Genomic DNA, 57,671 nt, shown 5'->3' with positions numbered 1-57,671 from the left:
CACCAGCAGTGCAGCCTCCAGCCCGGTACCGCAGGCCTGCTGGATGTCATAGGCCGGGGTCTGCGGTGACAGGCGCGAACCCAACACGCACTCGCGGGTCAGGTTCATGTCGCGCGAGTGCTTGAGCACGGCACCGGCCACCACCTCGCCCAACCGCAGCCCGTGCAGGCGATAGCGTTCGATCAAGCCTTCAAGCGCGGCCGTGAGCATCGCCTGGTTGCTGGCCGTAGCGTAGGCGCCATTGGAGCGGGCGAAAGGGATCCGGTTGCCGCCCAGGATCGCGACCCGGCGAGTTGAACGCATGCGCGTGTTCCTCCTGAAACAATTTGTTCGGTACAGCCTAGGTGTTTTTACCGCATTCGAACGACCCTGCCGCAAAGTTGGTCCACACTTTCAAGCTTGCCTTTCGGGAGACCCCTCATGAGCGATCGCTACCTCGGTTTTGCCAACTCCAATCTCGGCCGCCGCCTCGTGGATGCCCTTGGCCTGCCACGCCCGGCGCCACTGGAGCGCTGGCAGGCTGGCCGCCTGCGGCCGGTGGAAGGTGCCCTGGTACTGGGTGGCGGGCCACTGGCGAAGCAGGTCGAAGCCATCGCCCCGCGCCTCACTGACGAGGTATACAGCTTCAATGCCGACAACCTGCAGGCTGAAGCCTGGGTGGCCGGCCTGGGGCCGAAAATCAAGGCCGTGGTATTCGATGCCAGTCACTTGTCCGACAGCGATGCACTGAAGCAGTTGCGTGAATTTTTCCAGCCGCTGCTACGCAGTCTGGCCCCATGCGCCCATGTCCTGGTGCTGGGCCGTGCACCGGAAGGCCTCGACGACCCACTGGCCAGCGTTGCACAGCGTGCCCTTGAGGGCTTTAGCCGCTCACTGGCCAAGGAACTGCGCAACGGCGCCACTGCCCAGCTGTTGTATGTCACCCCCGGTGCCGAAGATCAGCTGGAAGGCGCCCTGCGCTTCTTCCTCTCGCCGAAGAGTGCCTTCATCTCTGGCCAGGTACTGCGCCTGCAAGCCTGCACCAGCCAGGTGGAGGACTGGACCCGCCCACTCGGCGGCCGCCGTGCGCTGGTCACGGGGGCTGCGCGCGGTATCGGCGCCGCCATTGCGGAAACCTTGGCACGGGACGGCGCCGATGTACTGCTGCTGGATGTACCGCAGGCCAGTCAGGACCTCGACGCCCTCGCTGCACGCCTCGGCGGCAAGGCACTGCCACTGGATATATGCGCTAGCGATGCGGCAACGCAACTGCTCGCGGCCCTGCCCGACGGCATCGATATCGTGGTGCACAACGCCGGTATCACCCGCGACAAGACACTGGCCAACATGACGCCGGAATACTGGGACGCCGTGCTGGCCGTGAACCTCAAGGCACCGCAAGTGCTCACCCAGGCGTTGTATGACAACGGCGCGCTGGGGGAAAACGCGCGCATCACCCTGCTGGCCTCGGTCAGCGGCATTGCCGGCAACCGCGGGCAGGCCAACTATGCCGCGAGCAAGGCCGGGCTGATCGGCCTGGCCCAGGCCTGGGCGCCACGGCTCGCCGAGCGCGGTGGCAGCATCAACGCCATCGCCCCCGGTTTCATCGAAACCCACATGACTGCAGCCATGCCCATGGGCCTGCGCGAGGCGGGCCGGCGCTTGAGTTCGCTGGGCCAGGGTGGGCGCCCGCAGGATGTCGCCGAAGCCATTGCGTGGCTCAGCCAGCCAGGCTCCGGGTCGGTCAACGGCCAGGTACTGCGGGTGTGCGGCCAGGCACTGATGGGGGCTTGAACATGAGCCGACAATGGCACGACCTGCACAACCCGGCCGCCCGCGCCAGCCTGTACCTGCGCGCAGCCAGCAAACGCTCCATCAGCGGCGACCGGCTGCCGGACGATGGCCTGCGCTGTTTCATTCGGGTTCAGCCGGGCAACCTGGGGGCGTATCGAAGGCTTTGCCACTTTCCCGATGATGGCCGCCTGCCGGGGACTTATCCACATGTGATGGCGTTTGCCCTGCAATTGCAGTTGATGACTGCCGATGATTTCCCCTTCCCGCTGCTTGGCCTGGTACACCTGCACAACCGCATCGAAGTGCTGCGCCCCCTGGGTGCTGTCGAAGGGCTGCGTTTTGCGGTGTACGCGCACAACCTGCAGCGCCATGCCAAAGGTGGCACCTTCGACCTGGTCACCGAGGCTGAAGATGGCATCGGCGTGCTCTGGCGCGAGACCAGCCGCATGTTGGTGCGTGGCTTGGCCCTGGAAGGCGAGGCAAGTGAGCCCGCCGACACGGCGCCTGATTCATTGCCCGAGGCCACCCGCTGGTATGCCGACAGTGATATCGGCCGGCGTTATGCCAAGGTGTGCGGGGATTACAACCCTATCCACCTCAGTGCTGTCAGTGCGCGGTTGTTCGGCTTTCCAACGGCCATTGCCCATGGCATGTGGACCAAGGCCATGGCCTTGGCCGCGCTGCGCGGGCACTTGCCGCACAGTGGCTTTGCCTTTGAGGTGGACTTCCGCAAGCCGGTCAGGTTGCCTTCAGAGGTGGTGCTCAGTGCCAGTGAAGCGGGCCCTTCGGGCCAACTGCGCCTGGACGGGCACGGGGACGTGCTGCATATGGTCGGCCGTTGGGAGTGCCTTTAGGGCCGGGCCTTTCCTGGCGGTATACGCTTGCTTTGCATCGGGCCTGGGCAGAAGCTATGCAGCAATAGGAGACCCCCGATGAACCTGCAAGAACTCACCCAACGCCTGCATCAGATCCGCGACACCAACGACTGGCGCGGCTTCCACAGCCCGAAGAACCTGGCCATGGCCGCCAGCGTCGAAATGGCCGAACTGGTAGAAATCTTCCAGTGGCTGAGCGAGGACGAATCGCGCCAGCTGCCTGCCGACAAACTGGCCCACGCCGGCCAGGAAATCGGTGACGTGGTGCTCTACCTGTTGCTGCTGTGCAGCGAACTGGGTCTGGACATGGACCAAGTGGTGCGTGCCAAGCTGGCCGACAGCGAGAGGCGCTTCGCCCGATGAACGACCGTCATTTCGATGAGCTGGCCACCCGCTTTGCCGAAAAGATCTATGGCGGCGCCAAGGGTGCGATCCGCCTGGCCGTGCTGCAGGCCGACCTGGCCGAAGCGCTACCCGACCGCCCGCTACGCATCCTCGACATCGGCGCCGGGTTGGGCCACATGGCCTTGTGGCTGGCCGAGCGCGGCCACCAGCTGACCCTGGCCGAACCTGCGGCGCCCATGCTCGACGGCGCCAGGGCGCGCTTTGCCGAGGCCGGCCAGACCGCGACCTTCATCCAGGCGCCCTGGCAAGACCTGCTCGGCCAGCTGACCGAGCGCTACGACCTGGTGCTCTGCCACGCCGTGCTCGAATGGCTGGCCGAACCCGAGAGCATCCTGCCGGTGCTGCACCAGCTCACGGCCCCCGGCGGTTGGTTATCGCTGGCCTTCTACAATCGCGACGCACTGGTCTATCGCAACCTGCTCAAGGGCCATTTCCGCAAGTTGCGCAGCAACCGGCTGGAGGGTGAAAAGCAGAGCCTGACCCCACAGAAACCGCTTGATCCACGCGAACTCAAGGCGCAACTTGAGCCTATGTGGCAGGTTGAAAGCGAAAGCGGCGTGCGGGTGTTTCACGACTATATGCCCAAGGAATTCCAGGGCAAGGCCGAGCTGCTCGACCTGTTGGAAATGGAACTGGCCCACCGTCGCCACCCCACCTTCGCCGGGCTTGGCCGCTACCTGCACTGGGTTTGCCGCCCCCGCTAATCCGCCGCGCCAGGAGGAACACATGCCGTACCGTCTGTTGTGCCTGGCCCTGCTGCCCATTGCCCTGGCTGGCTGCCAGGGCAGCAACCCTTATGTGGCCAGCAGCCGCCCGTTACCACCAGCCCCTGCCCAGGCGGCCACCACCTTCGACGCCAGTGCATACCCTGCGCCCGCTCGTGATTATGGGCACTACCGCAGCTGGAGCTGGCGCAACGGCCAGTTGCCCAGCGGCGCTGTCGATGCCGACCCGGCGCAACTGGCCGATGCCGTCAGCGGTGCGCTCGACCAGCATGGCCTGCGCCCCGCTCGCACAGGCCCTGGCGACTTGCTGGTGAGCGCCGATATGCGCCTGGAAAAACGCTTGCGCCAAGTGCGTGACTACGACACCTACGACCCCTACTACGGGCCGTATCCCTATGGGGGGGTCGGCTATGGCGGCTACCGCCACGGTTATGGAGGCTATGCCAGCGTACCCATCGTGCGCACCTACGAGGTCGAAGTCCTGGTGGTGCGCATCGACCTGTACGACGCCCGCAGCGGCCAGCCGGTCTGGAGCGCCAGCGCCGAAAGCAGCAGCAACAAGGACTCGCCCCGCGAACGCGAAAGTGCCTTGCGCGATTCTGTGCACAAGGCACTCAGCGGCTATCCTCCCAGTTAATAGCTAACGGAGAACCATCATGTTGCGCCGTCTCGTTCTACTGTCATTCGCGTTAGTGCTCGCTGCCTGCTCGAGCAATAACGTCCAGCAGGATTTCGATGCCAGCCGCGATTTTGCCGCCTACCGCAGCTGGGCATGGCAGGAGCCAGGCCTGCAGTACCGCCCGGATGACCCGCGGATCAAGAGCGACCTCACCGAGCAGCGCATTCGCCAGGCGGTGGCAGACCAACTCGACCAGCGCGGCCTGCGTCCGGTACAAGGCGGAGCGCGGCCCGACCTGGCAGTACGCACATACCTGATCGTGGAGCAGCGCCAACAACAGATCACCACCAACTACGGCGGTGGCTGGGGTGGCTACTGGGGCGGCTACTGGGGTGGCCCGATGTACAACGAAACCCGCAGTGTCGACTACAAGGTCGCCACCATCCAGGTCGACATGTTCGATGGGCGTGACGGCAAGCTGGTATGGCGCGGCAGTGCCGAGCAGATCATGAACAACTACCCGCCAAGCCCGGAAGAACGTAACAGCGCAATCCGCAACACCGTGGCCAAGGTGCTGGGCAACTACCCACCGGGCAGCAAAAAATAGCGTTGGACCGCGGCTTTGCATGCACCGTGGCCCTGCGGGAGCGGGTTTACCCGCGAAGCAATTGACCCGGTGCATGGCACCGGCTTTGCGGATGTTCGCGGGTGAACGCACGCCTACATAGATGGCGATTCCGAGTACGACTGCGTCACCGACCTGGCCTGTGTCAACTACGACAAAATCCATTCCACGCACGCCTTTTTTCCGATGCCAACCGCACTCCCCCGCACGTTCCCGTCTATCTTCATTTAAGGAAACCTGACTGACCGGGTAGAAGTGTTCAACATTTGGGAAAGGCGACCTGCCAATGCAAAGCATTGTTCTCCTGCTGTGGCTTGCCTTGTGCTCCGAACAGGATGTGCGTCAACGCCAGATCTCCAACGTGTTGACCCTGGGGGCGGCTGGCTGCGCCCTGGCCTGGCTGTTCAGCACCGGTCACAGCTGGATAGGCGCCGAAGCCAGCGAGGCCGGTTGGGCGCTGGCCATCGTCATGCTGCTGACCCTGCCAGGCTACATGCTCGGCCGCTTCGGCGCCGACGACGTCAAGCTCATGGGCGCCCTGGCCTTGGCCACCAGCCCGCAATATGTGCTCGGCACCTTCATTGGCGCGGGTGTCACTGTACTGGTCTGGCTACTGACCCGCCGCCGCCTGTGGACGCTGCTCAACCCCAAGGTCAAGAAGCGTTTGCAGGCCCTGACCGAAGAAATGGGCGACAAGCAGGCGTTCGTCCCCTATGTGTTATCAGGTTTTCTTCTAGCGGCCGTATGGATCCAATAACCCTTCCAGTGGTCCGATGACTTGTACAGACCTTGTACATATTCGCTGAGTGCGACTACTTTTAAGCTGCCAGAGCGTCTGGCACGGGAGCAGGGCCGTATAAGAACAGGGAGTTGATCGTGTCCAGATCAGTGAGTGAAGTAAAGGTGTTGGTGGTTGATGACCAACCGGTCATTGTCGAACAGCTGAGTGAATTCCTTCAAACCAAGGGCTATGCCTGCGTTACAGCCCTCTCAACCGACGAAGCCATCGAGCACTATGTGGCGGACCCGACCATCGGCTTGCTCATCTGTGACCTGCACATGCCCGATCGGGATGGCATCGAGTTGGTGCGCGCCTTGAAGGAAATCAACGGCAGCCAGCGCACGTTCGAAGCCATCATGTTGACAGGGCGTGCCGAGAAACAGGACTTGATCCGGGCGATACGCGAAGGTTTTGCCGATTACTACCAGAAGCCGATGGACCTTGATGAACTGCTGGCAGGCGTCCGTCGGCAAGAAGCGGCTTTGCTGGAGCGCCAGCGCAACCTCCGTGATCTGGGTGGGCTGAACCAGCGCTTGCAGGAACTGGCCGAGTCGGTGGACGAACTGTATCAGGACCTGGAAAAAGCCCGTGGCCAAGGCACCCACCGGCGTGCCAGTGATGCAGAAGAAAGCGAAAGCGAGCTGCCAGCAGCGTTCGAGAAACTGTCACCACGCCAACTGGAAGTGGCGCGCCTGGTTAGCAAGGGCAAGACCAATTACCAGATCGCCTGTGAACTGGGCATTACCGAAAACACCGTGAAGCTCTATGTGTCTCAGGTTTTGCGTTTGACGCATATGCACAACCGCACCCAACTGGCTCTGGCGCTGACCCCCAGCTCGTCGCCCGTGCACCAGCGGTTCACGACCCATTGAGTGAAGGCTCGGCACACCATTCTGGAGCGGCCTTGCGCTGCGAAAGGCTGCTCCTGCAAGCCCATAGTTGCCTGCTACAACTGGATCGCCAGGTTCAACGACAACCGAGGCCGACGGTCCAGGCTATCCAGCGCCACATCCGCCAACGGCTTGGCCACTTCCAGCGCCACATTGAACATATGCCCACCCCCTAACCGCACGCCCAGCGCCACCGAAGCCAGATGGGCGTCCTCCACCGGTCCCCGGTTATGCCAGGCCTGAGCGGTATCCACCACCGCATAGGGCTGAACCCGCGCAAGCCAGCTACTGCGCACGCTGTAGTTGACCTCGTAAGCCACACCCCAGCCCTTGTCACCGTCCGCCTGATCGCGCGGGTAACCGCGCCCGAAATGCTGCCCGCCAAACCCCGCACGCTCGCTGTCGGGCAATCGATCATCACTCCAGTACAACGCCCCGGACACCACCCCCTGCACGTTTTCCAACAGGGTGTCGCTCTGCAAACCGGAAAGCCGCAAGCGCAGGAAGTCGAGATCGTAGTCAGCATCGCTGCGTGCCCCCAGGTAGTCCAGCCCCTGATGGACCCCGGCACTGACGATACGCAAACGCCCCCGCTCCACCTTGCGCCAGTCACCTTCGAATGACAGCGCCCGCACATAAGTGTCGTACTTGCGAGACGGTGGCTGTTCGGCCATCCGGTCTTCATCATGCTCACTGACCGAGTACACGTGGCCCTGCACCGCCAGCCACTCATTCGGCCTGACAAGCACCGGCTGACGCAGGCCGATCGCATAGCGCTCACTGTCCTGCTCGCGGGTGATATCGCGGCCATCGTCCAAACGTATGCGCGTGGCGGGCTCGCTGCGGTAGCGCGACGCCGACAGCAGCAGTTGGCTACCGGCGGCGTCCAGGTACTGGCTGTAATCGAGACGCTGGTAGTAGACCCGGTCATTGCCAGGGGGCAACAGCCAGCTGGCCGTGACGCGTTCGCCATGGCGGGTCTGGGCATTGCTGGCTACGGTGATCAGGGCCTGTGCAGCATCACGGCTGGAGTCGGCCACGCTCACAGCGGCGCTGAGCGGCTTGCGCCGTGCATGCACGGTCAACTGGGCGACACCATCGGCAGCCCGCGCCATTGCCAGTTCGGCCTCTACCACAACCCCTGGCATGCGCGTAGCCAGGCCCAGATAGCGCTCCAGCGTTTCGCGGGTCAGTGGGCGCTCGGCCTCAATGCGCGCCAGCAGCTGCTGCAAATACTCGCTGGCCGGCCCAATATCGCCGTCCACGCGGTAATCACGGACGTAACCTTCGACCAGCACCACGTTGACCCTGCCATCGGCCACATCCTGAGGAGGCAGGTAGGCATACGACAGCAAGTAGCCCTCCTGCCGGTAGCGTTGGGTCAGGCGCTGGGTGTATTGCTGCAATTCACCCAACGTGGTTTCGCGCCCGATCAGCGGCTGATAGTGTTCGCGCAGGTCGCCCAGGGGAAACACCGTGCCGCCCTCGAAGCGCACTTTATGCAGTACCAGCCGGGTGTTGGCCGGGGCCCAGTCGGGGTTGTCGATAGCCGCCCCGGCCAGCCGTATGCGGGGGTTCACAGGGGAGTAGTCCGTCATCGGCAGGTTGGCGCTGGGCAGACGCCGCTCGTACTCATGGCTGTCGAGAAACCCCGGCAACGGGTCGGCGTGGGCAGCAAGTGCCCAAAGCAGCAACATCAGGGGCACGACCAGAGGACGCATAGGGCACTCCATGTTCCCATGGGTTGCGGGGCACCAGCCGGTCACACCCGTCACTTGCAAGCGTAGGTGCTGGCCCGGCTGTCGTCGAACACCTACTCACTGACCTGGAACGCCACCCGCGCCGTCTGACCGCTTTCGTCCAACGCGCTGAGTTCGGCCTGCCCGACCTGTGGCAAACGCAGCAACAGGCTGTCCTGCCCCTGGGTTTCACCCAACGGCTGGCCGTTGAGGAACCACCAGCGCCGTCCACCACCCCCCAAGGCAGAGACCTGCAATTGCAACGGCTCAGTGCTGGTGGCCGGGCGGCGCAGATTGTCGCCTGGGCGCACGCCGACAATCGACAGCGGTGGTGCACTGGCCGGCGCCTGCGGCGGGCAGGCCGGGTCGATGGCCGGCAAACGTGCCATGCGCCGCTCGACACGGGGGAGCCAAGGCTCCAGCGGTGCCGGCCACAGGGCGATGTCACGCGCCTTGGCGCCCGGGCAGCTACCATCGACCCGCAAGCCCTGCTCGTTGACCCACACTTTTTCGCGCAAGCCCAGGCCCAGCGGCTGGTCGGCTGCCTGCAAGGTGGGTGGCGTGGTGCCGTCCAGGGTCCATGCAAAGCGCTGACGCCGACAGTTGGTGTCCTGCTTGCTCATCGGCTGGCCCAGCGGCCAACAGATCGCCGCAACGCCGATATTCGCAGGTACCGGCGCTACCGGGACGCTGATGCCGCGTTGGCTGTCGCGATTGCTCAACAGATCGTGCACCTGCAACATCAGCGGCGCCGCCGAGGCCAGGCCGAACTGCCCAGGCACCGGTGTACCGTCGGGGCGGCCAATCCATACGCCGATCAGGTAACGCGGCCCCACGCCAATCGACCAGGCATCGCGAAAGCCGTAGCTGGTGCCGGTTTTCCATGCCAGTAGCGGGCGCTGCACCAGTTCGGCGTGCGGGTCGCGGTCCGGGCGCGCCTGGCCACTGAGGATACGCCGGATGATCCACGCCGCCCCCGGTGACAGCAACCGGTGCTCCACCAAGGGGGCCTGTGGCTGCAAGCGCACCTGCGCACTGTTGCCACCCCGCGCCAGCGCCGCGTAGCCGCCGACCAGGTCCTCCAGCCGGCTGCCGGCACCGCCCAGGATCAACGACAGGTTGGGCTCGGCAAGGGGTGGCAGTATCAACGGCATGCCCGCCATGCGCAGTTGTGCGGCAAAGCGTTTCGGGCCGTAGGCCTCCAGCAATTGCACGGCGGGCAGGTTGAGCGACAGGGCCAGCGCCGAGCTGGCCGACACCGGCCCGCTGAACCCCATGGAGAAGTTGCCAGGGCGATAGTCGCCATAGCGTCGTGGAACATCCTGCAACAGCGATTCGGAATGGATCAGGCCATCGTCCAGCGCCATGCCGTAAAGAAACGGCTTGAGGGTGGAGCCGGGCGAACGTAACGAGCGCACCATGTCGACATGGCCAAAGCGGCGCTCATCAGACAAATCTATCGAGCCCAGGTACGCGCGCACCGCCATGCTCTGCGCTTCGACCACCAGAATGGCGGCCGAGGTACGCTCCGGCAGCCGTGCGCGCCAGCCCAGCAGCAAGTCTTCGAGGCGCCGCTGAAGCGCAGCGTCAAGCGTGGTACGGATCAGCGGCGGGCTGTCAGCGCTGTTCAGGCGCCGGGCCAACAATGGCGCCAGGGCCGGCTCCTGGCGTGGCGCCAACACCAGCGGCTCCTCGGCCGCCTCGCGAATTTGCTGGGCCGGCCATACCTGGTACTCAGCCAGGCGCTGCAGCACCTTGTCCCGGGCACGCTGGGCACGCTCGGGGTGGCGGTCCGGGCGCAGCCGGCTGGGTGCCTGGGGCAACACGGCCAGCAGTGCCGCTTCGGCAGGTGTCAGGTGCAGGGGCGACTTGCCCAGGTACGCCCAGCTGGCTGCCGCCACGCCCTGAAGCGTGCCGCCGAAAGGTGCGCGGTTCAGGTAGATCTGCAGGATGTCGCGCTTGGACAAGTGCCATTCCAGCTGCAAGGTGCGCCATAGCTGGCGCAGTTTGCCGACCAGGGTACGGTCGTGCGGGTCGAGCAGGCGTGCCACCTGCATCGACAATGTGCTGCCGCCCGACACAACACGCCCGCCGCGCAGGTTCAGCCAGGCCGCGCGGACCAATGCCAGGGGGTTGACCCCTGGGTGGTTGTAGAACCAACGGTCCTCATAAGTCAGCAAAGCCTGCAGGTAAAGCGGCGAAACCTCTTCAGGGCTGACGGGGTAGCGCCACACGCCATCAGCATCGGCAAAGCGCCACAAGGGCGTGCCGTCTTCGGCCAGCACTACCCGGGCCAGGTCATCACCCGGCAGCGGCAGCGGCCAGATACGATCAGCCAGCCAGAACAGGCTGCCGAGCACCAGCAGACTGATCAGCGTGGCACGCAACAACCTGCCCGCACGGCACCGTGGTCGCGCTAAGCTTGGCATCGGGAACCGACCTCGCCAGGTAATGGCCAAAGGCTTTGGGACGACAACCTCGCCGATTTTTTCATCAGGAAGCAACTATGCATGTAGAAGGTTTTTTCGAGTGGCTGGGCCAGGCACTGGGGTCGTTGATCCGCTTCATCGTCGACGCATTGAGCGGGTTGTTCAACCTGCTGGCCAATGCCGGTGGCAACTTCATCGATGGCCTGTCGCGCACCTTGGGCATGGACACTTCGCTGCTGAGCATCCTGGCCCTGATCATCGGCCTGATGCTGCTGTACTCGGCAATCCGCGCATTCATGCGCGCCTCGATCATCCTCGGAATCATCTGGCTGGTGCTGGGGCTGTGGGTGATGAGCTGGGTGATCCACTGATCTGCGCGGTCTTTGTGGGAGCGGCCTTGCGTCGCGACAGGGCTGCACAGCAGCCCCAGACTTTCAGCTTCGCCGCTTGAATTGTCGGGGCCGCTTTGCGGCCCTATCACGACGCAAGGCCGCTCCCACACTTTCCGCGTAGAGCGGGTCTCTAGCGGGCTTTCACCGTCATCTCCCCTTGCCCATCGCCCACGGCCTGCAGGTTCGGCCGATACATCGACTCGACCTGCGGCGGCGGCACGCGGTAGGTGCCCGGGGTCACTGCTCGCGCCAGGTACAGCAGGTGGGTGGTGCCATAGCCGTCAAGCTTGAGCGCGGCAACATAACGGTCATCACGGTACTCCTGATGCACCACGCTGGCGTTCTGCATCGACTCGCGCCACGCCTTCACTGCACTGCTGGCGTTGTCCAGGCTGGCGGCGCTTTGAGCCAGGTTCTGGTTTTCCAGCTCCAGGCCGGCCGGCAGCAGGTCCACCACCAACGCATCCGGCACGCGGTCCTCAGCTTTGAGCGCCAGGTGCACCAGCACAAGGTCGCCACTGCGCAGGTTGTGCAAGTCCAGCGGCTGGCCATTCATGCCCAGGTACTCTCTGTGAATCTGCAGGCCGTTGCCGCCAGCAGCAGGTGCCTGTCGCGGGTAGCCGGACAAGGTCAGCTGCTGGTACAGCGTCTCGTTGCCTTCATTCTGCACGCTCAGAGGCGAGGCCAGTAACGGGCCCTCCAGCTTCATACCGGCCTCGGCATTGTTCAACTCGCGCACTTCACCCGCGCTGTCCAGGCGTGCCTGCCACTGGCCTTCCGGCTTGCCAAGCAGGCCACGGCCAGCGAGGAACAGTGCATTGCGCTCTTGGGTCGACAACCAACGGTTGGCCGCCAGTTCATCGGACAAGGCGAACAGGCGCTGATCGACCTGGCTGCTGGCCAGGTTGCTTTCCTGCAGCAGCGCCAGGATCAGTGCCTGGTCACGCAGGGCGCTGCCATAATCGGCCAGCCAGCCTTTGCCACGGCTGATGCCCAGGCCCGCCTGCAAGGCTTGCTCGGCACGCGGTTTGTCGCCCATTTTGTCCAGCGCCACTGCCAGTTGTACCAGCGGCAGACCGGAGCGGGCATCGGCGCGACGTTCGAACAGCCCGCGCAGGGCACCCAACGGCGCCTGCTGGCTGCGCGACAGCACCAGCGCCGCGTAGGCCTGCACCGCAAAGCGCGTGTGGTCGGCATTCTCGCTGTAGTCGACTTCGATCAGGTTGCGTTCCTGCAGGTAACGCAGCAGGCGCTCACTGGCCTTCTTCAATGCCTCGGCGGGTACGCCATACCCTTGGTCACGGGCACGCAGCAGGAAGTCAGTCACATAGGCGGTCAGCCAGTACTCTTCCTCGCTGTCCGAACTCCACAGGCCAAAGCTGCCGTTGTAGCGCTGCATCCCCAGCAGGTGCTCGACGCCCATTTCGATCTTGCGTTTGCGCACATCCGCCGGCTCGCCCTTGATGCCAAGGCGCTTGAGGCTGTCGGCATCGGCGTACAGCGAAGGGTACAGGCCGCTGGTGGTCTGTTCGAGGCAGCCGTAGGGGTAGGCTTGCAGCGCGCGGATCTGCTCGGCAAGGTTCAGCGGCGGCCGGCTCGACAAGGCCAGGCTGGCTTCCAGGCCAGCGGGTTCGAAGGCGGCCAGGTCTGCTTCGGGCAGAGTCCACGGCTGGTCCTTCAAGGCCACACGGTAGTGCTTGAGCATTGCCGGGTAGGCCGGGCGCACGCCCAGCGTCCACTCACGTTCGAACGCATTGACCGGCTCGTTCGGCAGTTGCAGGCCCGTCACCCGGACATGCACCTTGCCCTGCCCCAGCCCCCCCTGGGCCTGCACCGGAATCATCAGCGTCGAGCGCTGCCCTTCGGCCAGGTTAACGCTCTGCACGGCATTGGCCGCCAGGCTCAGTTGCCCATCCGTGGTGATTTCAACGCTCAGTTGTTGGGCGCGGCCGGACAGGTTGGCCAGGTCCAGTGCCAGGCTGGTACGGTCGCCACCGGCCAGGAAGCGCGGGGCCGAAAGCTCGGCAATCAACGGCGCGGCGACCACGGTCTTGCCTTCGGCCATGCCGAAGTGCTCTTCGGTCCAGGCCTGCGCCATCAGCCGCAATTCGCCGTTGAAGTCAGGGATGTCGACCGTGGCCTGGCCCTCACCCTTGTCGTCCAGCGTCACCGGCAGGCTCTGCTGGGCGACGATGGTTACCGTAGTGTTGGGTCGCTTGCCCCCCTTGGCCATCGCTGCGTCACCACCGAACGCCAGGCTGGCCAGGCGGCCTTGGCCGGCCTCTATCAACTGGCCGTAGATGTCCAGTTGATCGGCACCATAGGCCTTGCGCCCGAACAGGCTGGCGAACGGGTCGGGGGTTTTGAAATCGGTGATGTTGAGGATGCCCACGTCCACCGCCGACAACAACACATGCACCTGCTTGGGCACACTGCCATCGGCGTTGGCGGCCTTTACCTTCACTGTCAAAGGCTGTTTCGGGCGCATTTTTTCCGGCGCCTGCAGGCTCAGCGCAAGCTTGCGCTCGGCGCGGTCCAGCGGCAGGTGCAGCACGCCCACGGCGCGCTTGGGCGTGGCATTGGCCTTGCGCTCACCAGGGCGGATAACCAGCGCGCTGATGTACAGGTCGTGACGGGCCCAGGCCTTGTCCAGTTGCACGTCAAAGGTCTTGCCCTCGGCGGGCACATCGATCTCCTGCCACCACAGCGGGCCATCGCTGGACTCGATCATCAGGTAGCCGCTGCCCGCAGCGGGCGGGGTGACGGTGACCTTGGCGGTAGCGCCATCGGTGTAGGAGGGTTTGTCCAGCGCCAGCTTGACCTGGTCCGGCCGCACCGCGCCGCCCTCAGCGTTGTCCTGGGCACGGTAGCCGGCCCAGAAGCGCTCACTGGACACCAGACCGGTCTGCGGGTCTTCGACCTCGACGCGGTACGGGCCCCACTCAACCTGGAAGCTGAGTTTGGCGGTGGAACCTGCCTTGACGCTGATCGTCTCTTCGTTTTGGGTCAGGAACTTCTCGTTGTAGGCGTAGCTCCAGCCGTCGCTTTGCGAGTAATTCCAGTAGTAATCGCGGCGTTCGCGAACAAGGCGCACCTTAAGCGCGTCGGCCGCCAGTTTGTTACCGTCGCGGTCGGCCACCAGGAATTCGAATTCCACGGGCCCGTCGCTATCGGTCTCCTCACCTTCGAACAGGCCTCGCAGGCCCGGCAGGCGCTCAGCCGGCCAGATAGGCTGCTCCAGGCGCCGGGTGATCGGCCGGCCACCCGACTCCTGCAGGCTGGCCTGCACGGTCAGTTGCAGCGGAGAGCGGGCTTCGGCCCAACGGCTTTCGATATCGACCACCGCCTTGCCGGCCTGGTCAAGGGTGACTTCGTCCAGTTCCAGGTCCTGGTTCAGATCGGTTTCGGTGACCGAGCCGAACTGGTAGCCAGGCAACGCCGGTACTGCCTCGCGCAGCGGGCGTACATAGGCCTGACCGCTCAGGCGGTTGCCGGCGGCCGGCGCGCCATAGAGGTAACGGCCATTGACCTGGATACGCGCATCTTCATCCGGCGAAAGCGGTGTGCTGCTGCCCTTGAGCTCCAGCGCCAGGCGCTCGGGCAGGAAGTCTTCAACGAGGAATTCATAGACCTGCTTGCGCCCGCCACCCAGGTCGAGCAGCAGTTGCCAACGGCCAGTCGGGGCCTCGGTGGCCAGTTGCAACTGGTATTGGTACAAGCCATTGCTGTCGGCTTCCCAGACAAACTTGCGGCTCACCTGTTCATCCGGGCGACGCACTTCCACGCTCACCGGCTGGGCTTTGACCGGCTTGCCGTCCTGGTCGCGCAGCAGGCCGTTGAGCAGCACCGTCTCACCCGGGCGGTACAGGTCACGCGGGCCGAAGATGAAGAACTGCATCGGGTTGGCCTGAGGCCCGGTGATGTCGAATTCGGCCAGGTCCAGTGCTGCGGTGTTCAGGCGCAGCAGCGTGGTATGCACGCCCTGGGTGGCGATCAGGGTATCGGCCTTGGGCGTGATCGGCAGCTGGGCATGCCCCTTGCCATCGGTGGTGGCCTGGGCCAGCAGCTTGCCCTTTTCGTCATGGATTTCCAGGTTGACGCCGCTCAGCGCCTTGCCGCCTTCCAGGGCTTGCGCAAACACGTCGATACGGTCGCGGTAGCGGTGGGCCGACACGCCGATGTCGCTGAGGGTGAACAGGGTTGCCGGCTGAGAATAATCGTAGGTACCCGAGGCGCGCATCACTGCCAGGTACACCCCTGGCGCCTGCAACGGCTTGATGCCGGCAATCGGCAGCAACACGGTCTCGCGCGTGTTGCGCGCCGGGTTTAGATCGAAGCGGCCGCTGTAGACCAGCTCGGCCATGTCCAGGGTTTCCTTGGACTGGTAGTAGTACAGGCTGCTGTTACGTCCCCAGTTGGCCAGGAAGGTCGAGAGCATGTCTGGCTTGACGCGGAAGAACTCGACATCCACTTTGTCGACGTTCAGGGCAATCACCGGCAGGCCTTCGGCCAGGCGGGTAGGCAGCAGCGAGCCGCGGCTGGCAAAGCCGATGGTCGGCTGCATGTCGCGGGTTTCCAGGCGGGTGATCGACTCGCTGTCCAGCTGCTTGCCGTTGACTGCCAGCAGCCCCTTGTCGACGGTCAGCACCAGCTTGCGCTGCGGCTCCAGGTGGCGCAGGCGCAGCTCCATCTGGTTGTCGGAGAGTTCCCAGGCGCCATCTAGCCTACCCTTGACGGTGTCGACCAGGTGCACCTTGGTGGCGAAGTCCTGCTTGGCATCCAGCGGTGCTGAGAAGCTGATCGACAGCGTTGCCGCGCCATCGAGCTGCACTTCCGATACGTCCAGCACCGTGAGTTCGCGGCCCTCGTAGCGCTTGGCGAGCACGGCCGGGTCCTCACGCTTGGGGGCGGGGGCTTCGGCGGGCGCGGGCGCCACGGTTTTCTCGACCGGCGCCGGTTTGCCCGGCGTGGAAGAGTCACAGGCACTGAGCAACGCCAGCGCGCAGGCCAGCAACAATCCTTTGTTGAACATGAGATAGGAACTCTTGGGCAGCGTGTACGTGAGGGCAGCAACTATAGCGCAACGTCAGGTGCAGCACCCGGCGTTGCGCGCCAGGTCAGACCATGGTCGCGCTAAATGGTTGCCTGGTCGTTACACTGTGGCCATTCGTTAAAGGGGCACACAGCGGCCCCAAAATCTCATGGAATGCACATGCCCCAACTCGCTGCCGACTGGCGCCACCGCCCCACCCACCGCAAGGTCTGGGCGCTGGCCGCGCCGATGATCCTGTCCAACATCTCGGTACCGCTGGTGGCGCTGGTCGACAGCACGGTCATCGGGCATCTCCCGCACGCCCACCAACTGGGCGCCGTGGCCGTGGGCGCCACCTTGTTCACCTTCATGGTCGGCCTGATGGGCTTCCTGCGCATGGGGTCCACCGGCTTCGCTGCCCAGGCCGCCGGCCGTGGCGATGGTGCAGCACTACGCCAGGTACTGGTGCAAGGGCTGCTGCTGGCGGTCGGCTTCGCCCTGTTGATCGGCCTGCTGGCCCTGCCCTTCAGCCAGCTGGCACTCCATGCGATGCAACCCAGCGCAGCCCTGCAGCAATCCACCGAAGACTTCTTCCATACCCGCCTGCTTGGCCTGCCTGCGGCGCTGGCCAGTTACGCGCTGGTCGGCTGGTTCCTCGGCACCCAAAACGCCAGGGCGCCACTGGCCATCCTGCTGACCACCAACCTGCTGAACATCGCCTTGAACCTGTGGTTCGTGCTGGGCCTGGACTGGGGTGTACTGGGCTCGGCGCGGGCGTCGGTAATTGCCGAATGGAGTGCCGCCCTGCTCGGTTTGGCCCTGACCCGCCCGGCCCTGCGGGCTTACCCGGGGCAGATCGTGTGGGCAGCGCTCAAGCGCTGGCAGGCCTGGAGGCCACTGCTGGCGGTGAACCGCGACATCTTCCTGCGTAGCCTGGCGCTGCAACTGGTGTTCCTGCTGATCACCGTGCAGGGCGCGCGTCTGGGCGAAGCGACCGTGGCGGCCAACGCCCTGTTGCTCAATGGCCTGCTACTGACGGCCTATGCGCTGGATGGGCTGGCCCATGCGGTGGAGGCCTTGTGCGGCCATGCCATTGGTGCCCGTGACCGCGACACCTTGCGCCGCTCGCTGGTGGTCGCTTGTGGTTGGTCACTGATCACCAGCGTGGGGTTTGCCGGGCTGTTCCTGCTGAGTGGGCACCTGTTCATCGACTTGCAGACCGACATCGACAGTGTGCGGGCGGCGGCTTATCCGTATTTGCCTTACCTGGCGTTGCTGCCGTTGATCGCGGTGTGGAGTTACTTGCTGGATGGGTTGTTCATCGGCGCGACCCGGGCGCGGGAAATGCGTAATGCAATGCTGGTTTCGGTGTTGATTGCGCTGCCGGTGGCACTGGCCATGAGCGGGTTGGGCAACCATGGGTTGTGGATGGCGTTTCTTGGGTTCATGGGGTTGCGGGCGGTGACGTTGGGGTGGGTAGGGTGGCGGTTGCAGCAGAGAGACCTGTGGTTTGGCTGATTGGGGCCGCTTTGCGGCCCATCGCGACGCAAGGCCGCTCCCACATGGGATAGCGGGTCGGCCTGCTTTCGCGGGTTGGCTGATTGGGGGATAGCGGGTCGGCCTGCTTTCGCGGGCTGGCTGATTGGGGGATAGCGGGTCGGCCTGCTTTCGCGGTCCCTGTGGGAGCGGCCTTGTGTCGCGAAATGAGGGCGAAGCCCTCACATGCTCACAGCCATACACAGTCCCAATGGGGATACTCGCCAGCCCGCCGCACCAGGCCGGCCCGAATGGGGTTGGCGATGATGTAGCGGGCCACCGCTCGCACATCCTCCTCGCGACGCAAAGCCCGGTCATGAAAGCTGGTTTGCCAGATATGCCGTCTTTCAACACCGGCCTTGTACAAGGCACAGCTGCTTCTGGATTTGAATTCGCACATCAGCCTACCCAGGCTCACTGGACCCAGCTCGATGAGCCAGTGAAGGTGATCCGGCATCAACACCCATGCCAGCGATCGACAAGCCTTGCGCTCATCGCTGAACCGCAACTGCTGGATCACGGTCCTGGCGAATCGGAAGTCTTTGAACAACGGCGTTCGGCTGCGGGTAGTTGTAGTCAACAGGTAGAGGCGCCCGGATTCGGACACCCGGCCATTACGTAAACGATGGGAGCCTGGACGTTCCATGTCGTTCTCCTTTGAATTGTGCATTCAAAGTTAGCGCCGCGAATGCGACGGGCGAGGACAGGACCATTACCGGGTATGACACGGTGAGGGCTTCGCCCTCATATCGCGACGCGAGGCCGCGCCCACAAAAACAAGCAAACCGTGCAGTTTTTGCGGGGCGGCCCCGTCAATTACGACGACAGGTACGAAGACCGGGTCAACCCCAGGCGCAAGGCATCCAGATACTGGGTCCGCTCACGCGCAGTGATCTTGGCGCTGGCGACCTTGTCGCGGTAATGCGTCATCAACTCTTCCGGCGACAGGTGCACGTAGCGCAGCATGTCTTCGATGGTGTCGTGGGTCTCGATACCCGCGTGGTACACGCTGCCGTCGGCATTCTGGTAGATGTTCACCGAGTCGGTGTCACCGAACAGGTTGTGCATGTCACCCAGGATTTCCTGGTAGGCGCCCACTAGGAACACGCCCAGCAGGTAATCCTCGCCCTCCTTCACCGCATGCACCGGCATGCTGGTTTCGATGCTCTGCTCGTCAACGTACTGGTTGATCTTGCCGTCGGAATCGCAAGTCAGGTCCTGCAATACCGCACGCCGCATCGGCTCTTCGTCCAGGCGGTGCAGCGGGATGATCGGCAGGACCTGGCCGATGGCCCAGGTGTCTGGCAGGCTCTGGAACACCGAGAAGTTGCAGATGTACTTGTCGGCCAGCTTGTCGTTCAGCTCGTCCAGCACCTGGCGGTGCGAGCGCTGGCGGGCTTTCAGCGAGTTGTGCAGACGGCGGCACACGGCGAAATAGCACTGCTCGGCCAAGGCTTTCTCGCCCAGGCTGATCTTGCCATCAGCGTACTGCGCGGCCACATCACCCATGTAGTGGGTGGCGCGCCAGTAGGTCTCGGTGACCATCTCGATGTCGGTCGGGCCAAGCAGGTCGACCAGCCACTGCACGGTCTCGGGCAGGGCTTCCTTGTTATCGATGGTCGGTACGTCGTCATTGTGTTTCTCGACGTCGGTCACCTGGATCACCAGCATGGCGTGGTGCGCGGTCAGCGAACGGCCACTCTCCGAGAAGATATGCGGGTGCGGCAGGCCCTGTGCGTCGCAGAACTCCTTGAGCATGCCCACCACCACGCCGGCGTAGTCGTCCATGTCGTAGTTGATCGAGCTGGCATTGCGCGAGTGAGTGCCGTCGTAGTCCACACCCAGGCCGCCACCCACGTCGATGTGGTCGACCGGCAGGCCCAGCGCACGCAGTTCGCCGTAATAACGGATGGCTTCCTTGAAACCGTGCTGGTAGTCAGCCAGGTTGGCGATCTGCGAACCCATGTGGAAGTGCAGCAGGCGGATGCCCTGATCCAGGCCCGCATCGCGGAAGCGCTGCACCACCGAAAGCAACTGGGCGGCGGACAAACCAAACTTGGACTTCTCGCCACCGGTGTCGGCCCACTTGCTCGAGGCCAGCGACGACAGGCGAACGCGCAGGCCAACCTGTGGTTTCACCTTGAGCTCGGCGGCCTCTTCGATCACCAGGGCCACTTCCGACTCTTTCTCGATGACGATGAACACATTGTGGCCAAGCTTCTGACCCATCAGCGCCAGGCGAATGAACTCACGGTCCTTGTAGCCGTTGCAGACGATGGTGCCGCCCTTCGGCGCCAGCGCCAGCACTGCCAGCAACTCAGGTTTGGAGCCGGCTTCCAGGCCGATGGAAACGTTTTGCGTGGCGATGATGTTTTCCACCACCGCTTCCTGCTGGTTGACCTTGATCGGGTACAGCGCGGTGTACTGGCTCTGGTATTCCAGGCGCGCGATGTTGGCGTCGAAGGCACCGGTCAGCTGGCGCACACGGTCCTGCAGAATGTCAGGGAAGCGCACCAGCAAGGGCAGCGACAAGCCGCTCTGGCGCAGTTCGTCGACCTGTTCGAACAGGTCGATCGGAGCACTTTGAGGGCCGTTGGGGCGTACTTCGACGCGCCCGGCTTCATTGATGGCGAAATAGCCAGCGCCCCAATGGCGGATGCCATAAACACTGCGGCTGTCAGCCACGGTCCATTGGCTACCATCGTCTTTGCGTGTGCGTCGTACGGACATTCAAGTCCCCTATAGATAAGTCGAAGACACTGCCCGCAGGCAGCGGGGCGAGTGTAAAAGCTGAAAATGACGATTCATCCGTGCTCAGGCATAGACTCTGACCACGGGAACGAGTTTAGAAAGCGCTGGGCAAAAAATCGTGCGATGGCCTCAGCCGCCGGACTTTTTCGCCTTGAAACCCTGTTTGGTCAGCTCGCCGATCAACAGCTCGACATGGTCGCCCTGGATCTCGATAACCCCGTCCTTCAGGGCGCCGCCGGTACCGCAGCGGCGCTTGAGCGTGGTCGCCAGCTCCTTGAGCTGGTCGGGCGGCAGCGGCACGCCGGTGACAGTGGTCACGGTCTTGCCGCCACGGCCTTTGCTTTCGCGGCGCACGCGGGCAATGCCGTCGCCTTCGGGGATGATTTGCTGCTTGCAGGTGCAGGCGTCCACCGGCTGGCCACAGTCGGGGCAGTGCCGACCGGCGTCGGTGGAGTACACGAGACCGCCAAGGGCGGAAAAAGAAGAAGCTTTCTTGGCCACTTTTGTTCCTCGGTGCTGAGGACAAAAACTGGTCGTGCCTTGGGGTTGAGGCCGACCGCGAAGCCCCACTCTGGCAGGGGCGGCGCTACTGCTGCAAGAATTGCGGCAGCCCGAAAAGGGCGCGCAGTGTAACGATAAATACGCCGGTTGTGTAGGAGCGGGTTTACCCGCGAACAAGGGCAAAGCCCTTGCCCTGCGAAACGGGTGTCTGGGCCGGTATTTCGCGGGCAAACCCGAGCCTACAAAGTGGCCTTATAGCGCTGCAACGCCGCCAACGAGTCCGGGCAATAAGGCTTGCTCAGGCTTTCCTGCTCAGCCTGTTCCAGACCGATGAAGCGCGCTTCAATAACCTCTTCCGGCTGCAACCGCAACGGCGCATCCGACACCGCCGAATACACCGCACACCACAAGCGGTTATCCGGCTGGTCGAAGTAGAACCGCTCGTGAAAGCGTAGCTCGGCGCCCTCGATGCCCAGCTCTTCGGCCAGCTCGCGCGCGGCCGACTCGGCATACGCTTCCCCGGCCGTGACCATGCCGCCCGCCGCCACATCCCAATACCCGGGGTACAGCGCCTTGCTCAGGGTACGCCGGTGTACACACAATTCACCGGCACTGTTGAACAGCAGAATGAACGTGCAGCGACCGATCAGGCCACGCTCGCGCAGCTCGGCACGGGGCAAGGCGCCCAGTACCTGGTCGGTTTCGTCCACCCAGGTGACCAGCTCGCGGTCGGAAGCCGCCCGATGGGCGGCCTCGGTTGGGCTGATAGCCATCATCAACCCTGCGACAGCAGCTGACGCAGATCGATAACCGCAGCGTTGGCCCGGGAAATGTAGTTGGCCATGACCAACGAGTGGTTGGCCCACATGCCGAAGCCACTGCCGTTGAGCACCATCGGGCTCCACAGCGGCTCTTGCGAGGCCTCCAGCTCACGGATGATCTGACGCACGCTGACGGTGGCATTCTTCTTCGCTAGCACGTCGGCGAAGTCCACCTCGATAGCACGCAGCAGGTGCGACAGCGCCCAGGCTTGGCCACGGGCTTCATAGAACACGTTGTCGATCTGCAGCCATGGGGTTTCCACCAGCTCCTCATCCACCTGCGGCGCCTGGCCGGCAACGACCGACTCGGTCTTCAGCGTGGTGTTGAGCTTGACCCGGCCAACGCTGGCCGACAGGCGCTGCGACAGCGAGCCCAGACGGGTGGCCACGTCACCCAGCCAGTTGTTCAGGTTGTCGGCGCGGGTATAGAAGATAGCGCCCTTGTCGCCGGCAGCCAGACGGGTCTGGTAGCGGGTCAGCGACTTGATGCCCTCTTCGAACTCCGACTCGCTCGATGGCAGGATCCAGCTCTTGTTGTCGAAGTTGAAGCGCGGCTCGGCCTTGGCCAGGTCGGCGTCTTCGGTGGACTGCGACTGCGAACGGGCGAAGTCTTTACGCAGGGCACGGGACAGGTCGCGGACCTGGACCAGCACGCCATATTCCCAGCTTGGCATGTTGTCCATCCACAGCCCTGGCGGGAAGCGGTCGTTGGAAATGTAGCCGCCCGGCTTGTTCAGCAAGGTGCCGGCCACGGTCTTGAGGGTTTCGACGGTGGTATAGCCCACCACCATCTGCTGGCCAGTACGTTCGGCTGCGGCCTGGGCGTTTTGCTGCACCGGGAACAGAGCAGGCTCCTGGCTCCAGTACCAGCCCAGGCCGATACACACCAGCAGGTACAACCCGATCAGGGTCCCCAGGGCACGGCTCCAAAGGCCGCCAAGGTAGCTACGGGCGGCAGCGCCGCGCCCGTCGACACGCTCACGGGGCTCGGCTTTGGCCTCGCGGTTTTTCCAGTCCAGCATGGCTTTGTCCTTAATCAGTCACGACGGTTCAGGGGCTTTGACCACAGGCCTGCGCTAGCGTGCCACGGGAAGCCCGAATGGCTGCACTATAAAGCAGACACCACCGTACGCATAAGCGACCATTCAGTCAGCAACTGAATATTCGTTCTGCCCGCTTTGTTGACGCAGGGCACTCACGCACGTGAAAAGAGCTGCTAGCATAGAGCCATCATTGCCCCTGCACATCCCAACCTATAAGTAGCCAGGACATGAGCCAAGCAGTCGAGCCGAGCCCGCAGTGCCCCGTCCAACAGTTGACGCGTAACGGCCTGCGCAAGGACGACCCGCTCGACCCGCTGCTGCTGCCCGTGCGCAAACCGGTGTACATCCTGCTGCAGGACCACGAGCGCGCCCAGCGCCTGGCCCAGCAACTGGAATTCTTTGGTCTGGTGGTGCAAGCGTTGCCCAGCGCCGCAGCGTTTCTCGCCTCGATCAGCGAGTACCCGCCTTCGGCCATCATCATGGATGTCGACTTCACCGGCGCCGGCCTGGGCTTGCTGCTGGCTGCTCGGGTGCAGCAGGGCCTGGCACGCGCCATTCCGTTGCTGTTCTTCAGCCATCACGAAGCCGACACCCCGACCCGTCTGGCTGCGGTACGCGCCGGTGGCCAGGACTTTCTCACCGGCAGCCTGGAAGCTTCCAGCTTGCTGGAAAAGGTCGAACTGCTGACCAACGCCACCCCGCACGACCCGCTGCGCGTGCTGATCATCGACGATTCGCGCACCCAGGCCCTGTACACCGAGCGTGTACTGGCCGGCGCCGGCATGCTCACCCGCAGCCTGACCGACCCGATCCGCACCATGGCCGAGCTTGCCGACTTCCAGCCCGACCTGATCATCCTCGACCTGTACATGCCGGCCTGCACCGGCCCGGAGCTGGCCAAGGTAATCCGCCACAGTGACCGTTATGTGAGCGTGCCGATCATCTACCTGTCTGCCGAGGACGACCTGGACAAGCAACTGGATGCCATGAGCGAAGGCGGTGATGACTTTTTGACCAAGCCGTTTCGCTCACGCCACCTGATCACTACCGTGCGCAACCGCGCCGCCCGCGCCCGCCATTTGAAGGCACGCATGGTCCGCGACAGCCTGACCGGGCTGTACAACCACACCCATATCCTGCAGCTGCTGGAAGACTGCAGCTTCCGCGCCCGCCGTGAGCAGCAGCCGTTGAGCTTTGCCATGCTCGACATCGACCACTTCAAGAAGATCAACGATCGCCACGGCCACCCCATGGGCGACCGCGTGATCAAGAGCCTTGCCCTATTCCTCAAGCAGCGCTTGCGCAAGACCGACTTTATTGGCCGCTACGGTGGCGAAGAGTTTGCCATCGTCATGCCCAATACCGCGCTGGACGCCGCACACAAGGTGCTGGACGAAATTCGCCGGCGCTTTGCCGACATTCTCTACCCGGCGCAGCCGCGGGATTTGCAGTGCACCTTCAGTGCAGGGGTGGTGCAACTGGATGAGGGGCTGGATGCACTGACCATGGCCAGTGCAGCGGACGAGGCGCTGTACCGGGCCAAGCATGCGGGGCGTAATTGCGTCGTTCGTGTAGAGCCCTGAGATTCGCACTCACTGTGCCGGCTTCTTAACAGGCTCGCCCGCTTCCCCAGGCATTTCACATACCTCAAGTCTGGAGGTAAACCTGTGGGAGCGGGCAAGCCCGCGAAGAGGCCAGTGCCAGCCACACCAATAGAGGCACTGTGCCACTTTTTTCTGACACCAAGCCCCTGGCGTCATCACCCCGTCACAAAATCGCAATAACTTCAGGCGCCTACCTCTCACCTGCGCAGGAAATTCGCGGCTATGCGCCTGAAGTGGCTGACCAATTTCAACACCCTATTGCTGGTGACCGTGTGTATCGCCTTGGGCGCCACCCTGTGGTGGTCGCAGCGCGCCCTCGAGCGCCCCTACCAGCTGATGGAGCGCTATCTGGGCCTGTCTCAGCAGTTCCAGAACCAGACGGCGCGCAATATCCAGGCCTACCTGGGCAGCGGCGATGCCCTGCGTCAGGCCGCAGCCATGGAGGCGACCCAGCAGTTGCAGGCCGCACTGACGGATTGGCCCGTAGAGCTGGCCGAGAAGTTGCGCCCCAGCCTGGATAGCCTGCAGGCCTTCACCGCCAACGAACTGCTGGCCGCCGGTAAGCTGGCCGGCGACCCACAAGCCCTGCTGCTGCAAGCCGAGCGGGAACTGGGGGCGAACTTCGAGCAGATGGCCAGCTACGCCCGCGACAGTGGCAACGCCGAGGCCAATCGCTACTTGCTGCCCTTGCTCGACGCCACCCTGCACCTGGGGCGGCTGTCATTGGCTCGCGACAAGCTGGTCAGCAGCGGCCGCCCGGAGCTGGCCGATGAGGTGGAGCGCGAGCTGCAACTGATCCGCGCCCAGGCCCAAACGGTCGACGGCCTGCCACTGCTCGGCGTAACCCGCACGGCCGAATCCGGTGCCGACGACTTCGCTGCAATGATGGGCCTGGAATCCCGGGCCAGTGCCCAGCAGGAAGACATTGCCGTAGGCCTGAAGCGTGAATTGCAAAGCCTGCTCAACCGCTACCCGGCCGAACTGCAACGCACCCGCGAACAGATCGAGCGCCGCGTCGCGCTGGCCGCCACCACCGGCCAGCGCCTGGAAGCCGTACAACAGGCCATCGCCGCGCTGGAACCCGAAGTGCGCGGCCAGCATGCGAAAATCGCTGCCGAGGTGCGCATCATCCAAGGCCTGATGATCGGCCTGATCCTGCTGATCGCCCTACTGATCGACACGCTGCAACGGCGCTTGGCAGGTACCCTGACCGGACTGGCCCCGGCCCTGTCATGCTGGGCTGAGGGCGACTTCGCCCAAGCCATCGCCCTGGGCAAGACCAACCGCGAACTGCACGACATCCAGGAGTCGCTCAACCGCCTGCGTCAGTACCTGGTGGAGCTGGTCGGCACCATCCGCCATAACGCCGAGCAGGTGGCCGGCAGCAGCCACGCCCTGGCCGGCATGAGCGCTGCGCTGCACGGCGGCGCCGAGCGACAGGCCGGCGATACCAGGCAGATCCGCGATGCCTTGGGCGAGCTGGAAGCGACCATTCAACAAGTGGCTGGTGATGCCAGCGCAGCCGCCGAGGCCAGCCGCGATGCCGGGCGTGCGGTGGAACAAGGCCAGGCGGTAATCGGCCAAAGCCTGTCGGGCTTGCGTGAGCTGGTCGATGAAGTGCAAGGCAACGCCCGCATGATCGAACAATTGGCGGAAGAGTCGGCCACCATTGGCGGGGTACTGACGGTGATCCGCGCGATTGCCGAGCAGACCAACCTGCTGGCACTGAATGCCGCGATCGAAGCGGCCCGTGCCGGCGAGATGGGCCGTGGCTTTGCCGTGGTCGCCGATGAGGTACGCTCGCTGGCCCAGCGCACCACGGGGGCTACCGGCGAAATCCAGGCGTTGATCGACCGCTTGCAGCAGGCCGCCAGAAGTTCGGTGGCGGGGATGCGCGCGCAACTGGAACATGCCGAGGCCACGGCCAACCAAGCCCAGGCGGCGGATGGGGCACTGGATGAGATTGTCTGTGCCATTCGTACCATTGCCGATACGGCGGTGCGGATTGCCGATGTCACGGCGCAGCAGAGTGGCGCGGTGAGCGAGATTCGTGACCACAGCGAGCGGATTCACGCGTTGGGTGAAGACAACCTGCAGCGCATTGGCGAGGGGCGTGAACAGGGCGAACAGCTGCTGAGCCTGGGCGGTGAGCTGAACCGGGCCGTGCGAGCGTTCAGGGTCTGAGTCAGCGCGGTGGTCGCCAGGACAGGTGTAGCAGTTGGGTGGTGTTTGACGGGACATGTGCTGCGCCTGGGAGATTGAGCGCCGCGCGCGCGGCGCTTCGCGGGTAAACCCGCTCCTACGTTTGTTTCGGGCCAATTATTCCTGCGCATCCGTTATCATGCCGAGCACGTTCCACCTCGCGAGTCCGCCATGCGTCGCCTGTTTCTCATGCTGTTCCTGCTGCTGGCCAGCCCTGCCTTCGCCACAGGCCTGCTCGACAACCGCCCAAGCGCCACCCTTGGCGCCGCTTCGCTGGCCAACAACGCCGACTTTCTGCCGGTACACGAGGCCTTCAAGCTCAACCTGGTCCAGGCCGATGCGCAAACCATCAAGCTGCGCTTCGTCGCCACCGATGGCTACTACCTCTACCGCCACCGCTTCCAGTTCCACACGGAACCGGCCGACATCACCCTGGGCACGCCGAACATCCCCAAAGGTGAGGCCAAGCACGATGAATTCTTCGGCGACGTCGAGGTGTACCACGGCGTGCTCGATATCGAGTTGCCACGCAAAGACCCACGCGCCTTCACCCTGCTGGTGGGCTACCAGGGTTGCGCCGACAAGGGCCTGTGCTACCCGCCGGAAACCGCACGCCTGAGTATCGATGGCGAGGGCGTTGCAAACACGCCAGCCACCCGCGAACACGGCTGGAACTGGAAGTCGCTGCTGCTGTTCTTCCTCGCTGGGGTCGGCCTGACCTTCACCCCCTGCGTCCTGCCAATGTTACCGATCCTTTCCGGTGTGGTGCTGCGCGGCCAGGTTGGTGGCGTGCGCGGCCTGGCGCTGTCGCTGGCCTACGTGCTGCCAATGGCCGCCAGCTTCGCGGTGCTCGGCGCACTGATGGGCCTGTTCGGCGCAAGCCTGAACCTGCAGGCGCGCCTGCAGTCGGCCTGGGTGCTGGTTCCCTTCGCGCTGTTTTTCGTGGTGTTCGCCCTGGCCATGTTCGGCCTCTTCGAACTGAGGCTGCCCCAGGCCCTGAGCAACCGCCTGAACAACGTCGCCAACCACACCCGCGGCGGCTCGCTGCTGGGTGCAGCAGTGCTTGGTGTGCTCTCCAGCTTGCTGGTTTCTCCATGTGTCTCGGCCCCCCTGGCCGGTGCCTTGCTCTATATCAGCGCCAGCGGCGATGCCCTGGGTGGCGCGCTCAAGCTGTTCACCCTGGGTTTGGGCATGGGTGCGCCACTGCTGCTGGTGGCCACCGGTGGCGCGGCCTGGCTGCCCAAAAGCGGCCCATGGATGAACACGGTGAAAAACGCCATTGGCGTACTGCTGCTGGGGCTGGCCATCGGTTTGCTCAGCCGTGTACTGCCAGGCCCTGTGACCTTGCTGCTGGTCGGTTTCCTCGCCGCGGGTGTGGCACTGTTCCTCGGCGCGCTGGAGTTCGTCGTCAAGACGGCAGCCCAGCGCCTGGTGCAACTGCTCGGCCTGGCCTTGCTGGTGTACGCGCTGGCTTGCTGGTACGGCGCACTCACTGGCCAGGGCGACCCACTGCGCCCACTGCCGGGGGCGTCACTGGCCGCCAGTGGCAGCCTCCCGACGGCAAAAGCCGATGCCTGGCAGACCATCACCACACCTGATGCTCTGGACGCAGCCCTGGCGCAGGCCCAGGCCGCCGGCCAGCCAGTGCTGCTGGACTGGTACGCCGACTGGTGCATCAGCTGCAAGGTGATCGAGCATGAGGTGCTCAATGCACCGCAAGTGCAAACACAGCTGGCCGGCTTCAAACTGCTGCGTTTCGACATCACCGACAGTAATGCCGAGCAACGCACGCTGCTCGACCGCTACCAGCTGTTCGGCCCACCCGCCCTGCTGTTTTTTGCTGCGAACGGCAGCGAAATTACCGCTGATCGGGTGATTGGCGAGATAAATGCCGGTGAATTTGCGCAGATTCTGACGCGCGTGCGCGGCAAAGTCGGTCTATAACTTCCCGCGAGCCGGGAAAAATCCTGAAATGAGTGACCGGATTTAATTATTCGGTCACATACTTCGCGCGAACCTCGGACATCGTGCTGGCTATTGCCGGGAACTGGACACTTGCCGTTGCTTTACGGCACACTCGCCGCGCTGTGTCGAATTGCCCTACAAATCCAAGGAATCCGCAGATGGCAACGCTACTGGTGCTCCACGGCCCCAACCTCAACCTGCTCGGTACTCGCGAGCCAGGCCACTACGGCGCCGTGACCCTGGCTCAGATCAACCAGGACCTGGAGCAACGCGCCCGCGCCGCAGGCCACCATCTGCAGTACCTGCAGAGCAATGCCGAATACGAACTGATCGACCGCATTCACGCCGCACGCAACGAGGGTGTGGACTTCATCCTGATCAATCCGGCTGCTTTCACCCACACAAGCGTCGCATTACGTGACGCATTGCTTGCGGTGAGCATCCCATTCATCGAAGTGCACCTGTCCAACGTGCACAAACGCGAACCGTTCCGTCACCACTCCTACTTTTCCGATGTTGCCGTAGGGGTGATCTGCGGTCTGGGCGCCAGCGGTTATCGCCTGGCCCTGGAGTCCGCGCTGGAACAACTGGCTGCCAACGCACAGCCCAAATGATGAAAACCCTGGCCTAAGTGGGCCGGGGTTCGAGAGAAACGTTTCAGATACGTTTTTTTGTATTTCGCCCCCTGACCGAACCTTTGGGAGTTGATGATTAATGGATATCCGTAAAGTCAAGAAACTGATCGAGCTGCTGGAAGAGTCTGGCATCGACGAACTGGAGATCAAGGAAGGCGAAGAGTCGGTCCGTATCAGCCGTCACAGCAAGACCCCAGCTGCCCAGCAGTTCTATGCACCGGCGCCTATGGCCGCCGCCCCTGCCGCTGCGCCGGTTGCCGCTGCTGCGCCAGCCGCCGAAGCCACTGCTGCCGCCCCGGCCCTGAAAGGCACCGTGATCCGTTCGCCAATGGTAGGTACCTTCTACCGCAAGCCTTCGCCGACCTCGCCTAACTTCGCTGAAGTTGGCCAGTCCGTGAAGAAAGGCGACACCCTGTGCATCGTCGAAGCCATGAAGATGATGAACCACATCGAAGCCGATGTTGGCGGTGTCATCGACGCCATCCTGGTAGAAGACGGCCAGCCGGTTGAGTTCGACCAGCCGCTGTTCACCATCGTTTGAATCGCGGAGAGCCAACGATGTCTGGGAAGCTCGAAAAAGTCCTGATCGCCAACCGCGGGGAAATTGCCCTGCGGATCCTGCGTGCCTGCAAAGAGCTGGGTATCAAGACCGTCGCCGTGCACTCCACTGCCGACCGTGAACTGATGCACCTGGGCCTGGCAGACGAGTCGGTCTGCATCGGCCCTGCATCGTCGAAGGATTCCTACCTGCACATCCCGGCGATCATCGCTGCCGCCGAAGTGACTGGCGCCACCGCGATTCACCCGGGTTACGGCTTCTTGGCTGAAAACGCCGATTTCGCCGAGCAGGTGGAAAAATCCGGTTTCGCCTTCATCGGCCCGAAAGCCGACACCATTCGCCTGATGGGCGACAAGGTTTCGGCCAAGGACGCGATGATCAAGTCGGGCGTACCGACCGTACCGGGCTCCGATGGCCCACTGCCGGAAGACGAAGAAGTCGCCCTGGCGATTGCCCGTGACGTCGGCTATCCGGTGATCATCAAGGCCGCCGGTGGCGGTGGTGGTCGCGGCATGCGCGTGGTGCACAAGGAAGAGGACCTGATTTCCTCGGCCAAGCTCACCCGTACCGAAGCCGGTGCTGCCTTCGGCAACCCGATGGTTTACCTGGAGAAGTTCCTGACCAACCCACGTCACGTGGAAGTGCAGGTACTGTCCGACGGCCAGGGCAACGCCATTCACCTGGGCGACCGTGACTGCTCGCTGCAGCGCCGTCACCAGAAGGTCCTGGAAGAAGCACCAGCCCCGGGCATCGATGAGAAAGCCCGCCAGGAAGTGTTCAAACGCTGCGTCGATGCGTGCATCGAGATCGGCTACCGTGGTGCGGGTACTTTCGAGTTCCTGTACGAAAACGGCCGCTTCTACTTCATCGAGATGAACACCCGCGTGCAGGTTGAGCACCCGGTGTCGGAGATGGTCACTGGCATCGACATCGTCAAGGAGATGCTGAGCATCGCCGCTGGCAACAAGCTGTCGTTCCGCCAGGAAGACGTGGTGATCCGCGGCCACTCGCTGGAGTGCCGGATCAACGCCGAAGACCCGAAGAAGTTCATCCCGAGCCCAGGCAAGGTGAAGCACTTCCACGCCCCGGGCGGCAACGGCGTACGCGTCGATTCGCACCTGTACAGCGGTTATTCGGTTCCGCCGAACTACGACTCGCTGATCGGCAAGCTGATCACCTACGGCAAGGACCGCGACGAAGCCATGGCGCGCATGCGCAATGCCCTGGACGAGATCGTCGTCGACGGCATCAAGACCAACATCCCGCTGCACCGCGACCTGGTGCGTGATGAAGGCTTCTGCAAAGGCGGCGTCAACATTCACTACCTCGAGCACAAACTGGCCAACCAGGAGTGATCGTGTAGTGTGATGTACCAGAACCCCGGCCCTGTGCCGGGGTTTTTTATTGCCTGCCTGAAGCTGGGGCCGCGTTGCGGCCCTATCGCGACACAAGGCCGCTCCCACAGGTTGCGCGCATGCCTCAGGACTGACGCCGTCCTTGTGGGAGCGGCCTTGCGTCGCGAAAGGGGCGCAGCGCGCCCCCAGGGCTCTACCCCTTCATCCGCGGCATGTCGATGCGATGCTCATGCACTCGCCGATAAAGCGTCGCCCGCGAAATACCCAAAGCCCGCGCCGCATCAGCCGGCTTCCAGCGATGGCGAATCAGCGCGTCCAGCAACAGCTGCCGTGCCGGGCACGACACCCCGCTTTCAGCCGAGCCAACTGCTTCACCGCGCACCTCCTGCGGCAGATCCTGAAGCCGTACCTGCCCGCCTTCACTCACCGCACAGGCATACCGCAACACCTGCCGCAGTTGGCGCAAATTGCCCGGCCAGCGATAAACCAGCAGCGCCTGCAGCGCGTCATCCGCCAACACCACCTCCACCCCGCAGGCCGCAGCCTCTTCGGCCAGCAACTGGTGAATCAGCCCCAGCCGGTCATCACGCTCACGCAAGGGGGGTAGCTCAAAGCGGGCATTGGCCAGGCGGAAGTACAAGTCTTCACGAAATCGCCCGTCCTCCACCATCGCCGCCAGATCGCGATGGGTCGCACAGATCACCTGAATATCCACCCGCTCCCGCCGCGCCGCCCCCAGCGGCGCCACCTCGCCCTCCGCCAGCACCCGCAGCAGGCGGGTTTGCAGGTTCAGCGGCATGTCCCCGATCTCGTCGAGGAACAGCGTGCCGCCATCGGCCTGCTGCAACAGCCCTTGCATGCCTTTGCTGGAAGCCCCGGTGAAGGCCCCGGCCACATAGCCGAACAACTCGCTCTCGATCAAGGTTTCCGGAATGGCCGCGCAGTTCAGGGTAACGAACGGGCCATCACAGCGCTGGCTTTGCTGGTGCAGCTGGCGGGCGAATACCTCCTTGCCGGCCCCGGTCTCACCCAGTACCAGCACCGCCAGGTTGCAGTCCTTGACCCGCGTGGCCAACCGCAGGTGTTGCTCGATACGGGTGTCCTGGGCCTGGCGCAAAGGCTGCGCACGCTGGCGTTGCTGCGGTGCGCTGACCCGGCCATACAAACCGCCCAGACCAGGCAGGCGCTGGGCGGACGACGCGCTCACCCGGCGCAGTTGGTCGATGTCGAACAGTTCGCCAATATGCTCAGGCAAGCGCCCCAGGCGTTCCACCAGCCGTTGCCGCGCCAGGCTGTTGATTGCCTGCAAGCGGCCATCGGCATCCCAGGCCAGCAGGTAATCGGGTTGGCTCTCCACATAGCCCGGCGTGCCATGCGCGCGCATCACCCAGTGGCCCTGGGCGCTGTGCATGAAGAAAGCGTTTTCGATCTCGCGGGCGGTCTGCTCGACCAGTTGGCGGATCAGGTGCTGGCTGCGCCGATCGTCCGGCGACTGCAAGGCCGACACATCGACCACGCCCAGCAACTCGCCCAACGGGTCGAACACCGGCGCCGCTGTGCAGGTCAGGCCGATGAAGGCGGCGCGAAAGTGATCGCGCTTGTGCACCGTGACCGGGGCCTTGCTGGTCAGCACCGCCGCCACACCGCATGTGCCCTCCTCGCCCTCCGACCAGCAGGTCCCCAGATACAGCCCGGCCTTGCGACAGTCGTTGCGGATGGCCGACTCGACCCGGTAATCGATGGTGCGCCCCTGGGCATCGGTAAGCAGCACGCAGTAGTCAGCGCCGCGCACCCGTTCGTGCAAGCGCGCCACGGCATCGCTGGCGATGCGCAGGAACAGCTCGGCGCGTTCGCGGCATTCGTTGAGCAGGCTTTGGGAAAGGATACGCGGCCCCTGCTGGGAACCGGGGTCGAGGCGGTACACATCCATGGAGCGGCGCCATGAATCGAGGATCAGCGGTGGTACCGGCGCCTGCGGCAGGCGGTCGGCATTCTTCAACACCCTGCTGACGCAGTCCACATGGGCTCGGGAGTTCGCGGCAAGCATTCAGGCCCTCCGGTTCTCGTTACTGTTTTTATCGTTGTCCGGCCATTAAGCGCCTCTGGGCATGCCCCGACAAGCACTGTGTGATTACCGGCTGGCTTGAGACGCAGCGTCTCAGCGTCTCGGCAACACCGGCCCGGCGCTGGCACCCGGCGTCTCGCCGCCACACCCGTGAAGACCTGCCCGAACACGACCAGAACCCTCTAGCCCGGCCACTTCAGCCATCGCGAAGAAAGCTGGCACCCCGCTTGCTCCTCCCCTTGCAAACAAAAATATGAGGTGCGCCATGCCGCTACCCGCCCCGATTGTCGGGATCATTGCCAACCCTGCCTCTGGCCGCGACCTGCGCCGCCTGACCGCCAATGCCGGGCTCTATTCAAGCACCGACAAGGCCTCGGCTATCCAGCGCCTGCTGGCCGCTTTCGGCGCCACCGGCATTGGCCAGGTGTTGTTGCCCAGCGACATGACCGGTATCGCTGCTGCTGTGCTCAAGGCCAGCCAGGGCCCAGGGGCCCGTGACCAGCACTGGCCGGCCATCGAGATCCTCGACCTGCCACTGACCCAGACCGTGGCCGATACCCGCCTGGCAACCCGGCGCATGGTCGAGCGCGGCGTGGCGATGATCGCCGTGCTGGGCGGTGATGGCACCCACAAGGCGGTCGCCGCCGAGGCCGCTGACGTGCCGCTGCTGACCCTGTCCACCGGCACCAACAACGCCTTCCCCGAACTTCGTGAAGCCACCAGCGCGGGCCTGGCCGGTGGCCTGCTTGCCAGTGGCCGGGTACCGGCCAGCATCGGCTTGCGCCGCAACAAACGCTTACTGGTGAACGTGCCTGAACAACAGCTGGCCGAATGGGCCTTGGTCGAGGTGGCCGTGTCGCCGCAGCGCTTCATCGGTGCCCGTGCGCTCAGCCGCAGCGAGGACCTCTGCGAAGTCTTCGCCTGCTTCGCCGAACCCCACGCCATCGGCCTGTCGGCCCTGTGCGGTCTGTGGTGCCCGGTGTCACGGCAAGACCCGCACGGCGCCTGGGTACGCCTGGCCCCCGACGCCGAACAGGCGCTGTTGGCGCCGTTGGCGCCCGGCCTGCTGCAAGCCTGCGGCATCTCCGCCTGCGGTCAGCTGACGCCCGGCGTCGCCCAGCGCCTGAGCCTCGCCAGCGGCACCCTGGCCCTGGACGGCGAACGCGAAATCGAATTTGCCGAGCATGACACCCCCACCATCACCCTCGACCACCAAGGCCCACTCAGTGTGGACGTCGAAGCCGTGCTGGCGCATGCCGCCCGCCACCACCTGCTGGCCGTCCCGCGCGGCCACCGGTTGCACCCTGCAAACCCGTGTTGAGACAACCCCGGAGAACAACAAGATGTCCAATCAACTCAGTACTGATCAACTGCTGCATGCCTATGAAGTCATGCGGACCATCCGCGCCTTCGAAGAACGCCTGCATGTGGAGTTCGCCACCGGCGAAATTCCCGGCTTCGTCCACCTGTATGCCGGCGAGGAAGCCTCTGCAGCCGGGGTCATGGCCCACCTGCGCGACAGCGACTGCATTGCCTCGACCCACCGCGGCCATGGCCACTGCATCGCCAAAGGCGTGGACGTGTACGGCATGATGGCCGAGATCTACGGCAAGAAAACCGGCGTGTGCGGCGGCAAGGGCGGCTCGATGCACATTGCCGACCTGGAAAAAGGCATGCTCGGTGCCAACGGTATCGTCGGCGCCGGCGCACCACTGGTGGCCGGGGCGGCGCTGGCGGCCAAGCTCAAGGGCCGCGATGACGTGTCGGTAGCCTTCTTCGGCGATGGGGCATCCAACGAGGGCGCCGTGTTCGAGGCCATGAACATGGCGTCGATCATGAACCTGCCCTGCATCTTCGTGGCCGAGAACAACGGCTACGCCGAGGCCACTGCCTCCAACTGGTCCGTAGCCTGCGACCACATTGCCGACCGCGCTGCCGGCTTCGGCATGCCAGGCGTCACCATCGACGGCTTTGACTTCTTTGCCGTCTACGAGGCCGCCGGCGCTGCCATCGAGCGCGCCCGCTCCGGGCAAGGGCCGTCGCTGATCGAGGTCAAGCTCAGCCGTTACTACGGCCATTTCGAAGGCGATGCGCAAACCTACCGCGCCCCTGATGAAGTGAAGAACCTGCGCGAATCCCGCGACTGCCTCATGCAATTTCGCAACAAGACCACCCGCGCCGGCCTGCTCAAGGCCGAGCAACTGGACGCCATCGACGCCCGCGTCGAGGACCTGATCGAAGACGCCGTACGCCGCGCCAAATCCGATCCCAAGCCACAGCCCGCCGACCTGCTCACCGACGTCTACGTCGCCTACCCCTGAGCCGCGGATTACAAGAACAACAGGAGAACCACCATGGCAAGAAAGATCAGCTACCAGCAGGCCATCAACGAAGCCCTGGCCCAGGAAATGCGTCGCGACAGCACAGTGTTCATCATTGGCGAAGACGTCGCCGGTGGCGCCGGTGCGCCCGGCGAGGATGACGCCTGGGGTGGCGTGTTGGGCGTGACCAAAGGCCTGTATCACCAATTCCCCGGCCGCGTGCTTGACGCGCCGCTGTCGGAAATCGGCTACGTCGGCGCGGCCGTCGGTGCCGCCACCCAGGGCCTGCGCCCGGTGTGCGAACTGATGTTCGTCGACTTCGCCGGCTGCTGCCTGGACCAGATCCTCAACCAGGCCGCCAAGTTCCGCTACATGTTCGGCGGCAAGGCCGTGACCCCGCTGGTGATGCGCACCATGTATGGCGCCGGCCTGCGTGCGGCAGCCCAGCACTCGCAGATGCTCACTTCGCTATGGACGCACATCCCCGGCCTGAAGGTGGTGTGCCCATCCTCGCCTTACGATGCCAAGGGCCTGTTGATCCAGGCGATCCGCGACAACGACCCGGTGATCTTCTGCGAACACAAACTGCTGTACAGCATGCAGGGCGAGGTGCCGGAAGAGGTGTACACCGTACCGTTCGGCGAAGCCAACTTCTTGCGCGATGGCGACGACGTGACCCTCGTTACCTACGGGCGCATGGTGCATGTGGCGCTGGAGGCGGCCAACAACCTGGCCCGCCAGGGCATCGACTGCGAGGTACTGGACTTGCGCACTACCAGCCCGCTGGACGAGGACAGCATTCTGGAAAGTGTGGAGAAGACTGGCCGCCTGGTGGTGATCGATGAAGCCAACCCGCGCTGCTCGATGGCCACCGACATCAGCGCGCTGGTGGCACAGAAGGCTTTTGCCGCACTCAAGGGGCCGATCGAAATGGTCACCGCGCCACATACCCCGGTGCCGTTCTCCGACGCCCTGGAAGACCTGTACATCCCTGACGCGGCGAAGATCGAAGCCGCCGTGCGCAAGGTAATCGAAGCCGCAAGGAGTGCCGCATGAGCCAGATCCATACCCTGACCATGCCCAAGTGGGGCCTGTCGATGACCGAGGGCCGGGTGGACACCTGGCTCAAGCAGGAAGGTGACGAAATCAGCAAGGGCGACGAGGTGCTGGACGTCGAGACCGACAAGATCAGCAGCAGCGTCGAAGCGCCGTTCAGCGGCGTGCTGCGCCGCCAGGTGGCCAAGCCGGATGAAACGCTGCCCGTCGGCGCGCTGCTGGCGGTGGTGGTCGAAGGCGAAGCAGAAGAGGCCGAGATCGATGCCGTGGTACAGCGCTTCCAGGCCGAGTTCGTCGCCGAAGGCGGCGCCGACCAGAGCCAGGGGCCGGCCCCTCAGAAGGCGGAAGTCGGCGGGCGCCTGCTGCGCTGGTTCGAGCTGGGTGAAGGCGGCACACCGCTGGTGCTGGTGCACGGGTTTGGCGGTGACCTCAACAACTGGCTGTTCAACCACCCGGCACTGGCTGCCGAGCGGCGGGTGATCGCCCTCGACCTGCCGGGCCACGGCGAGTCGGCCAAGGCCCTGCAGCGGGGCGACCTGGATGAGTTGAGCGAAACCGTGCTCGCCCTGCTCGACCACCTGGACATCGCCAAGGCCCACCTGGCCGGCCATTCAATGGGCGGTGCCGTGAGCCTCAACGTGGCGCGCCTGGCCCCGCAGCGGGTGGCCAGCCTGAGCCTGGTGGCCAGCGCCGGTCTGGGCGAAGCGATCAACGGGCAGTACTTGCAAGGTTTCGTCACCGCGGCCAACCGCAATGCACTCAAACCGCAGATGGTGCAATTGTTTGCCGACCCGGCGCTGGTCACCCGGCAAATGCTGGAGGACATGCTCAAGTTCAAGCGCCTGGAAGGTGTGGACCAGGCCCTGCAGCAGCTGGCAAGGGCGCTCGCCGACGGCGACCGGCAGCGCCACGACTTGCGCGGGGTACTGGGCAATCACCCGGCACTGGTGGTGTGGGGTGGCAAGGATGCGATCATCCCGGCCAGCCATGCCGAGGGCCTGGAGGCCGAAGTACTGGTGCTGCCAGAGGCCGGCCACATGGTGCAGATGGAGGCGGCCGAACAGGTCAACCAGCAACTGCTCGCATTCCTGCGCAAGCACTAAGCCCTTTTCGTGAGCCTGGAGAACAACAATGAATGACCTGAGCCACACCCACATGCGCGCGGCCGTCTGGCATGGCCGCAACGATATTCGTGTCGAACAGGTACCTTTGCCGGCCGCCCCAGCGCCGGGCTGGGTGCAGATCAAGGTGGACTGGTGCGGCATCTGCGGCTCCGACCTGCACGAATATGTTGCCGGCCCGGTGTTCATCCCGGTAGAGGCCCCGCACCCGCTGACCGGCATTCAGGGCCAGTGCATCCTCGGCCACGAATTCTGCGGCCACATCGCCAAGCTTGGCGAAGGCGTGGAAGGCTATGCCGTAGGCGACCCGGTGGCGGCAGACGCCTGCCAGCATTGTGGTACCTGCTATTACTGCACCCATGGCCTGTACAACATCTGCGAACGCCTGGCGTTCACCGGCCTGATGAACAACGGGGCCTTCGCCGAGCTGGTCAACGTGCCCGCCAACCTGCTCTACCGGCTGCCGCAGGGCTTCCCTGCCGAAGCCGGGGCACTGATCGAACCGCTGGCGGTGGGTATGCACGCGGTGAAAAAGGCCGGCAGCCTGCTTGGGCAAACCGTTGTAGTGGTGGGGGCCGGCACCATCGGCCTTTGCACCATCATGTGTGCCAAAGCCGCGGGCGCAGCGCAGGTTATCGCCCTGGAAATGTCCTCAGCACGCAAAGCCAAGGCCAAAGAGGTAGGCGCCAACGTGGTGCTGGACCCCAGCCAGTGCGATGCCCTGGCGGAAATCCGCGCACTGACTGCAGGGCTGGGCGCCGATGTGAGTTTTGAGTGCATCGGCAACAAACATACGGCCAAGCTGGCCATCGACACCATCCGCAAAGCAGGCAAGTGCGTGCTGGTGGGTATTTTCGAAGAGCCCAGCGAGTTCAACTTCTTCGAGCTGGTGTCCACCGAGAAACAGGTGCTGGGGGCGTTGGCGTACAACGGCGAGTTTGCTGACGTGATTGCCTTCATTGCTGATGGTCGGCTGGATATTCGCCCGCTGGTAACCGGCCGGATCGGATTGGAGCAGATTGTCGAGCTGGGCTTCGAGGAACTGGTGAACAACAAAGAGGAGAACGTGAAGATCATCGTTTCACCAGGTGTGCGCTGATTGCACCTTGAAGGTAACGTGGCACCTGTGGGAGCGGGCGGGCCCGCGAACAATGCAACACGGTGGATGGCACCGGCTTCGCCGGTGTTCGCGGCTGAAGCCGCTCCTACAGGGTACGCGCAAGGTTCCAAGGCTGTGCGCCGACACAGGGGCTCGCTGTCTCAGGATCCCATTCTGCGTCATACTCGGCAGACCTATTGCCCGGTCATCGCCATGCGTCCATTGCTCCCCATTACCCTGGTCCTGCTGCTCGCCGCCTGTGGCGATGGCGAATCGCTGCTCCCGCCGGACGCACGGCTGCCTGACGGTGGGCGTTACCGGGGGCAGGTGGTCGATGGCCTGCTGCAGGGTGAGGGCCGGATCGACTACCCCAATGGCAGCTGGTACGCCGGCAGCTTCAAGGACGGCCAGTGGCACGGCCAGGGCGAATGGCATGGCCAGAATGGCGAGGTCTACCGCGGCCAGTTCGCCGAGGGGCTGTTTCAGGGTTTGGGCGAGCTGACCACCCCGGGCAGCCACTATAGCGGCACCTTCCGCCACGGCCGCCGCGACGGCGAGGGCACCCTCAAGCAAACCGACCAGACCTACCGCGGCCAGTTCAAGGACGACCTGTACGACGGCGCAGGCCAACTGGAGCTGGCCGACGGCAGTCGCTACCAAGGCCTGTTCGCCAAGGGCAAGCCCAACGGCGCCGGGGTGCGCAGCGATGCCAGCGGCAACCAGTTCAGCGGCCACTTCGTCAACGGCCAGCTACAAGGCGCCGGCACCTACGACAGCGTTGATGGCGAGCAGTACATCGGCGAGTTCAAGGACAACCGCCTGGAGGGCCGAGGCCGCTACGAAAATGCCGATGGCGACGTGTGGATCGGTGAATTCAAGGACGGCTCGCTGATCGGCGAAGGCGAGTTGCTGGGCAGCGATGGCAGCCACTACAAGGGTGAGTTCGCCGACTGGCGTCTGTCGGGCCAGGGCAGCCTGCAACTGGCCGACGGCAGCAAGTACATCGGCGGTTTCCTGAACGATGCCTACCATGGCCATGGGCGGCTGATTCTGCCCAGTGGCAAGGTCGAAAGCGGAACATGGGCCAACGGCGTGCGCGTGCGCGACCAGAATGGCAAGCTGCTGCCAGACCCACTGGACCTGGCGTTGCTCAACCAGGGCCGGCTGCTGGACGAGGCGCTGGCTCGGGTACCTCGCTCGGCGCCACCGATCCAGCTGTATAGCCTGGTCGTGGCCGGCGATGGCCAGCAAAGCGTATTCCTGCGCGAAGCCGACTACGTCAGCAACCTGCTAAAGGTGCGCTTTGGCGCCCGTGGCCAAGTGACCCTGGTCAACCACCGCGACCACATGGCCACACGCCCCATGGCCACCCGCGAAAACCTCTCCCGCGCTGCCGCCACCCTGGCAGAGCGCAGCGGCCCCGAAGACCTGGTGTTCATCTACCTCACCAGCCATGGCAGCCAGGACCACCAGCTGGTGCTCGACCAGCCCCGTCTGCAACTGGCCGACCTGGCCGCTGACGAGCTGGCCACTGCCTTGGCGCCGCTGAAGGATCGCGACAAGGTCATCGTCATCTCCGCCTGCTATTCAGGGGGCTATATCGCTCCGCTCAAAGACGAGCGCACGCTCATCATGACCGCTGCCCGGGCCGACCGCGTCTCCTTCGGTTGCTCGGAGGAAGCCGACTTCACCTACTTTGGCGATGCCCTGTTCGCTGAAGCGCTGAACCAGACCGACGACCTGAAACAGGCGTTTGAACTGGCACGTGCCAGCGTTGCCGAAAGAGAACAAAGGGAAGGCTTCGAGGCCTCCGAGCCGCAGCTGTGGGCACCGCCGGCCGTGCTTGAGCACTGGCATCACCTGCGCCAGCAACAAGCCGAAGAAGCATTGCGTAACACCACACAGGCCAACGTGAGGGAACAGGCAAAAATGCCCGGCACTCACTAGACTTGTGTGTAACAAGGGAGAGACATCATGTACTTGACGCCTCAGCATGTCCTGCTTGCCGGAGCCACCGGCCTGACCGGTGAACACCTGCTAGACCGCCTGCTCAACGAGCCCACCATCACCCGTGTCCTGGCGCCTACACGCCGGCCATTGGCCGAGCACCCGCACCTGGAAAACCCGGTGGGCGACCCGGCGGTATTCCTTCCGCAACTGGCCGGGCGGGTCGACATCGCGTACTGCTGCCTGGGCACCACACTGAAGCAGGCGGGTTCCGAATCGGCTTTCCGCGCAGTGGATCTGGACATGGTGGTCGCCTTCAGCAAGCGTGCCCGAGAAATGGGCGCACGGCATCTGCTGGTGGTCAGTGCAGTGGGCGCCGACCCTAAGTCGTCAATTTTCTATAACCGGGTCAAGGGCGAGATGGAAGAAGCGCTCAAGGCTCAGGACTGGCCACAGTTGACCATCGTGCGGCCCTCGTTCCTGCTGGGCGAGCGGCTGGAGCCACGGCTCACTGAACAGCTTGTTGCGCCATTTTCCAGGTTGATACCCGGGAAGTATCGGGGAATCGAGGCTTGTACCCTGGCGCGAGCACTGTGGCGGCTGGCGCTGGAGGAAGAAGACGGCGTGCGGGTTGTGGAGTCGGATGAGTTGCGCAGGTTGGGCAAGATCTAGGCTTCGCTTGTGCTGGCCTCTTCGCGGGCACGCCCGCTCCCACTGGTGAGTAGTCACCGGAAGATTACGGAGATCCTGTGGAAGAGGGCGTGCGCGCGAAGGGCCATCACAGACCGCCGCTAGCCTGGAAGCCTATGCCGGCCGCTGTCAGCAAAGACAACGGCAGCAGCAGGGTATCGAGCAGCATGCTGCCGGGCAGATCCAGGCGCGGATACGCCGGAGCGTCCGCCCCGTAATGATCCCGCGGGCAACACCCGCCATTGATCACATACCAATCCAGCCGGGTACCGGCATACACCACCGGTGCGCCGGGCTTGTTGGCATCCAGCGTGCGCACCGTGGCGCACCCACCCAGCATCACCAGCGCCAGCAATCCCGCCAGTGCTCGCTTCAATCATCCACCCCGAAGTGGTGCTCGCCCCAACGCGGCAACATATCCTGGGGGATGTTCAGCAGGTTGAGGATACGCGCCACGACAAAGTCGACCAGGTCGTCGATGGTCTGCGGCTGGTGATAGAACCCCGGAGCCGCCGGCAAGATCACCGCGCCCATTTGCGACAGCTTGAGCATGTTTTCCAGGTGGATGGTGGAGAACGGCGCTTCGCGTGGCACCAGGATCAGCTGGCGACGCTCCTTGAGGGTGACGTCGGCAGCCCGCTCGATCAGGTTGTTGCAGGCGCCAGTGGCGATGGCCGACAAGGTGCCAGTGGAACAGGGGACCACCACCATTGCCGCCGGGGCGCCAGAACCCGAGGCTACCGGCGACATCCAGTCTTCCTTGCCATACACACGGATCTGCCCATCGGCCGCGCCGGTGTATTCCGTCAGGAAGGCCTGCATCGCCTGGGGCTTGGCCGGCAACACAACATCCGTCTCGGTGGCCATCACCAACTGTGCGGCCTTGGAGATCAGGAAGTGCACCTCGCGGTCTTCGCGTACCAGGCAATCGAGCAGGCGAAGGCCATACTGGGCACCCGAGGCGCCCGTCATGGCCAGGGTGATGCGTTCCGGCCCGTTCACTTCAGCGCCTCGGCCAGCTTGCCGTGCAGGCCGCCGAAGCCGCCGTTGCTCATGATCACCACATGGGTGCCTGGGCGAGCCTGGCCTTTGATCCGCTCGATGATCGCTTCGAGGCTGTCGGCCACCACGCTGGGTACCTTGCACTGCGCAGCGGTGGCGGCCAGGTCCCAGCCGAGGTTGGCCGGCGCATACCAGATCACCTGGTCGGCGTCGTTGACGCTTTCTGGCAGGCCGTCACGGTGGGCACCGAGTTTCATCGAGTTGGAGCGTGGCTCGATCACCGCGATCACAGGTGCCTCCCCCACCCGCTTGCGCAGGCCGTCGAGCGTGGTGGCAATGGCGGTCGGATGGTGGGCGAAGTCATCGTAGATGGTCACACCTTGTATTTCGGCAACCTTCTCCATGCGCCGCTTGACGCTCTTGAACGCACTCAGGCCGTCGATGCCCATGGCGGGCACCACGCCTACATGACGCGCTGCTGCCAAGGTAGCCAAGGCATTGGCGACGTTGTGCTGGCCGGTCAGCGCCCAGTCCACCACACCCTGCACTTCGCCCTCGAACAAGACTTCAAAGCGCGAGCCATCTGGGCTGAGCAGGCGGGCTTGCCACTGGCCGCCCTCCCCGGTGGTTTGCACAGGGGTCCAGCAGCCCATGCCGATCACACGCTCTAGCGCTTGCTCGGTGGTCGGGTGGATGACCAGGCCTTCGCTGGGGATAGTCCGCACCAGGTGGTGGAACTGCCGCTCGATCGAGGCCAGGTCCGGGAAGATGTCCGCGTGATCGAACTCAAGGTTGTTGAGGATCGCGGTACGCGGGTGATAGTGGACGAACTTCGAGCGCTTGTCGAAGAAGGCGCTGTCGTACTCGTCGGCTTCCACCACAAAGAACGGCGTGTCGCCCAAGCGGGCCGACACCGAGAAGTTCTGCGGCACGCCACCAATCAGGAAGCCCGGGCTCATGCCGGCGTGCTCCAGCACCCAGGCCAGCATGCTGCTGGTGGTGGTTTTGCCGTGAGTACCGGCAACGGCCAGCACCCAGCGGCCTTGCAGCACGTGGTCGGCCAGCCACTGCGGGCCGGAGACGTAGGGCAGGCCCTTGTTCAGCACGTATTCAACCGCGGGGTTGCCGCGCGACATGGCGTTGCCGATGACCACCAGGTCTGGCGCCGGATCCAGCTGGGCCGGGTCATAGCCTTGGGTCAGTTCGATACCCTGGGCTTCGAGTTGGGTGCTCATCGGGGGATAGACGTTGGCGTCGGAGCCAGTGACGCGGTGGCCAAGTTCCTTGGCCAGCACCGCCAGCGAACCCATGAAAGTGCCGCAAATACCGAGAATGTGAATATGCATGGTCGACCTCGCAAAACATCGAGGCAGGGTAGCCCAGGGCGCGACAAATCGCACCCGCTGTTTCGCTCAGTCGCCCCTGGTAATGCCGTGTTTGCGCAGTTTTCGATACAAGGTATTGCGGCTGATGCCCAAGTGCTCGGCAACGCGGGTGAGATGCCAGTGTTTTGCCTCCAGGACCTCCTTCAGCGCTTGCCGCTCCGCGTCGAGCAGAACCTCGGTCCCTACAGATTCACCCTCGATCTCTGCGGCACCGCCGGACCTGTGGGAGCGGGCTTGCCCGCGAACGAGGGCAACGCCCTCGCCCTCTATTGCCTGGTCGGACATCTTCGCGGGCTCGCCCGCCCCCACGGGAGGTGGGCTGGTGCGGATGACTGCGGGGAGGTCCGTAAAGGTGATGCGGGCATCTTCGCAAAGCGCCACCAGGGTACGCAGCACATTGCGCATCTGCCGCACGTTCCCCGGCCAGTTAAATGCGAGCAGCGCCTGCCGCGCCCTGGGCTCGATGTCTATGCGTTGCCCCTGCGTCTCCTGGCGTAGCAGAAAGTCCAGCAACTGCGCCTTGTCACTGCGTTCGCGCACCGCCGGCAGCGCTACCTCCAGGCCATTGAGGCGGTAATACAGGTCCTCGCGGAAACTGCCCTGTTCAACCCGTTCCAGCAGGTCACGGTGCGTAGCGCTGACGATGCGCACGTCCACCGCCTGTGGCTCTCCCCCGATCGGCACCACCTGGCGCTCCTCCAGTACCCGCAGCAGTCGGGTTTGCAGGGCAAGCGGCATATCGCCGATTTCGTCCAGCAGCAAGGTGCCGCCATCGGCCTGCAACAGCTTGCCGCGCATGCCCTCCTTGCGCGCGCCGGTAAAACTGCCGCCGCGGTACCCGAACAGCTCACTCTCGATCAGGCTTTCCGGGATAGACGCGCAGTTGATGGCGACAAACGGCTTGCCGCGCCGCTCACTGGCCTGATGCACAGCCTGGGCGAAGGCCTCCTTGCCACAGCCGGTCTCGCCGCGCAGCAGCAATGGCACATCGCGCTCGAACACCCTCACGCTGCGGCGGAAATCATTTTGCAACGCAGGGTCCAGCAGACAGACCAGCGGCTCCACTTCACCTGCGGGCCGCGGCTGGGCGGCCGGCACCGACCACACCGGCGCCCGGGCCTGCCCCCGCAGGCTGGCGAACACCTGGCGACCGTCCAGGGTGCGCAGCGGCCAGGCAGTACTGCCGCCGGGCGTGGCACGGCTGAACATTTCGTCATGGCTGCACGCGAAAAAGCACGTCAACGGTTTGCCCAGCACGCCGCCCCGTACCGTGCCCAGCAGGTTCAGTGCGCTTTGGTTGGCAGCGCAAATGCGCCCATCGCCGTCGAACGCCAGCAAGCCTTCGCTGAACAGGCCGACCGACTCGGCTTGCAGGTGAAAACGCAATAACCATTGCTGCTCGAAATGGCGCAGGAAATAGCAGCTTTCGATCATCTTTGCCGACAGGTTGACCAACGCCATGGTGTGGAACTGGCTTTGCCGCGATACGTCGGGGCGCGCAGAGGACACGTCGAGTACCGCCAGCAGGTCGCCATGCGGGTCGAACACCGGGCTGGCCGAGCAGGTCAGCCCGGTGTGACGGCCACGAAAGTGCTCGTTTTGATGGATGGTCAGCGCCTGGCGCTCGACCAGGCAGGTGCCGATGCCATTGGTGCCCTCGCGCGCCTCGCTCCAGTCAGCGCCCAACCACAGTCCCGCACGCTCGAAGCTGCGCCGCTCGGTGGGGGCACTGACGCAATTGAGGATCACCCCACGGGCGTCGGTCAGCAGCACCGCGTGGCCTGCGCCGGAAAGCTGCTGGTGCAGGCTGTTCATTTCATGGTCGGCAATTTGCAGCACCTGATGCAGGCGCTCGCGGCTTTCCAGCAGGCGCCCATGCTCAAGCACCACCGGCGCTTCGATCACCGCCGGGTCGAGGTGGTAATCCTCCAGGCAGCGCAGCCAGGAGCGGGCGATGGACGGGTCACTGCCGCCCTCCCCGGCCCCACCATGGGCAACGCTATGCACCTGCCGGGCATGGCGCGTGAAGTGATTGCTCTGCATTGTTGTAATTCTCCGCAGATAGAGCGTCAGCCCAGCATCCTCCACCCGGGTAGGCTTTGCAATGCACACGCCTGTGATGTGTCGCAAACGGCACAAAATGTCACCCCAGGCGTACCGGCACCGGTACAGCGGCCCTTGATCAGCCCCGTAAAAATGACTCAAGTCATTGATTTGCCTGGCGTGGCCAACACTGGCCCAACCCTTGCTCTATGCTTTCCAACTCCCTAAAAAGCACAATACCAAGGAGACACACCATGCGTTATGCACATCCCGGTACCGAAGGCGCGAAGGTTTCCTTCAAGAGCCGCTACGGCAACTACATCGGTGGTGAGTTCGTTACTCCGGTAAAGGGGCAGTACTTCGAAAATACCTCCCCGGTGAATGGCAAGCTGATCGCTGAATTCCCCCGCTCTACTGCCGAAGACATCGAGAAGGCCCTGGATGCCGCTCATGCTGCGGCCGACGCCTGGGGCCGCACTTCAGTGCAGGATCGCTCCAACGTGCTGCTGAAGATCGCCGACCGTATCGAGCAGAACCTCGAATTGCTGGCCATCACCGAAACCTGGGACAACGGTAAGCCGATCCGCGAAACCCTCAACGCCGACATTCCGCTGGCGGTCGACCACTTCCGCTATTTCGCTGGCTGCATCCGCGCCCAGGAAGGCGGCGCTGCCGAAATCAATGAAGGCACCGTGGCCTACCACATCCACGAGCCACTGGGCGTGGTCGGGCAGATCATCCCCTGGAACTTCCCGATCCTGATGGCTGCCTGGAAGCTTGCCCCGGCACTGGCCGCTGGTAACTGCGTGGTGCTCAAGCCTGCCGAACAGACGCCGCTGGGCATCACCGTGCTGCTCGAAGTCATTGGCGACCTGCTGCCACCTGGCGTGCTCAACGTCGTGCAAGGCTATGGCCGCGAAGCCGGTGAAGCCCTGGCCACCAGCAAACGCATCGCCAAGATCGCCTTCACCGGCTCTACCCCGGTCGGCTCGCACATCATGAAATGCGCCGCCGAGAACATCATCCCGTCAACCGTCGAACTGGGTGGCAAGTCGCCGAACGTGTACTTCGAAGACATCATGCAGGCCGAGCCAAGCTTCATCGAGAAGGCGGCAGAAGGCATGGTGCTGGCGTTCTTCAACCAGGGCGAAGTGTGCACCTGCCCGTCGCGAGCCCTGGTGCAAGAGTCGATCTATCCGCAGTTCATGGAAGTGGTGATGAAGAAGGTGCTGCAGATCAAGCGCGGCGACCCGCTGGACACCGACACCATGGTCGGCGCCCAGGCCTCGCAGCAGCAGTTCGAAAAGATCCTCTCGTACCTGCAGATCGCCCAGGACGAAGGCGCCGAGTTGCTCACCGGCGGCAAGGTCGAGAAGCTGGAAGGTTCGCTGGCTACCGGTTACTACATCCAGCCGACCCTGCTCAAGGGCAACAACAAGATGCGCGTGTTCCAGGAAGAAATCTTCGGCCCGGTGGTCAGCGTCACCACCTTCAAGGACGAAGCCGAAGCACTGGCGATTGCCAACGACACCGAGTTCGGCCTGGGCGCTGGCGTGTGGACCCGCGACATCAACCGTGCCTACCGCATGGGCCGCGGCATCAAGGCTGGCCGTGTGTGGACCAACTGCTACCACCTGTACCCGGCGCATGCCGCGTTCGGCGGTTACAAGAAGTCGGGGGTTGGGCGTGAGACGCACAAGATGATGCTGGATCACTATCAGCAGACCAAGAACCTGCTGGTGAGCTACGACATCAATCCGTTGGGCTTCTTCTAGACCGCGTCGCCTTCTTCGCGGGTAAACCCGCTCCTACAGGTCCTGCGCGAGTCTTGAATGTTGCGCAATCCCTGTAGAAGCGGGTTCACCCGCGGAGCGGCCAGGCCGGCATACCTTAAACCCAGGGCGGTAACCGTGCACCAACCGCTCTGGCTCGCTTCCTGCAGCACCCATCACCATCGGCCCGGAACCCTTCCGGCCACCAAGAAAAAAAACAGGTGAATCTATGCCAAGCGAACATTCCGCCGGATCGCCGGCAGGCTCTTCCGTCGACTTCGAGAAAGTCGGCTCTGACTATTTCCAGCAACGTGAACTGAAAAAAGGCGCCGCCGGCTGGGTACTGCTGGTCGGCCTGGGCGTGGCGTACGTCATTTCCGGCGATTACGCCGGCTGGAACTTCGGCCTGGCGCAGGGCGGCTGGGGCGGCATGTTCCTGGCCACCTTGCTGATGGCAACCATGTACCTGTGCATGTGCTTCTCGCTGGCCGAACTGTCGTCGATGATCCCCACCGCTGGCGGCGGCTATGGCTTTGCCCGCAGTGCCTTCGGCCCCTGGGGCGGCTTTTTGACCGGCACGGCGATCCTGATCGAATACGCCATCGCCCCTGCCGCCATCGCGGTGTTCATCGGCGCCTACTGCCAATCGCTGTTCGGTATCGGCGGCTGGATGATCTACCTGGCGTTCTACATCGTGTTCATCAGCATCCACATTTTCGGCGTGGGTGAGGCACTGAAGCTGATGTTCATCATCACCGCCATCGCCGCCATTGCCCTGGCCGTATTCCTGATAGGCATGGTGCCCCATTTTGATGCAGCCAACCTGTTCGACATCGCCAAAACGGACGCCGTCGGCGCCAGCAGCTTCCTGCCGTTTGGCTATGTCGGCGTGTGGGCAGCCATCCCCTACGCCATCTGGTTCTTCCTTGCCGTCGAGGGCGTGCCGCTGGCCGCAGAAGAAACCAAGAACCCCAAGCGTGACCTGCCACGCGGCCTGATCGGCGCCATGCTGGTACTGCTGGCCTTCGCCTTGCTGATCCTGGTGGTCGGCCCAGGCGGCGCAGGCTCCGAGGCGCTGAAGGCCTCCGGTAACCCGCTGGTCGAAGCCCTGTCGAAGGCCTACGGCGGCTCCACCTGGATGGGCGGGTTCGTCAACCTGGTCGGTCTGGCCGGGCTGATCGCCAGCTTCTTCTCGATCATCTATGCCTATTCCCGGCAGATCTTCGCCCTGTCCCGCGCCGGTTACCTGCCGCGCAAACTGTCGGAAACCAACAAGAGCAAGGCCCCGGTACTGGCCTTGGTCATCCCTGGCATCATCGGGTTTGCCCTGTCGCTGACGGGCCAGGGTGACTTGCTGATCCTGGTGGCAGTGTTTGGCGCTACCCTGTCTTACGTGCTGATGATGGCTGCGCACATCACCCTGCGCATCCGCCGGCCAAAGATGGAACGCCCCTACCGCACCCCGGGTGGCATCTTCACATCCGGCCTGGCGCTGGTGCTGGCGTGCATCGCCGTGGTCGCCGGATTCCTGGTTGACCCGCGGGTAGTCATTGGCGCTGCAGTGATCTATGCGGTATTAATTGCCTACTTTGCTTTCTACAGCCGCCACCACCTGGTTGCGGGCACACCGGAAGAGGAATTCGCCGCGATCCAGAAGGCCGAAGAGGCCCTGCACTGATCGCCGCCACCCGCCGCGGGGCAACCCGCGGCTCTGGAGATTCTGTATGGCAAGTTTCGTACACACGGTCGGCCACTTGGTCTACCGCTTCGACAGCCTCAAGGACGTGATGGCCAAGGCCAGCCCGGCACGCTCCGGGGACTGCCTGGCAGGTGTCGCGGCCAGCAACGACGGTGAGCGCGTCGCCGCGCAGATGGCGTTGGCCAATATTCCGCTGACGCACTTTCTCAATGAAGCACTGATCCCTTACGAAGCAGATGAAGTGACCCGCCTGATCATCGACACCCACGATGCCCAGGCCTTCGCCCCGGTCAGCCACCTGACCGTGGGTGGCCTGCGCGACTGGCTGCTGAGCGAGGAAGCCAACGAAGACAGCCTGCGCGCCCTGGCGCCCGGGTTGACCCCGGAAATGGCCGCTGCCGTTTCGAAGATCATGCGCGTGCAGGACCTGGTGCTGGTGGCGCAGAAAATCCGCGTGGTCACCCGGTTCCGCGGCACCATGGGCCTGCGCGGGCGCCTGTCGACCCGGCTGCAACCCAACCACCCGACGGACGAACCGGCCGGTATTGCCGCCAGCATTCTCGACGGTTTGCTGTACGGCAACGGCGACGCCATGATCGGCATCAACCCGGCCACCGACAGCATCGCTTCGATCTGCGCCCTGCTGGAAATGCTCGACGCCATCATCCAGCGCTACGACATCCCCACCCAGTCCTGCGTGCTGACCCACGTCACCACCTCGATCGAAGCGATCAACCGCGGCGTGCCACTGGACCTGGTGTTCCAGTCCATCGCCGGAACCGAGGCGGCCAACGCCGGCTTCGGCATCAACCTGAACGTGTTGCAGGAAGGCTACGAAGCAGGGCTGTCGCTGAAACGTGGCACCCTCGGGCAGAACCTGATGTATTTCGAAACCGGCCAGGGCAGCGCGCTCTCGGCCAACGCCCACCACGGCGTCGACCAGCAGACCTGCGAAACCCGCGCCTATGCCGTGGCTCGCCACTTCAAGCCGTTCCTGGTCAACACCGTGGTCGGTTTCATTGGCCCGGAATACCTCTACAACGGCAAGCAGATCATCCGCGCTGGCCTCGAAGACCATTTCTGCGGCAAGCTGCTAGGCGTGCCGATGGGTTGCGATATCTGCTACACCAACCATGCCGAAGCCGATCAAGACGACATGGACACCTTGCTGACGCTGCTGGGTGTGGCCGGCATCAACTTCATCATGGGCATCCCCGGCTCCGACGACATCATGCTCAACTACCAGACCACCTCGTTCCACGACGCGTTGTACGCGCGCCAGACCCTGGGCCTGAAGCCCGGCCCGGAATTCGAGGCATGGCTGGCCCGCACCGGCATCTTCACCCAGGCCGATGGCCGGGTGCGCTTCGGTGACAACCTGCCGCCGGCGTTCCGCCAGGCCTTGGCACAGCTTGCATAGGGACGACCATGGACCATCGCACGCCTACCCCCGACAACCCTTGGCTGGCCCTGCGCAACCTGACCCCGGCGCGCATCGCCCTGGGCCGCACCGGCACCAGCCTGCCGACCGGGGCGCAGCTGGACTTCCAGTTCGCCCATGCCCAGGCACGAGATGCCGTGCACCTGGCTTTCGACCACGCCGGCCTGGCCAGCCAGCTGAGTGACCGCGGGCGCGAAAGCCTGGTGTTGCACAGCGCTGCCAGCGACCGCCACCAGTACCTGCAGCGCCCGGACCTTGGACGGCGGCTGAACGAAGACTCGATTACGACGCTTCGCCAGCACGCCCAGGCCAACCCCGGCGGCGTCGATCTGGCCATCGTGGTGGCTGACGGCCTCTCGGCACTGGCCGTGCATCGCCACACGCTACCGTTCCTGACCCGCTTCGACGAACAGGCTGCCGCCGACGGCTGGACCAGCGCCCCGGTGGTACTGGTGCAGCAGGGCCGCGTGGCAGTGGCCGACGAGGTCGGCGAGCTGCTGGGCGCCCGGATGACGGTGATGCTGATCGGCGAGCGCCCGGGGCTGAGCTCGCCCGACAGCCTTGGCCTGTATTTCACTTACGCACCCAAGGTTGGCCTGACCGATGCCTACCGCAACTGCATTTCCAATATCCGCCTGGAGGGGCTGAGCTATGGCATGGCGGCGCACCGCCTGTTGTACCTGATGCGCGAAGCCTGCCGGCGCCAGCTTTCCGGGGTGAATCTGAAGGACGAAGCCGAGGTCCATAGCCTGGAGAATGAAGACAGCGCCAGCCAGAAAGGTAACTTCCTGCTCGGCAAAGAGTAAAAAACCTGTCACGGAAGGCGGATTGCACTTGTGCCGTGCATTGGGCAGCATGCCCTTGAACGCTGCTGGCATTCCGCTGTTTCCCAAATGGACTCTGAGGGCCGCACATGCGCATCATCAAAGCAACCCTGGAACACCTCGACCTGCTCACCCCATTGTTCGTCAAATACCGTGAGTTCTACGGGCAACTGCCCTACCCCGACAGCTCGCGCAGCTTTTTGGAAAAGCGCCTGAAGCGGGACGAATCGGTGATTTACCTGGCACTTCCGGATGATGACGACGGCAAACTGCTGGGCTTTTGCCAGCTGTACCCAAGCTACTCGTCGCTGTCGTTGAAGCGGGTATGGATTCTCAACGATATCTATGTAGCCGAGGACTCCCGGCGCATGCTGGTCGCCGACCACCTGATTCGCGAAGCGAAGAAAATGGCCAAAGAGACCAATGCCGTGCGCATGCGCGTGTCAACCAGCGCGAACAATGAAGTGGCGCACAAGACTTACGAATCCATCGGGTTTCGTGAGGATACCGAGTTCAAGAGCTACATCCTGCCAATCAGCCAGGATTGACCGGCACCGCCCGCTTCCACAAGCAAGGTAGTGATCCTTGTGGGAGCGGGCATGCCCGCGAAGCGGTTGGCAAAGGAATACCCCTCTACCGTAACCCCCCGCTACAAACTCTCCGGGCATGTTCCTGACTTAGCCGTATAATGGCTCACCTGTCATGTGTGAAAATTTACCCTCCCCCCGGTAACCAAGCCTACGCCCAAGAACACAGGTGCTGTACATGGATTTCAACCCGCTGGACCTTATCCTGCATCTCGATGCCTACCTCGATCTGCTGGTCACCAATTACGGTCCCTGGATCTACGCCATCCTGTTCACCGTGATCTTCTGCGAAACCGGCCTGGTAGTGATGCCATTCCTGCCAGGCGACTCGCTGCTGTTCATCGCCGGCGCCGTGGCGGCGGGTGGCGGCATGGACCCGGTGCTGCTGGCCGGCCTGCTGATGGCCGCTGCAATCCTGGGCGACAGCACCAATTACGTGATAGGCCGAACAGCCGGCGAGCGTTTGTTCAACAACCCTAACTCCAAGATCTTCCGCCGCGACTACCTGCAGCGTACCCACGATTTCTATGAACGCCATGGCGGCAAGACCGTGACCATGGCGCGCTTCCTGCCCATCTTGCGCACCTTCGCACCGTTCGTCGCGGGCATCGCTCACATGCACTATCCACGCTTCCTCGGCTTCAGCGTTGCCGGTTCGCTGCTTTGGGTCGGCGGCCTGGTCACCTTGGGCTACTTCTTCGGCAACGTGCCGTTCATCAAGCAGCACCTGTCGCTGATGGTGGTGGGCATCATCATCCTGTCGCTGGTGCCGATGATTCTCGGCTTGCTGCGTGGGCGCCTGGGCCGTACGGCCAAGGCTCACTGAACAGGTAAAGAACAAACGGCATGTGGTCATTCAGCGCCTGGCGGCGCAAGCGTACTCTGGCGCGTTACCCGATCACGCCACAGCAATGGCAGGCCGTACGCGAGCGGCTGCCGATGCTGGACGGCATCAGCGACGCTGAAGACCGCTGGCTGCGCGAAGCCTGCATCCTGTTCCTGCTCGACAAACACCTCACCTGCCTGCCCGGTGTCGAGCTGGACGACGAGCAGCGCCTGATGCTGGCCGCCCAGGCACAGTTACCGCTGCTTCACCTGGGTGAGCTGAACTGGTACCAGGGTTTCCACGAAATCATCCTGTACCCCGACGACTTCAAGAGCCCCCAGCGCCACCGCGATGCCAGCGGCGTGGAGCATGTGTGGGACGGCGAACACAGCGGCGAGGCGTGGCAGCAGGGGCCGATCATCCTGGCCTGGAACGGCGTGCAGGCCAGTGGTGGCTGGGAGGCTTACAACCTGGTCATCCATGAGCTGGCGCACAAGCTCGACATGCTCAATGGCGATGCCAACGGCCTGCCACCGCTGCACAGCAGCATGCCCGTTGATGAGTGGGCAACAGCCATGCAGCAGGCCTACGACGACCTCAACCAGCAACTGGACGCCAACCCCGACGCCGAAACCGCCATCGACCCCTACGCTGCGGAAAACCCGGCAGAGTTCTTTGCCGTTACCAGCGAGTACTTCTTTAGTGCCCCCGACCTGCTTCATCAGGCTTATCCACAGGTCTACCGCCAGTTGTCGCTGTTCTACCGGCAAGACCCGCTGGCGCGCCTGTGCCAGCTGCAGGCGGAACACCCCGAGTACCGCGAAAGCCACGCCTGACGGGCCCGCACATCAGGCCAAGCGTGGCATGCCCCGGCAGAATGTGCCTATAATCGCCGCCACTTTTTGGTCAAACACGGGGGCACTGCCCAATGAGCTACAGCAAGATTCCGGCGGGCAAAGACCTGCCGAACGACATCTACGTCGCCATCGAGATCCCGGCCAACCACGCGCCGATCAAATACGAAATCGACAAGGACAGCGACACGCTGTTCGTCGACCGTTTCATGGCTACCCCAATGTTCTACCCAGCCAACTATGGCTTCATCCCGAACACCCTGGCTGACGACGGTGACCCGCTGGACGTGCTGGTGGTTACCCCTTACCCAGTGGCCCCAGGCTCGGTTATCCGCGCCCGTCCGGTTGGCGTGCTGAACATGACCGACGACGGTGGCGGCGACGCCAAGGTCATCGCTGTTCCTCACGACAAGCTGTCGCAGCTGTACGTTGACGTCAAGGAATACACCGACCTGCCAGCCCTGCTGATCCAGCAGATCGAGCACTTCTTTGCCAACTACAAAGATCTCGAGAAGGGCAAGTGGGTCAAGATCGAAGGCTGGGAAGGCGCCGACGCCGCCCGTGCCGCGATCACCAAATCGGTCGCTGCCTACAAGGGCTGATTCCGATTGCAGGAGAAACCCCGCTTAGGCGGGGTTTTTTTATGCAGGAATGGGCAATACGCACATTACTGGTAATAAATCCTACGCCGTCCTACACCAGAGCCTTACAAACAACCACTTTTCATACAAACCCCGTCAACATCCGGTTCATATCCTGTCTGGCAATTCGCCGCTACACTCGCCGCCATGAACACTTCCGGCGACCGCCTCAGGGCCCTGCTCCAAGAATGTGGCCTGACCCCTTCCGATTTCGCCGCCCAGCGCAGCGTCACAGCACAGCACGTCAACAACTGGTTCAAACGCGGTGTACCTTTGGCCCGGCTGGACGAACTGGCCGATCTGTTCTGTGTGCACCGACGTTGGCTGCGCACCGGTGAAGGCCCCAAACACCCCAATCCACTCCTGCGCAACGGCCTTCCACGGCCAGTGCCCGCCAACCCGCTTACCCCGCTGTCGGGCCATCGTGGCCGGTTATTGAAGGTGCCCTACTACGAAGTGAGCAACGGCTTGCTGTCGCCAGTGAGCAGCAAGCACTTGCGCTTGCCGGCAAAAGCCCTGAAGGGTTTGGGTGTGCAAGCCGGCAACGCAATCTGCCTGGCAATGCCGGCCAGCAACATGCTCCCGCTGATTCCCCTGGAAGCTACCCTGGCCATTGATCTGGGCATGACCCAGGTGGTCGAGGGCGAAACCTATGCCCTGCTGCAAAACGGCATGCTCAGGGTAAACAACCTCAGTCTTGGCCCGCACGACACCCTGTACCTGCACAGCCATGACCGGCGCAACTACACGGTCGAACGCTACACCGCTGCCCAGCGTCAGGCGCAGGGCCTGGAAATTCTTGGCTGGGTGTTCCACTGGTCACATTTCCGCCAGCAGCGGCCCAGTTGAAGCGCCCTGGGCAATTTTTTGCTGGGCATCCGCCGCCCGCCCTTGTATGCTACGCCGCACATTAAGCCCCGACCGGCGCGAGCCGCGTTCCAGAGGGCTCGGCGATATCCCACACGGGCATCTGCCATCTCTTTCAGGCCCTTGATGGCCACACAGTTAAGGCGATTGCGGCTTACCATAAATTAGTCGGAAGCGTCCCCGAGAAGCCGGCCACAAGCCGGCTTTTTAATTCCTAACCCTCTGAAGTAAAAGAGAATTTGTGCTAGGCCAAGGTCAGCCCATGCTCTGTCAAAGCACATCCCCCGCATCTATCTGTGCCAAGTCGGCATGAGAGTGAAGGCAAGCTATTTCTCACTTGGCCTGAAAATCTCGGGATAGCATCGTCGAAGCCATTGACGGCTCAATAGCTTGATCATCTCAGAACTGTCGAGCAGCGTGATACACGACGGAATCGCGTCAGCATTTCATCGTAGTTTGTGAGTGATTGCGTATTGAGTCGCAAGCGAAGTGCTGTTCCTTGGTACGAGGTTACCCGGTCTTCTTTACCCGTTGCGCCAAGGAGAAGCCCTGCCCATTACTCGCAATGAAGAAATTGCCCCCTGCTCTTGGCCCTTTCAGTTTGCAGCAAGTAACGCAACCAATGTGAAGCTGACAGAAAAGTAATGTCGGGCTCAGTTATCTGACAGCATCAGGTAGCTAGATTGTCCTTGAGCATAGCGCCATCAGGCCTGTCCGCTTGATTAGGAAGGCAAGCAAACCGGCACACGAGTTGCTGAGACGCGCTTCCAAAAATGTAATTACCCCAGCATCAAAACGATGGCAGCGTCGAGCTTCTTTCCCCCGTAAAGCTTGTGCTCTTTTGAACGTCGTCGAGGCTGATGGGAGCGCTATTGAAACCGTAGGTTGCTACATCCAGCAGCCTGGACACCAGCAATCCATATGAGTGGGCGCAACGGCATGCAAAGCAAAACCACCAGACGCTCCTTCGTCAAAGGCCTGGCTGCTACCGGAATACTCGGCGGGTTGAGCATGTGGCGCATGCCAGTGTGGGCGTTGACCAGTCCTGGCCAGCCGAATGTGCTGACGGGCACCGACTTTGATCTCTACATCGGTGAACTGCCGGTGAATATCACGGGTGCAAAACGGACAGCCATGGCAATCAATGGTTCTGTACCTGGCCCAACGCTTCGGTGGCGTGAAGGCGATATCGTTACGCTTCGTGTGCGCAACCGCTTGAAACAGGACACCTCGATCCACTGGCACGGCATCATCCTGCCGGCGAACATGGACGGTGTCCCAGGCCTGAGCTTCCATGGCATCGCACCAGATGGCATGTATGAGTACAAGTTCAAACTCCATCAAAACGGCACCTACTGGTACCACAGCCACTCTGGCTTCCAGGAGCAAGTCGGGGTGTATGGCGCACTGGTCATCGACGCGAAAGAACCCGAGCCTTTCGCCTATGACCGGGATTACGTGGTTATGCTCAGCGACTGGACGGATGAGGACCCTGCCCACGTTCTATCCAAGCTTAAGAAGCAGTCTGACTACTACAACTTCCACAAGCGGACCGTGGGTGACTTCGTCAACGACGTAAGCGAAATGGGCTGGTCTGCTGCGATGGCCGATCGCAAGATGTGGGCCGAGATGAAGATGAGCCCCACTGATCTCGCGGATGTGAGCGGGTATACCTACACCTACCTCATGAACGGCCAGGCTCCGGATGGAAATTGGACGGGTGTTTTCAAGCCTGGCGAGAAAATCCGGCTTCGGTTCATCAACGGCTCCGCCATGACGTATTTCGATGTACGCATTCCTGGCCTGAAAATGACAGTGGTTGCAGCGGATGGGCAGTATGTCCATCCGGTCTCGGTCGACGAGTTCCGTATCGCAGTAGCCGAAACCTACGATGTCATTGTTGAGCCAGAAGACGAACAGGCATACACCATCTTCGCTCAATCCATGGACCGTACGGGCTTTTCCAGGGGCACCTTGGCCATCCGTGAAGGCTTGCAAGCTGCTGTTCCAACCGTTGACCCACGCCCCCTCATTTCCATGAATGATATGGGCATGGACCACAGCAGCATGGCCGGCATGGATCACAGCAAAATGGCTGGCACGGACCACGGCAGCATGGCCGGCATGGATCACAGCAAAATGGCTGGCACGGACCACGGCAGCATGGCCGGCAT

The 57,671-nt window shown here is 63.5% G+C and carries 47 protein-coding genes (1 of these 47 running past the window's edge); 33 read left to right on the top strand and 14 right to left on the bottom strand.

From position 1 onward, the window contains the following. On the bottom strand, positions 1-303 hold the 5' end (the start) of the coding sequence (locus tag AC3WLP_RS18225; RefSeq protein ID WP_088513634.1) for an acetyl-CoA C-acetyltransferase. The gene continues 975 nt to the left of window position 1, outside the view; only the first 303 of its 1,278 coding nucleotides appear in the window; it begins with the start codon at positions 301-303; the stop codon falls past the left edge of the window. Between the two features lie 117 nt (positions 304-420). Here AC3WLP_RS18225 and AC3WLP_RS18220 point away from each other — a divergent pair, with 117 nt between their 5' ends. The 8 genes from AC3WLP_RS18220 (at position 421) to AC3WLP_RS18185 (ending at position 6,675) form a co-directional block, all read left to right on the top strand. Beyond that, positions 421-1,773 carry a 3-oxoacyl-ACP reductase gene (locus AC3WLP_RS18220; protein WP_012051098.1) on the top strand — a complete coding sequence of 451 codons (1,353 nt, stop codon included), beginning with the start codon at positions 421-423 and terminating at the stop codon, positions 1,771-1,773. A gap of 2 nt (positions 1,774-1,775) precedes the next feature. Further along, complete coding sequence (locus AC3WLP_RS18215; protein ID WP_088513633.1) at positions 1,776-2,627, top strand: MaoC family dehydratase; 852 nt, start codon at positions 1,776-1,778, stop codon at positions 2,625-2,627. A gap of 78 nt (positions 2,628-2,705) precedes the next feature. Further along, positions 2,706-3,011, top strand: a complete 306-nt coding sequence (locus AC3WLP_RS18210; protein ID WP_003255298.1) for a MazG-like family protein — start codon at positions 2,706-2,708, stop codon at positions 3,009-3,011. After that, the gene (locus AC3WLP_RS18205; RefSeq protein WP_012051096.1) at positions 3,008-3,757 is read left to right on the top strand and encodes a methyltransferase domain-containing protein; all 750 of its coding nucleotides are present in this window, start codon (positions 3,008-3,010) and stop codon (positions 3,755-3,757) included. The genes AC3WLP_RS18210 and AC3WLP_RS18205 overlap by 4 nt, the downstream gene beginning before the upstream one ends. A gap of 22 nt (positions 3,758-3,779) precedes the next feature. Beyond that, positions 3,780-4,415 carry a DUF4136 domain-containing protein gene (locus AC3WLP_RS18200; RefSeq protein WP_003255302.1) on the top strand — a complete coding sequence of 212 codons (636 nt, stop codon included), beginning with the start codon at positions 3,780-3,782 and terminating at the stop codon, positions 4,413-4,415. Positions 4,416-4,434: 19 nt separating this feature from the next. Beyond that, positions 4,435-5,004 carry a DUF4136 domain-containing protein gene (locus tag AC3WLP_RS18195; protein ID WP_012051095.1) on the top strand — a complete coding sequence of 190 codons (570 nt, stop codon included), beginning with the start codon at positions 4,435-4,437 and terminating at the stop codon, positions 5,002-5,004. 304 nt (positions 5,005-5,308) lie between these two features. Next, a complete protein-coding gene (locus tag AC3WLP_RS18190; RefSeq protein ID WP_088513632.1) occupies positions 5,309-5,779 on the top strand; it encodes an A24 family peptidase in 471 nt (156 codons plus the stop codon). Between the two features lie 119 nt (positions 5,780-5,898). Then, complete coding sequence (locus AC3WLP_RS18185) at positions 5,899-6,675, top strand: response regulator transcription factor (RefSeq protein WP_012051094.1); 777 nt, start codon at positions 5,899-5,901, stop codon at positions 6,673-6,675. A gap of 74 nt (positions 6,676-6,749) precedes the next feature. Here AC3WLP_RS18185 and AC3WLP_RS18180 read toward each other — a convergent pair whose 3' ends face one another. Together AC3WLP_RS18180 and pbpC are read right to left on the bottom strand one after the other, a co-directional pair. Further along, positions 6,750-8,414 (bottom strand): ShlB/FhaC/HecB family hemolysin secretion/activation protein, encoded by a 1,665-nt coding sequence (locus AC3WLP_RS18180; RefSeq protein ID WP_017148079.1) that lies wholly within the window; start codon positions 8,412-8,414, stop codon positions 6,750-6,752. Positions 8,415-8,506: 92 nt separating this feature from the next. Beyond that, entirely contained in the window at positions 8,507-10,861 is a 2,355-nt protein-coding gene (gene pbpC, locus AC3WLP_RS18175; protein ID WP_054889225.1) for a peptidoglycan glycosyltransferase PbpC, read from the bottom strand. Between the two features lie 77 nt (positions 10,862-10,938). Between pbpC and AC3WLP_RS18170 the strand changes: the two genes are divergently transcribed. Beyond that, positions 10,939-11,232 (top strand): hypothetical protein, encoded by a 294-nt coding sequence (locus tag AC3WLP_RS18170; protein WP_004577004.1) that lies wholly within the window; start codon positions 10,939-10,941, stop codon positions 11,230-11,232. A gap of 151 nt (positions 11,233-11,383) precedes the next feature. Here the strand turns inward: AC3WLP_RS18170 and AC3WLP_RS18165 are convergent, their stop codons facing one another. Further along, positions 11,384-16,285 carry an alpha-2-macroglobulin family protein gene (locus tag AC3WLP_RS18165; RefSeq protein WP_088513631.1) on the bottom strand — a complete coding sequence of 1,634 codons (4,902 nt, stop codon included), beginning with the start codon at positions 16,283-16,285 and terminating at the stop codon, positions 11,384-11,386. Positions 16,286-16,465: 180 nt separating this feature from the next. Between AC3WLP_RS18165 and AC3WLP_RS18160 the strand changes: the two genes are divergently transcribed. After that, positions 16,466-17,803, top strand: coding sequence for an MATE family efflux transporter (locus AC3WLP_RS18160; protein ID WP_088513630.1), 1,338 nt, complete (start codon positions 16,466-16,468; stop codon positions 17,801-17,803). Positions 17,804-18,011: 208 nt separating this feature from the next. On the opposite strand, the gene AC3WLP_RS18155 is transcribed toward AC3WLP_RS18160, so the two are convergent. The 5 genes from AC3WLP_RS18155 to AC3WLP_RS18135 form a co-directional block, all read right to left on the bottom strand. After that, positions 18,012-18,467, bottom strand: a complete 456-nt coding sequence (locus AC3WLP_RS18155) for an REP-associated tyrosine transposase (RefSeq protein WP_017148076.1) — start codon at positions 18,465-18,467, stop codon at positions 18,012-18,014. 170 nt (positions 18,468-18,637) lie between these two features. Next, positions 18,638-20,551 (bottom strand): arginine decarboxylase, encoded by a 1,914-nt coding sequence (speA, locus tag AC3WLP_RS18150; protein WP_012051088.1) that lies wholly within the window; start codon positions 20,549-20,551, stop codon positions 18,638-18,640. Between the two features lie 150 nt (positions 20,552-20,701). Then, positions 20,702-21,073 carry a translation initiation factor Sui1 gene (locus AC3WLP_RS18145; protein WP_003255318.1) on the bottom strand — a complete coding sequence of 124 codons (372 nt, stop codon included), beginning with the start codon at positions 21,071-21,073 and terminating at the stop codon, positions 20,702-20,704. Between the two features lie 239 nt (positions 21,074-21,312). Then, positions 21,313-21,846 carry an NUDIX hydrolase gene (locus AC3WLP_RS18140; RefSeq protein WP_003255319.1) on the bottom strand — a complete coding sequence of 178 codons (534 nt, stop codon included), beginning with the start codon at positions 21,844-21,846 and terminating at the stop codon, positions 21,313-21,315. A gap of 2 nt (positions 21,847-21,848) precedes the next feature. Continuing rightward, the gene (locus tag AC3WLP_RS18135) at positions 21,849-22,916 is read right to left on the bottom strand and encodes a DUF2333 family protein (RefSeq protein ID WP_003255321.1); all 1,068 of its coding nucleotides are present in this window, start codon (positions 22,914-22,916) and stop codon (positions 21,849-21,851) included. A gap of 248 nt (positions 22,917-23,164) precedes the next feature. Between AC3WLP_RS18135 and AC3WLP_RS18130 the strand changes: the two genes are divergently transcribed. From AC3WLP_RS18130 to accC, 6 genes are all read left to right on the top strand, one after another. Next, a complete protein-coding gene (locus tag AC3WLP_RS18130) occupies positions 23,165-24,520 on the top strand; it encodes a diguanylate cyclase (RefSeq protein ID WP_014755203.1) in 1,356 nt (451 codons plus the stop codon). A gap of 243 nt (positions 24,521-24,763) precedes the next feature. Continuing rightward, on the top strand, positions 24,764-26,725 hold the full coding sequence (locus AC3WLP_RS18125) for a methyl-accepting chemotaxis protein (RefSeq protein ID WP_088513629.1): 1,962 nt from the start codon (positions 24,764-24,766) through the stop codon (positions 26,723-26,725). 189 nt (positions 26,726-26,914) lie between these two features. Beyond that, positions 26,915-28,687, top strand: coding sequence for a protein-disulfide reductase DsbD (locus tag AC3WLP_RS18120; RefSeq protein WP_088513628.1), 1,773 nt, complete (start codon positions 26,915-26,917; stop codon positions 28,685-28,687). Between the two features lie 179 nt (positions 28,688-28,866). Further along, positions 28,867-29,322: a type II 3-dehydroquinate dehydratase gene (gene aroQ / locus AC3WLP_RS18115; RefSeq protein ID WP_003255330.1), complete on the top strand. Its 456-nt coding sequence runs from the start codon at positions 28,867-28,869 to the stop codon at positions 29,320-29,322. Between the two features lie 100 nt (positions 29,323-29,422). Next, positions 29,423-29,884, top strand: coding sequence for an acetyl-CoA carboxylase biotin carboxyl carrier protein (gene accB / locus AC3WLP_RS18110; protein WP_003255332.1), 462 nt, complete (start codon positions 29,423-29,425; stop codon positions 29,882-29,884). A 17-nt stretch (positions 29,885-29,901) separates the two neighbouring features. Continuing rightward, the gene (gene accC, locus AC3WLP_RS18105; RefSeq protein WP_003255333.1) at positions 29,902-31,257 is read left to right on the top strand and encodes an acetyl-CoA carboxylase biotin carboxylase subunit; all 1,356 of its coding nucleotides are present in this window, start codon (positions 29,902-29,904) and stop codon (positions 31,255-31,257) included. A gap of 193 nt (positions 31,258-31,450) precedes the next feature. On the opposite strand, the gene AC3WLP_RS18100 is transcribed toward accC, so the two are convergent. Continuing rightward, positions 31,451-33,304, bottom strand: coding sequence for a sigma-54-dependent Fis family transcriptional regulator (locus tag AC3WLP_RS18100; protein WP_003255335.1), 1,854 nt, complete (start codon positions 33,302-33,304; stop codon positions 31,451-31,453). A gap of 283 nt (positions 33,305-33,587) precedes the next feature. Between AC3WLP_RS18100 and AC3WLP_RS18095 the strand changes: the two genes are divergently transcribed. The 7 genes from AC3WLP_RS18095 (at position 33,588) to AC3WLP_RS18065 (ending at position 41,538) form a co-directional block, all read left to right on the top strand. Beyond that, positions 33,588-34,643, top strand: a complete 1,056-nt coding sequence (locus AC3WLP_RS18095) for an ATP-NAD kinase family protein (RefSeq protein ID WP_003255336.1) — start codon at positions 33,588-33,590, stop codon at positions 34,641-34,643. A 22-nt stretch (positions 34,644-34,665) separates the two neighbouring features. Beyond that, positions 34,666-35,643, top strand: a complete 978-nt coding sequence (locus AC3WLP_RS18090; protein WP_012051081.1) for a thiamine pyrophosphate-dependent dehydrogenase E1 component subunit alpha — start codon at positions 34,666-34,668, stop codon at positions 35,641-35,643. A 33-nt stretch (positions 35,644-35,676) separates the two neighbouring features. Then, positions 35,677-36,699 carry an alpha-ketoacid dehydrogenase subunit beta gene (locus AC3WLP_RS18085; RefSeq protein WP_003255340.1) on the top strand — a complete coding sequence of 341 codons (1,023 nt, stop codon included), beginning with the start codon at positions 35,677-35,679 and terminating at the stop codon, positions 36,697-36,699. Beyond that, entirely contained in the window at positions 36,696-37,802 is a 1,107-nt protein-coding gene (locus AC3WLP_RS18080) for an acetoin dehydrogenase dihydrolipoyllysine-residue acetyltransferase subunit (RefSeq protein WP_054889223.1), read from the top strand. Before AC3WLP_RS18085 ends, AC3WLP_RS18080 begins: the two co-directional genes overlap by 4 nt. Before the next feature lie 52 nt (positions 37,803-37,854). Then, positions 37,855-38,919 (top strand): 2,3-butanediol dehydrogenase, encoded by a 1,065-nt coding sequence (locus AC3WLP_RS18075; RefSeq protein ID WP_256596070.1) that lies wholly within the window; start codon positions 37,855-37,857, stop codon positions 38,917-38,919. Positions 38,920-39,132: 213 nt separating this feature from the next. Beyond that, positions 39,133-40,866, top strand: coding sequence for a C13 family peptidase (locus AC3WLP_RS18070; protein ID WP_088513626.1), 1,734 nt, complete (start codon positions 39,133-39,135; stop codon positions 40,864-40,866). Positions 40,867-40,893: 27 nt separating this feature from the next. Beyond that, the gene (locus AC3WLP_RS18065; RefSeq protein ID WP_003255346.1) at positions 40,894-41,538 is read left to right on the top strand and encodes an oxidoreductase; all 645 of its coding nucleotides are present in this window, start codon (positions 40,894-40,896) and stop codon (positions 41,536-41,538) included. A 106-nt stretch (positions 41,539-41,644) separates the two neighbouring features. On the opposite strand, the gene AC3WLP_RS18060 is transcribed toward AC3WLP_RS18065, so the two are convergent. The 4 genes from AC3WLP_RS18060 to AC3WLP_RS18045 form a co-directional block, all read right to left on the bottom strand. After that, positions 41,645-41,932, bottom strand: a complete 288-nt coding sequence (locus tag AC3WLP_RS18060; protein ID WP_004577011.1) for a YceK/YidQ family lipoprotein — start codon at positions 41,930-41,932, stop codon at positions 41,645-41,647. Then, the gene (ubiX, locus tag AC3WLP_RS18055; RefSeq protein WP_003255348.1) at positions 41,929-42,558 is read right to left on the bottom strand and encodes a flavin prenyltransferase UbiX; all 630 of its coding nucleotides are present in this window, start codon (positions 42,556-42,558) and stop codon (positions 41,929-41,931) included. The genes AC3WLP_RS18060 and ubiX overlap by 4 nt, the downstream gene beginning before the upstream one ends. Beyond that, positions 42,555-43,904: a UDP-N-acetylmuramate:L-alanyl-gamma-D-glutamyl-meso-diaminopimelate ligase gene (mpl, locus tag AC3WLP_RS18050; RefSeq protein ID WP_088513625.1), complete on the bottom strand. Its 1,350-nt coding sequence runs from the start codon at positions 43,902-43,904 to the stop codon at positions 42,555-42,557. The genes ubiX and mpl overlap by 4 nt, the downstream gene beginning before the upstream one ends. Positions 43,905-43,970: 66 nt before the next feature. Beyond that, complete coding sequence (locus tag AC3WLP_RS18045) at positions 43,971-45,986, bottom strand: sigma-54-dependent Fis family transcriptional regulator (protein WP_088513624.1); 2,016 nt, start codon at positions 45,984-45,986, stop codon at positions 43,971-43,973. Positions 45,987-46,240: 254 nt separating this feature from the next. Between AC3WLP_RS18045 and exaC the strand changes: the two genes are divergently transcribed. The 10 genes from exaC to AC3WLP_RS17995 form a co-directional block, all read left to right on the top strand. Continuing rightward, positions 46,241-47,761, top strand: coding sequence for an acetaldehyde dehydrogenase ExaC (gene exaC / locus AC3WLP_RS18040; protein ID WP_004577014.1), 1,521 nt, complete (start codon positions 46,241-46,243; stop codon positions 47,759-47,761). Positions 47,762-47,987: 226 nt separating this feature from the next. Then, on the top strand, positions 47,988-49,436 hold the full coding sequence (eat, locus tag AC3WLP_RS18035) for an ethanolamine permease (protein WP_003255355.1): 1,449 nt from the start codon (positions 47,988-47,990) through the stop codon (positions 49,434-49,436). 46 nt (positions 49,437-49,482) lie between these two features. Next, positions 49,483-50,877, top strand: coding sequence for an ethanolamine ammonia-lyase subunit EutB (locus AC3WLP_RS18030; RefSeq protein ID WP_003255356.1), 1,395 nt, complete (start codon positions 49,483-49,485; stop codon positions 50,875-50,877). A gap of 8 nt (positions 50,878-50,885) precedes the next feature. Further along, positions 50,886-51,704 carry an ethanolamine ammonia-lyase subunit EutC gene (eutC, locus tag AC3WLP_RS18025; protein WP_003255358.1) on the top strand — a complete coding sequence of 273 codons (819 nt, stop codon included), beginning with the start codon at positions 50,886-50,888 and terminating at the stop codon, positions 51,702-51,704. Positions 51,705-51,811: 107 nt separating this feature from the next. Continuing rightward, entirely contained in the window at positions 51,812-52,270 is a 459-nt protein-coding gene (locus AC3WLP_RS18020) for a GNAT family N-acetyltransferase (RefSeq protein ID WP_003255360.1), read from the top strand. A gap of 217 nt (positions 52,271-52,487) precedes the next feature. Beyond that, entirely contained in the window at positions 52,488-53,135 is a 648-nt protein-coding gene (locus tag AC3WLP_RS18015) for a DedA family protein (RefSeq protein WP_003255361.1), read from the top strand. Between the two features lie 20 nt (positions 53,136-53,155). Next, positions 53,156-53,971 carry a M90 family metallopeptidase gene (locus tag AC3WLP_RS18010; protein ID WP_060538986.1) on the top strand — a complete coding sequence of 272 codons (816 nt, stop codon included), beginning with the start codon at positions 53,156-53,158 and terminating at the stop codon, positions 53,969-53,971. Positions 53,972-54,063: 92 nt separating this feature from the next. Further along, positions 54,064-54,591, top strand: coding sequence for an inorganic diphosphatase (gene ppa / locus AC3WLP_RS18005; RefSeq protein ID WP_003255365.1), 528 nt, complete (start codon positions 54,064-54,066; stop codon positions 54,589-54,591). Positions 54,592-54,777: 186 nt separating this feature from the next. Next, positions 54,778-55,479 (top strand): LexA family transcriptional regulator, encoded by a 702-nt coding sequence (locus tag AC3WLP_RS18000; RefSeq protein WP_004577015.1) that lies wholly within the window; start codon positions 54,778-54,780, stop codon positions 55,477-55,479. 957 nt (positions 55,480-56,436) lie between these two features. After that, the coding region (locus tag AC3WLP_RS17995) for a copper resistance system multicopper oxidase (protein WP_146039859.1) at positions 56,437-57,671 on the top strand (1,235 nt) is incomplete at its 3' end.

It is taken from the genome of Pseudomonas sp. FW305-E2 (assembly GCF_058782925.1).
Note: the sequence above shows the minus strand (reverse complement) of the source record. Positions and strands in the feature narration are given on the sequence as shown.

Bases quoted from the DNA above. Each gene is read 5' to 3' on its own strand.
- mpl (WP_088513625.1), bottom strand. From the start codon at position 43,904: ATGCATATTCACATTCTCGGTATTTGCGGCACTTTCATGGGTTCGCTG.
- accC (WP_003255333.1), top strand. From the start codon at position 29,902: ATGTCTGGGAAGCTCGAAAAAGTCCTGATCGCCAACCGCGGGGAAATT.
- speA (WP_012051088.1), bottom strand. From the start codon at position 20,551: ATGTCCGTACGACGCACACGCAAAGACGATGGTAGCCAATGGACCGTG.
- AC3WLP_RS18000 (WP_004577015.1), top strand. From the start codon at position 54,778: ATGAACACTTCCGGCGACCGCCTCAGGGCCCTGCTCCAAGAATGTGGC.
- AC3WLP_RS18200 (WP_003255302.1), top strand. From the start codon at position 3,780: ATGCCGTACCGTCTGTTGTGCCTGGCCCTGCTGCCCATTGCCCTGGCT.
- AC3WLP_RS18195 (WP_012051095.1), top strand. From the start codon at position 4,435: ATGTTGCGCCGTCTCGTTCTACTGTCATTCGCGTTAGTGCTCGCTGCC.
- AC3WLP_RS18085 (WP_003255340.1), top strand. From the start codon at position 35,677: ATGGCAAGAAAGATCAGCTACCAGCAGGCCATCAACGAAGCCCTGGCC.
- aroQ (WP_003255330.1), top strand. From the start codon at position 28,867: ATGGCAACGCTACTGGTGCTCCACGGCCCCAACCTCAACCTGCTCGGT.
- exaC (WP_004577014.1), top strand. From the start codon at position 46,241: ATGCGTTATGCACATCCCGGTACCGAAGGCGCGAAGGTTTCCTTCAAG.
- AC3WLP_RS18010 (WP_060538986.1), top strand. From the start codon at position 53,156: ATGTGGTCATTCAGCGCCTGGCGGCGCAAGCGTACTCTGGCGCGTTAC.
- AC3WLP_RS18135 (WP_003255321.1), bottom strand. From the start codon at position 22,916: ATGCTGGACTGGAAAAACCGCGAGGCCAAAGCCGAGCCCCGTGAGCGT.
- AC3WLP_RS18155 (WP_017148076.1), bottom strand. From the start codon at position 18,467: ATGGAACGTCCAGGCTCCCATCGTTTACGTAATGGCCGGGTGTCCGAA.
- AC3WLP_RS18130 (WP_014755203.1), top strand. From the start codon at position 23,165: ATGAGCCAAGCAGTCGAGCCGAGCCCGCAGTGCCCCGTCCAACAGTTG.
- AC3WLP_RS18170 (WP_004577004.1), top strand. From the start codon at position 10,939: ATGCATGTAGAAGGTTTTTTCGAGTGGCTGGGCCAGGCACTGGGGTCG.
- pbpC (WP_054889225.1), bottom strand. From the start codon at position 10,861: ATGCCAAGCTTAGCGCGACCACGGTGCCGTGCGGGCAGGTTGTTGCGT.
- eutC (WP_003255358.1), top strand. From the start codon at position 50,886: ATGGACCATCGCACGCCTACCCCCGACAACCCTTGGCTGGCCCTGCGC.
- AC3WLP_RS18030 (WP_003255356.1), top strand. From the start codon at position 49,483: ATGGCAAGTTTCGTACACACGGTCGGCCACTTGGTCTACCGCTTCGAC.
- AC3WLP_RS18165 (WP_088513631.1), bottom strand. From the start codon at position 16,285: ATGTTCAACAAAGGATTGTTGCTGGCCTGCGCGCTGGCGTTGCTCAGT.
- AC3WLP_RS18095 (WP_003255336.1), top strand. From the start codon at position 33,588: ATGCCGCTACCCGCCCCGATTGTCGGGATCATTGCCAACCCTGCCTCT.
- AC3WLP_RS18090 (WP_012051081.1), top strand. From the start codon at position 34,666: ATGTCCAATCAACTCAGTACTGATCAACTGCTGCATGCCTATGAAGTC.
- AC3WLP_RS18140 (WP_003255319.1), bottom strand. From the start codon at position 21,846: ATGGCTATCAGCCCAACCGAGGCCGCCCATCGGGCGGCTTCCGACCGC.
- AC3WLP_RS18070 (WP_088513626.1), top strand. From the start codon at position 39,133: ATGCGTCCATTGCTCCCCATTACCCTGGTCCTGCTGCTCGCCGCCTGT.
- accB (WP_003255332.1), top strand. From the start codon at position 29,423: ATGGATATCCGTAAAGTCAAGAAACTGATCGAGCTGCTGGAAGAGTCT.
- AC3WLP_RS18160 (WP_088513630.1), top strand. From the start codon at position 16,466: ATGCCCCAACTCGCTGCCGACTGGCGCCACCGCCCCACCCACCGCAAG.
- AC3WLP_RS18190 (WP_088513632.1), top strand. From the start codon at position 5,309: ATGCAAAGCATTGTTCTCCTGCTGTGGCTTGCCTTGTGCTCCGAACAG.
- AC3WLP_RS18120 (WP_088513628.1), top strand. From the start codon at position 26,915: ATGCGTCGCCTGTTTCTCATGCTGTTCCTGCTGCTGGCCAGCCCTGCC.
- AC3WLP_RS18015 (WP_003255361.1), top strand. From the start codon at position 52,488: ATGGATTTCAACCCGCTGGACCTTATCCTGCATCTCGATGCCTACCTC.
- AC3WLP_RS18215 (WP_088513633.1), top strand. From the start codon at position 1,776: ATGAGCCGACAATGGCACGACCTGCACAACCCGGCCGCCCGCGCCAGC.
- AC3WLP_RS18075 (WP_256596070.1), top strand. From the start codon at position 37,855: ATGCGCGCGGCCGTCTGGCATGGCCGCAACGATATTCGTGTCGAACAG.
- AC3WLP_RS18220 (WP_012051098.1), top strand. From the start codon at position 421: ATGAGCGATCGCTACCTCGGTTTTGCCAACTCCAATCTCGGCCGCCGC.
- AC3WLP_RS18045 (WP_088513624.1), bottom strand. From the start codon at position 45,986: ATGCAGAGCAATCACTTCACGCGCCATGCCCGGCAGGTGCATAGCGTT.
- AC3WLP_RS18180 (WP_017148079.1), bottom strand. From the start codon at position 8,414: ATGCGTCCTCTGGTCGTGCCCCTGATGTTGCTGCTTTGGGCACTTGCT.
- AC3WLP_RS18125 (WP_088513629.1), top strand. From the start codon at position 24,764: ATGCGCCTGAAGTGGCTGACCAATTTCAACACCCTATTGCTGGTGACC.
- AC3WLP_RS18065 (WP_003255346.1), top strand. From the start codon at position 40,894: ATGTACTTGACGCCTCAGCATGTCCTGCTTGCCGGAGCCACCGGCCTG.
- AC3WLP_RS18020 (WP_003255360.1), top strand. From the start codon at position 51,812: ATGCGCATCATCAAAGCAACCCTGGAACACCTCGACCTGCTCACCCCA.
- AC3WLP_RS18080 (WP_054889223.1), top strand. From the start codon at position 36,696: ATGAGCCAGATCCATACCCTGACCATGCCCAAGTGGGGCCTGTCGATG.
- ppa (WP_003255365.1), top strand. From the start codon at position 54,064: ATGAGCTACAGCAAGATTCCGGCGGGCAAAGACCTGCCGAACGACATC.
- AC3WLP_RS18210 (WP_003255298.1), top strand. From the start codon at position 2,706: ATGAACCTGCAAGAACTCACCCAACGCCTGCATCAGATCCGCGACACC.
- eat (WP_003255355.1), top strand. From the start codon at position 47,988: ATGCCAAGCGAACATTCCGCCGGATCGCCGGCAGGCTCTTCCGTCGAC.
- AC3WLP_RS18205 (WP_012051096.1), top strand. From the start codon at position 3,008: ATGAACGACCGTCATTTCGATGAGCTGGCCACCCGCTTTGCCGAAAAG.
- AC3WLP_RS18100 (WP_003255335.1), bottom strand. From the start codon at position 33,304: ATGCTTGCCGCGAACTCCCGAGCCCATGTGGACTGCGTCAGCAGGGTG.